59 protein-coding genes and 2 rRNA genes (1 of these 61 running past the window's edge) are annotated in these 56,673 nt (G+C 29.3%); 45 read left to right on the top strand and 16 right to left on the bottom strand.

The window, feature by feature from the left end; translation table 11 throughout:
- The first annotated feature begins 217 nt into the window (after window positions 1-217).
- Both ACH5BH_RS05900 and rrf read left to right on the top strand, forming a co-directional pair.
- Window positions 218-3,130 (top strand): 23S ribosomal RNA (locus tag ACH5BH_RS05900).
- Window positions 3,131-3,356: 226 nt separating this feature from the next.
- Window positions 3,357-3,472: ribosomal RNA gene (rrf, locus tag ACH5BH_RS05895) — 5S ribosomal RNA — on the top strand.
- 120 nt (window positions 3,473-3,592) lie between these two features.
- On the opposite strand, the gene ACH5BH_RS05890 is transcribed toward rrf, so the two are convergent.
- Window positions 3,593-4,306 (bottom strand): hypothetical protein, encoded by a 714-nt coding sequence (locus ACH5BH_RS05890; RefSeq protein WP_423297745.1) that lies wholly within the window; start codon window positions 4,304-4,306, stop codon window positions 3,593-3,595.
- A 66-nt stretch (window positions 4,307-4,372) separates the two neighbouring features.
- On the opposite strand from ACH5BH_RS05890, the gene ACH5BH_RS05885 reads away from it, so the two are divergent.
- Complete coding sequence (locus ACH5BH_RS05885) at window positions 4,373-7,147, top strand: DEAD/DEAH box helicase (protein WP_423297744.1); 2,775 nt, start codon at window positions 4,373-4,375, stop codon at window positions 7,145-7,147.
- On the opposite strand, the gene ACH5BH_RS05880 is transcribed toward ACH5BH_RS05885, so the two are convergent.
- Window positions 7,144-7,401, bottom strand: a complete 258-nt coding sequence (locus tag ACH5BH_RS05880) for a MazG-like family protein (RefSeq protein WP_423297743.1) — start codon at window positions 7,399-7,401, stop codon at window positions 7,144-7,146. The genes ACH5BH_RS05885 and ACH5BH_RS05880 overlap by 4 nt on opposite strands.
- Before the next feature lie 196 nt (window positions 7,402-7,597).
- Here ACH5BH_RS05880 and dksA point away from each other — a divergent pair, with 196 nt between their 5' ends.
- Entirely contained in the window at window positions 7,598-7,966 is a 369-nt protein-coding gene (dksA, locus tag ACH5BH_RS05875; RefSeq protein ID WP_404306238.1) for an RNA polymerase-binding protein DksA, read from the top strand.
- 1 nt (window position 7,967) lies between these two features.
- On the top strand, window positions 7,968-8,966 hold the full coding sequence (locus tag ACH5BH_RS05870; protein WP_423297742.1) for a tRNA pseudouridine(13) synthase TruD: 999 nt from the start codon (window positions 7,968-7,970) through the stop codon (window positions 8,964-8,966).
- Window positions 8,967-8,983: 17 nt separating this feature from the next.
- Here the strand turns inward: ACH5BH_RS05870 and ACH5BH_RS05865 are convergent, their stop codons facing one another.
- Window positions 8,984-9,967: a hypothetical protein gene (locus tag ACH5BH_RS05865; RefSeq protein WP_404306234.1), complete on the bottom strand. Its 984-nt coding sequence runs from the start codon at window positions 9,965-9,967 to the stop codon at window positions 8,984-8,986.
- An 8-nt stretch (window positions 9,968-9,975) separates the two neighbouring features.
- Window positions 9,976-10,545 (bottom strand): hypothetical protein, encoded by a 570-nt coding sequence (locus ACH5BH_RS05860; protein ID WP_404306232.1) that lies wholly within the window; start codon window positions 10,543-10,545, stop codon window positions 9,976-9,978.
- A 114-nt stretch (window positions 10,546-10,659) separates the two neighbouring features.
- Between ACH5BH_RS05860 and ACH5BH_RS05855 the strand changes: the two genes are divergently transcribed.
- The 9 genes from ACH5BH_RS05855 (at window position 10,660) to argS (ending at window position 17,982) form a co-directional block, all read left to right on the top strand.
- Window positions 10,660-11,958, top strand: coding sequence for a S41 family peptidase (locus tag ACH5BH_RS05855; RefSeq protein WP_404306230.1), 1,299 nt, complete (start codon window positions 10,660-10,662; stop codon window positions 11,956-11,958).
- Window positions 11,959-11,985: 27 nt separating this feature from the next.
- Complete coding sequence (locus ACH5BH_RS05850; protein ID WP_423297741.1) at window positions 11,986-12,939, top strand: phosphoribosylaminoimidazolesuccinocarboxamide synthase; 954 nt, start codon at window positions 11,986-11,988, stop codon at window positions 12,937-12,939.
- A 49-nt stretch (window positions 12,940-12,988) separates the two neighbouring features.
- Complete coding sequence (gene purS, locus ACH5BH_RS05845) at window positions 12,989-13,234, top strand: phosphoribosylformylglycinamidine synthase subunit PurS (RefSeq protein ID WP_404306226.1); 246 nt, start codon at window positions 12,989-12,991, stop codon at window positions 13,232-13,234.
- A gap of 1 nt (window position 13,235) precedes the next feature.
- Window positions 13,236-13,907: a phosphoribosylformylglycinamidine synthase I gene (gene purQ / locus ACH5BH_RS05840; protein WP_423297740.1), complete on the top strand. Its 672-nt coding sequence runs from the start codon at window positions 13,236-13,238 to the stop codon at window positions 13,905-13,907.
- A 38-nt stretch (window positions 13,908-13,945) separates the two neighbouring features.
- Window positions 13,946-15,013 (top strand): hypothetical protein, encoded by a 1,068-nt coding sequence (locus tag ACH5BH_RS05835; protein WP_423297739.1) that lies wholly within the window; start codon window positions 13,946-13,948, stop codon window positions 15,011-15,013.
- Window positions 15,000-15,686: a lysophospholipid acyltransferase family protein gene (locus ACH5BH_RS05830; RefSeq protein ID WP_423297738.1), complete on the top strand. Its 687-nt coding sequence runs from the start codon at window positions 15,000-15,002 to the stop codon at window positions 15,684-15,686. Before ACH5BH_RS05835 ends, ACH5BH_RS05830 begins: the two co-directional genes overlap by 14 nt.
- Window positions 15,676-16,062: a fluoride efflux transporter FluC gene (locus ACH5BH_RS05825; protein ID WP_423297737.1), complete on the top strand. Its 387-nt coding sequence runs from the start codon at window positions 15,676-15,678 to the stop codon at window positions 16,060-16,062. The genes ACH5BH_RS05830 and ACH5BH_RS05825 overlap by 11 nt, the downstream gene beginning before the upstream one ends.
- Window positions 16,063-16,152: 90 nt before the next feature.
- Window positions 16,153-16,383 carry a Sec-independent protein translocase subunit TatA/TatB gene (locus ACH5BH_RS05820; RefSeq protein ID WP_404306216.1) on the top strand — a complete coding sequence of 77 codons (231 nt, stop codon included), beginning with the start codon at window positions 16,153-16,155 and terminating at the stop codon, window positions 16,381-16,383.
- Between the two features lie 9 nt (window positions 16,384-16,392).
- On the top strand, window positions 16,393-17,982 hold the full coding sequence (gene argS / locus ACH5BH_RS05815) for an arginine--tRNA ligase (RefSeq protein ID WP_423297736.1): 1,590 nt from the start codon (window positions 16,393-16,395) through the stop codon (window positions 17,980-17,982).
- Between the two features lie 131 nt (window positions 17,983-18,113).
- On the opposite strand, the gene rsfS is transcribed toward argS, so the two are convergent.
- Together rsfS and nadD are read right to left on the bottom strand one after the other, a co-directional pair.
- A complete protein-coding gene (gene rsfS, locus ACH5BH_RS05810; protein WP_404306213.1) occupies window positions 18,114-18,434 on the bottom strand; it encodes a ribosome silencing factor in 321 nt (106 codons plus the stop codon).
- Complete coding sequence (nadD, locus tag ACH5BH_RS05805) at window positions 18,421-18,984, bottom strand: nicotinate (nicotinamide) nucleotide adenylyltransferase (protein ID WP_423297735.1); 564 nt, start codon at window positions 18,982-18,984, stop codon at window positions 18,421-18,423. Before nadD ends, rsfS begins: the two co-directional genes overlap by 14 nt.
- Before the next feature lie 89 nt (window positions 18,985-19,073).
- On the opposite strand from nadD, the gene gap reads away from it, so the two are divergent.
- The 9 genes from gap (at window position 19,074) to ACH5BH_RS05760 (ending at window position 28,794) form a co-directional block, all read left to right on the top strand.
- Window positions 19,074-20,066, top strand: coding sequence for a type I glyceraldehyde-3-phosphate dehydrogenase (gene gap / locus ACH5BH_RS05800; protein WP_404306209.1), 993 nt, complete (start codon window positions 19,074-19,076; stop codon window positions 20,064-20,066).
- Between the two features lie 14 nt (window positions 20,067-20,080).
- The gene (locus ACH5BH_RS05795) at window positions 20,081-21,277 is read left to right on the top strand and encodes a phosphoglycerate kinase (RefSeq protein ID WP_404306207.1); all 1,197 of its coding nucleotides are present in this window, start codon (window positions 20,081-20,083) and stop codon (window positions 21,275-21,277) included.
- 54 nt (window positions 21,278-21,331) lie between these two features.
- Window positions 21,332-22,042, top strand: a complete 711-nt coding sequence (locus tag ACH5BH_RS05790) for a triose-phosphate isomerase (protein ID WP_423297734.1) — start codon at window positions 21,332-21,334, stop codon at window positions 22,040-22,042.
- On the top strand, window positions 22,042-22,869 hold the full coding sequence (gene fabI / locus ACH5BH_RS05785) for an enoyl-ACP reductase FabI (RefSeq protein ID WP_404306203.1): 828 nt from the start codon (window positions 22,042-22,044) through the stop codon (window positions 22,867-22,869). Before ACH5BH_RS05790 ends, fabI begins: the two co-directional genes overlap by 1 nt.
- A 189-nt stretch (window positions 22,870-23,058) precedes the next feature.
- The gene (gene lysA, locus ACH5BH_RS05780) at window positions 23,059-24,297 is read left to right on the top strand and encodes a diaminopimelate decarboxylase (protein ID WP_423297749.1); all 1,239 of its coding nucleotides are present in this window, start codon (window positions 23,059-23,061) and stop codon (window positions 24,295-24,297) included.
- Between the two features lie 17 nt (window positions 24,298-24,314).
- The gene (gene pheA, locus ACH5BH_RS05775) at window positions 24,315-25,382 is read left to right on the top strand and encodes a chorismate mutase (protein WP_404306201.1); all 1,068 of its coding nucleotides are present in this window, start codon (window positions 24,315-24,317) and stop codon (window positions 25,380-25,382) included.
- A 20-nt stretch (window positions 25,383-25,402) separates the two neighbouring features.
- Complete coding sequence (gene hisC / locus ACH5BH_RS05770; RefSeq protein ID WP_423297733.1) at window positions 25,403-26,509, top strand: histidinol-phosphate transaminase; 1,107 nt, start codon at window positions 25,403-25,405, stop codon at window positions 26,507-26,509.
- A gap of 12 nt (window positions 26,510-26,521) precedes the next feature.
- A complete protein-coding gene (gene dxs / locus ACH5BH_RS05765; protein ID WP_423297732.1) occupies window positions 26,522-28,324 on the top strand; it encodes a 1-deoxy-D-xylulose-5-phosphate synthase in 1,803 nt (600 codons plus the stop codon).
- The gene (locus tag ACH5BH_RS05760; RefSeq protein ID WP_404306195.1) at window positions 28,324-28,794 is read left to right on the top strand and encodes a hypothetical protein; all 471 of its coding nucleotides are present in this window, start codon (window positions 28,324-28,326) and stop codon (window positions 28,792-28,794) included. The genes dxs and ACH5BH_RS05760 overlap by 1 nt, the downstream gene beginning before the upstream one ends.
- A gap of 31 nt (window positions 28,795-28,825) precedes the next feature.
- On the opposite strand, the gene ACH5BH_RS05755 is transcribed toward ACH5BH_RS05760, so the two are convergent.
- From ACH5BH_RS05755 to maf, 4 genes are all read right to left on the bottom strand, one after another.
- Window positions 28,826-30,166 carry a L,D-transpeptidase family protein gene (locus ACH5BH_RS05755; RefSeq protein WP_423297731.1) on the bottom strand — a complete coding sequence of 447 codons (1,341 nt, stop codon included), beginning with the start codon at window positions 30,164-30,166 and terminating at the stop codon, window positions 28,826-28,828.
- 102 nt (window positions 30,167-30,268) lie between these two features.
- Window positions 30,269-31,063 (bottom strand): hypothetical protein, encoded by a 795-nt coding sequence (locus ACH5BH_RS05750; RefSeq protein WP_423297730.1) that lies wholly within the window; start codon window positions 31,061-31,063, stop codon window positions 30,269-30,271.
- 12 nt (window positions 31,064-31,075) lie between these two features.
- Entirely contained in the window at window positions 31,076-31,420 is a 345-nt protein-coding gene (locus ACH5BH_RS05745) for a winged helix-turn-helix domain-containing protein (RefSeq protein ID WP_423297729.1), read from the bottom strand.
- 200 nt (window positions 31,421-31,620) lie between these two features.
- Window positions 31,621-32,166 carry a septum formation inhibitor Maf gene (gene maf, locus ACH5BH_RS05740; protein ID WP_423297728.1) on the bottom strand — a complete coding sequence of 182 codons (546 nt, stop codon included), beginning with the start codon at window positions 32,164-32,166 and terminating at the stop codon, window positions 31,621-31,623.
- 81 nt (window positions 32,167-32,247) lie between these two features.
- Here maf and ACH5BH_RS05735 point away from each other — a divergent pair, with 81 nt between their 5' ends.
- Entirely contained in the window at window positions 32,248-33,204 is a 957-nt protein-coding gene (locus ACH5BH_RS05735) for a ketopantoate reductase family protein (protein WP_404306186.1), read from the top strand.
- Window positions 33,197-34,063, top strand: coding sequence for a prephenate dehydratase (locus tag ACH5BH_RS05730; protein WP_423297727.1), 867 nt, complete (start codon window positions 33,197-33,199; stop codon window positions 34,061-34,063). Before ACH5BH_RS05735 ends, ACH5BH_RS05730 begins: the two co-directional genes overlap by 8 nt.
- 15 nt (window positions 34,064-34,078) lie before the next feature.
- Here the strand turns inward: ACH5BH_RS05730 and leuB are convergent, their stop codons facing one another.
- The 4 genes from leuB to ACH5BH_RS05710 form a co-directional block, all read right to left on the bottom strand.
- Entirely contained in the window at window positions 34,079-35,146 is a 1,068-nt protein-coding gene (gene leuB, locus ACH5BH_RS05725; protein WP_423297726.1) for a 3-isopropylmalate dehydrogenase, read from the bottom strand.
- Between the two features lie 11 nt (window positions 35,147-35,157).
- Window positions 35,158-35,952: an SDR family NAD(P)-dependent oxidoreductase gene (locus tag ACH5BH_RS05720; protein ID WP_423297725.1), complete on the bottom strand. Its 795-nt coding sequence runs from the start codon at window positions 35,950-35,952 to the stop codon at window positions 35,158-35,160.
- A 67-nt stretch (window positions 35,953-36,019) separates the two neighbouring features.
- The gene (locus ACH5BH_RS05715; protein ID WP_404306174.1) at window positions 36,020-36,778 is read right to left on the bottom strand and encodes a response regulator transcription factor; all 759 of its coding nucleotides are present in this window, start codon (window positions 36,776-36,778) and stop codon (window positions 36,020-36,022) included.
- A gap of 2 nt (window positions 36,779-36,780) precedes the next feature.
- Window positions 36,781-38,076, bottom strand: a complete 1,296-nt coding sequence (locus tag ACH5BH_RS05710; protein WP_404306172.1) for a sensor histidine kinase — start codon at window positions 38,074-38,076, stop codon at window positions 36,781-36,783.
- A gap of 136 nt (window positions 38,077-38,212) precedes the next feature.
- Between ACH5BH_RS05710 and ACH5BH_RS05705 the strand changes: the two genes are divergently transcribed.
- From ACH5BH_RS05705 to ACH5BH_RS05610, 20 genes are all read left to right on the top strand, one after another.
- The gene (locus ACH5BH_RS05705) at window positions 38,213-38,461 is read left to right on the top strand and encodes a phenol hydroxylase subunit (protein ID WP_423297724.1); all 249 of its coding nucleotides are present in this window, start codon (window positions 38,213-38,215) and stop codon (window positions 38,459-38,461) included.
- A 13-nt stretch (window positions 38,462-38,474) separates the two neighbouring features.
- Complete coding sequence (locus tag ACH5BH_RS05700; RefSeq protein ID WP_404306168.1) at window positions 38,475-39,470, top strand: aromatic/alkene monooxygenase hydroxylase subunit beta; 996 nt, start codon at window positions 38,475-38,477, stop codon at window positions 39,468-39,470.
- Window positions 39,471-39,478: 8 nt separating this feature from the next.
- Window positions 39,479-39,748 carry an MmoB/DmpM family protein gene (locus tag ACH5BH_RS05695; protein ID WP_404306166.1) on the top strand — a complete coding sequence of 90 codons (270 nt, stop codon included), beginning with the start codon at window positions 39,479-39,481 and terminating at the stop codon, window positions 39,746-39,748.
- A gap of 11 nt (window positions 39,749-39,759) precedes the next feature.
- Window positions 39,760-41,280: an aromatic/alkene/methane monooxygenase hydroxylase/oxygenase subunit alpha gene (locus ACH5BH_RS05690; RefSeq protein ID WP_423297723.1), complete on the top strand. Its 1,521-nt coding sequence runs from the start codon at window positions 39,760-39,762 to the stop codon at window positions 41,278-41,280.
- Window positions 41,280-41,642 carry a phenol hydroxylase subunit P4 gene (locus tag ACH5BH_RS05685; RefSeq protein WP_404306162.1) on the top strand — a complete coding sequence of 121 codons (363 nt, stop codon included), beginning with the start codon at window positions 41,280-41,282 and terminating at the stop codon, window positions 41,640-41,642. Before ACH5BH_RS05690 ends, ACH5BH_RS05685 begins: the two co-directional genes overlap by 1 nt.
- The gene (locus ACH5BH_RS05680) at window positions 41,639-42,697 is read left to right on the top strand and encodes an NADH:ubiquinone reductase (Na(+)-transporting) subunit F (protein WP_423297722.1); all 1,059 of its coding nucleotides are present in this window, start codon (window positions 41,639-41,641) and stop codon (window positions 42,695-42,697) included. The genes ACH5BH_RS05685 and ACH5BH_RS05680 overlap by 4 nt, the downstream gene beginning before the upstream one ends.
- Window positions 42,698-42,856: 159 nt before the next feature.
- On the top strand, window positions 42,857-43,189 hold the full coding sequence (locus ACH5BH_RS05675; RefSeq protein WP_404306158.1) for a 2Fe-2S iron-sulfur cluster-binding protein: 333 nt from the start codon (window positions 42,857-42,859) through the stop codon (window positions 43,187-43,189).
- An 18-nt stretch (window positions 43,190-43,207) separates the two neighbouring features.
- Window positions 43,208-44,158: a catechol 2,3-dioxygenase gene (locus ACH5BH_RS05670; RefSeq protein ID WP_404306156.1), complete on the top strand. Its 951-nt coding sequence runs from the start codon at window positions 43,208-43,210 to the stop codon at window positions 44,156-44,158.
- Between the two features lie 15 nt (window positions 44,159-44,173).
- The gene (locus ACH5BH_RS05665) at window positions 44,174-44,602 is read left to right on the top strand and encodes a GlcG/HbpS family heme-binding protein (RefSeq protein WP_423297721.1); all 429 of its coding nucleotides are present in this window, start codon (window positions 44,174-44,176) and stop codon (window positions 44,600-44,602) included.
- Window positions 44,595-46,052 (top strand): 2-hydroxymuconic semialdehyde dehydrogenase, encoded by a 1,458-nt coding sequence (locus ACH5BH_RS05660; protein ID WP_423297720.1) that lies wholly within the window; start codon window positions 44,595-44,597, stop codon window positions 46,050-46,052. Before ACH5BH_RS05665 ends, ACH5BH_RS05660 begins: the two co-directional genes overlap by 8 nt.
- A 9-nt stretch (window positions 46,053-46,061) precedes the next feature.
- Window positions 46,062-46,856 (top strand): fumarylacetoacetate hydrolase family protein, encoded by a 795-nt coding sequence (locus tag ACH5BH_RS05655; RefSeq protein WP_404306150.1) that lies wholly within the window; start codon window positions 46,062-46,064, stop codon window positions 46,854-46,856.
- A 20-nt stretch (window positions 46,857-46,876) separates the two neighbouring features.
- Window positions 46,877-47,761: an acetaldehyde dehydrogenase (acetylating) gene (locus ACH5BH_RS05650; protein WP_490372058.1), complete on the top strand. Its 885-nt coding sequence runs from the start codon at window positions 46,877-46,879 to the stop codon at window positions 47,759-47,761.
- Window position 47,762: 1 nt separating this feature from the next.
- Window positions 47,763-48,791: a 4-hydroxy-2-oxovalerate aldolase gene (gene dmpG, locus ACH5BH_RS05645; RefSeq protein WP_423297719.1), complete on the top strand. Its 1,029-nt coding sequence runs from the start codon at window positions 47,763-47,765 to the stop codon at window positions 48,789-48,791.
- Window positions 48,791-49,579 (top strand): 2-oxo-3-hexenedioate decarboxylase, encoded by a 789-nt coding sequence (gene dmpH / locus ACH5BH_RS05640; protein WP_404306146.1) that lies wholly within the window; start codon window positions 48,791-48,793, stop codon window positions 49,577-49,579. The genes dmpG and dmpH overlap by 1 nt, the downstream gene beginning before the upstream one ends.
- A gap of 107 nt (window positions 49,580-49,686) precedes the next feature.
- The gene (gene thmT, locus ACH5BH_RS05635; protein WP_404306250.1) at window positions 49,687-49,896 is read left to right on the top strand and encodes a 2-hydroxymuconate tautomerase; all 210 of its coding nucleotides are present in this window, start codon (window positions 49,687-49,689) and stop codon (window positions 49,894-49,896) included.
- A 1-nt stretch (window position 49,897) separates the two neighbouring features.
- On the top strand, window positions 49,898-50,905 hold the full coding sequence (locus ACH5BH_RS05630; RefSeq protein ID WP_423297718.1) for an MsnO8 family LLM class oxidoreductase: 1,008 nt from the start codon (window positions 49,898-49,900) through the stop codon (window positions 50,903-50,905).
- A gap of 2 nt (window positions 50,906-50,907) precedes the next feature.
- On the top strand, window positions 50,908-51,726 hold the full coding sequence (locus tag ACH5BH_RS05625) for an alpha/beta fold hydrolase (protein WP_423297717.1): 819 nt from the start codon (window positions 50,908-50,910) through the stop codon (window positions 51,724-51,726).
- 327 nt (window positions 51,727-52,053) lie between these two features.
- Entirely contained in the window at window positions 52,054-53,211 is a 1,158-nt protein-coding gene (locus ACH5BH_RS05620) for an OprD family outer membrane porin (RefSeq protein ID WP_423297716.1), read from the top strand.
- A 92-nt stretch (window positions 53,212-53,303) separates the two neighbouring features.
- On the top strand, window positions 53,304-54,200 hold the full coding sequence (locus ACH5BH_RS05615) for a DMT family transporter (protein ID WP_404306138.1): 897 nt from the start codon (window positions 53,304-53,306) through the stop codon (window positions 54,198-54,200).
- The gene (locus ACH5BH_RS05610) at window positions 54,193-55,482 is read left to right on the top strand and encodes a tellurium resistance protein TerC (protein ID WP_423297715.1); all 1,290 of its coding nucleotides are present in this window, start codon (window positions 54,193-54,195) and stop codon (window positions 55,480-55,482) included. The genes ACH5BH_RS05615 and ACH5BH_RS05610 overlap by 8 nt, the downstream gene beginning before the upstream one ends.
- 248 nt (window positions 55,483-55,730) lie before the next feature.
- Here the strand turns inward: ACH5BH_RS05610 and ACH5BH_RS05605 are convergent, their stop codons facing one another.
- The gene (locus tag ACH5BH_RS05605; protein WP_423297714.1) at window positions 55,731-56,336 is read right to left on the bottom strand and encodes an NlpC/P60 family protein; all 606 of its coding nucleotides are present in this window, start codon (window positions 56,334-56,336) and stop codon (window positions 55,731-55,733) included.
- 57 nt (window positions 56,337-56,393) lie between these two features.
- Window positions 56,394-56,673: the 3' portion of an NlpC/P60 family protein gene (locus tag ACH5BH_RS05600; RefSeq protein WP_404306132.1), read on the bottom strand. The gene runs 236 nt beyond the window's last position; 280 of the gene's 516 nt are visible here — the last part of the coding sequence; its start codon lies off the right edge, out of view — the gene reads right to left on this strand; the stop codon is at window positions 56,394-56,396.

Here is a 56,673-nt window from a genome sequence, read left to right as displayed (position 1 = left end):
TTCTTTAGAAATAAAGGATATGATATTTAAAAACATAATGTTAAAGTCTTAAAATTTTTCTAGCGAATATTTAAATGAGAGTTTAAATATAAACTAAAAAACGAAACAATTTTAAAAACACAACTTTTTTATTAGATGTAGCAATATATTTAATAAGATAGTAGCCAAGGAATAATTATTCAAAACGGTGAAGTAATGTAAATTACTTTATCAACAAAAATAAGCTATTAAGGGCTAATGGTGGATGCCTAGACTGTAAGAGGCGAAGAAGGACGTACTAGACTGCGATAAGCTACGGGGAACTGTCAAGAAGTTTTGATCCGTAGATTTCCGAATGGGACAACCCAGCATATAGAGATATATGTTACCTTTCGAGGGGCGAACGTGGCGAAGTGAAACATCTCAGTAACCACAGGAAGAGAAATCAAATGAGATTCCGTTAGTAGCGGCGAGCGAACGCGGATTAGGACAAACCCAATGCTTGCATTGGGGGTTGTAGGACCATAACATGAGACTAAAGAAGATAGAAGAAATAGTTGGAAAGCTATAGCATAGAAGGTGATACTCCTGTAATCGAAATTTTCAATAGCTCTAATGGTATCCTGAGTAGGTCGGAACACGTGATATTTTGACTGAATCTAGGGGGACCACCCTCTAATCCTAAATACTACTTACAGATCGATAGTGAACAAGTACCGTGAGGGAAAGGTGAAAAGTACTCCAGTGAGGAGAGTGAAATAGAACCTGAAACCATTAGCTTACAATCATTCGGAGCCCTATGATTTATCAGGGTGACGGACTGCCTTTTGCATAATGAGCCTGCGAGTTGTGGTGTCTGGCAAGGTTAAGTCAAGTACGAAGCCGTAGCGAAAGCGAGTCTTAATAGGGCGAATTAGTCAGATGCTGCAGACCCGAAACGAAGTGATCTATCCATGAGCAGGTTGAAGCTGGTGTAAGAGCCAGTGGAGGACCGAACCGGTGGGCGTTGAAAAGTCCTCGGATGACTTGTGGATAGGGGTGAAAGGCCAATCAAACTTCGTGATAGCTGGTTCTCTCCGAAATATATTTAGGTATAGCCTTGTGTAGTAGCATATAGGGGTAGAGCACTGAATGGGCTAGGGCTGCTTACCGCGGTACCAAACCCTATCAAACTATGAATACTATATGTGTAATCACAGGAGTCAGGCGTAGGGTGATAAAATCCTATGTCGAGAGGGGAACAACCCAGACTAACAGCTAAGGTCCCAAAGTCATATCTAAGTGGAAAACGATGTGGAGTTACTGTGACAACCAGGAGGTTGGCTTAGAAGCAGCCATCCTTTAAAGAAAGCGTAACAGCTCACTGGTCTAGTGATTCTGCGCGGAAAATATAACGGGGCTAAGATATGCACCGAAGCTTTAGACTCAAGTTTACTTGAGTGGTAGGAGAGCGTTCTATTCAGCGTTGAAGGTGTACCGGCAAGGAGCGCTGGAGCGGATAGAAGTGAGCATGCAGGCATGAGTAGCGATAAAAGAGGTGAGAATCCTCTTCGCCGAAAACCCAAGGTTTCCTACGCGATGCTCGTCATCGTAGGGTTAGTCGGGACCTAAGTCGAGTCCGAGAGGGGTAGACGATGGCAAATTGATTAATATTTCAATACCAACAAATAAGCGCGATGTGGGGACGCATAGAGTTAATCGAGCACACTGATGGAATAGTGGGTCGAAGGACGTAGGCTGTAACTTAGGCAAATCCGGGTTACATGAAGCCGAGATCTTACAGGCTCTTGACACTCTTCGGAGGAGATAGAGAATCGATGATACTGTCGTGCCAAGAAAAGCCACTAAGTATATTATTTGTTGCCCGTACCGTAAACCGACACAGGTGGGTGGGATGAGTATTCTAAGGCGCGTGGAAGAACCCTGGTTAAGGAACTCTGCAAACTAGCACCGTATCTTCGGTATAAGGTGTGCCTACTTTGGTATAGAGATTTACTCTCAAAAGCTAAAGAGGTTGCAACAAAGAGTCCCTCCCGACTGTTTACCAAAAACACAGCACTTTGCTAACACGTAAGTGGATGTATAAGGTGTGACGCCTGCCCGGTGCTCGAAGGTTAATTGATGATGTTAGCATTAGCGAAGCATTTGATCGAAGCCCGAGTAAACGGCGGCCGTAACTATAACGGTCCTAAGGTAGCGAAATTCCTTGTCGGTTAAATACCGACCTGCATGAATGGCGTAACGAGATGGGAGCTGTCTCAACCAGGGATCCAGTGAAATTGTAGTGGAGGTGAAAATTCCTCCTACCCGCGGAAAGACGGAAAGACCCCGTGCACCTTTACTACAGCTTGACACTGTAGCTTGGATATTCTTGTGCAGGATAGGTGGGAGGCTTTGATTCATAGACGCCAGTATATGATGAGCCATCCTTGAGATACCACCCTTGAATATTTGAGTTACTAACTGTGTATAATTATCTTATACCAGGACAATGTCTGGTGGGTAGTTTGACTGGGGCGGTCGCCTCCTAAAAAGTAACGGAGGCTTACAAAGGTTAGTTCATGGCGGATGGAAATCGCCAGTTGAGTATAATGGCATAAACTAGCTTGACTGTGAGACATACAAGTCGAACAGAGACGAAAGTCGGTCATAGTGATCCGGTGGTTCTGTGTGGAAGGGCCATCGCTCAAAGGATAAAAGGTACGCCGGGGATAACAGGCTGATCTCCCCCAAGAGCTCACATCGACGGGGAGGTTTGGCACCTCGATGTCGGCTCATCGCATCCTGGGGCTGGAGCAGGTCCCAAGGGTATGGCTGTTCGCCATTTAAAGCGGTACGCGAGCTGGGTTCAGAACGTCGTGAGACAGTTCGGTCCCTATCTTCCGTGGGCGTAGGAAAGTTGAGGAGATTTGTCCCTAGTACGAGAGGACCGGGATGAACGTACCACTAGTGTACCAATTGTTCTGCCAAGGGCATCGTTGGGTAGCTATGTACGGATGTGATAAGAGCTGAAAGCATCTAAGCTCGAAGCCAACTTCAAGATGAACTTTCCCTGAAGATCCCAGCAAGACTAGCTGGTTGATAGGCTAGGTGTGTAAGCGTTGTAAGACGTTTAGCTGACTAGTACTAATAGATCGTTTGGCTTTTTTTAATAAATTTCTTGGTTTACTATCTTATTAAGTATATATCTGTTGCTTTAAAAAACTTGTTTTTTAAAGGGAACACTACTTAATAAATGTGTGAATTGTTTCACAAAGCGTTTCCTTGAAAAGATGAACATCTTTTTAAGAAGCTCATTTAAGACTTTAACATTATCTTTACACTCATTACCCTAATGTGAGTATAAAGAGTTTATTTGAACTTTTTATACTCATATTGCTGGTGGTTATAGAGAAGTGGAAATACCCAGCCCCATTCCGAACCTGGAAGTCAAGCACTTCATCGCTGATAATACTGCAGGTTTCACTTGTGGAAACGTAGGCCGCTGCCAGCTCTTGAGTTTTATCTAAAAGCTTTTATCTATTTGAACTTCTTTACAGTTCCTTTAGGTAGAAGCTTTTTTTTTAGCCCACTTTCTTTACCTTTACCTATTATTCTCTTTTTTTATTATTTTTTATAGTTTTATTGCCTCTATCCATCTTTTTATAAATTGCTCTCTTGTGTATATTTTAGCTCCTAGCTTTATTTTATATTCCATATATGGATGACCTAAATTCCATATTTTGTATCTTTCTTTTTTTAAATACTCTCCTGTTACTACTAGTTGTAATTTTCCATAATTGTTGTATTTTTTCTCTTTTGAACTAAATCCTGTTAATGATGTATAGGTTTTCCCTATTTTATATCCTATTTCACCTGCTATAATTTCTTTTGTATTTTTATCTTTTATGCAAAATGTTTTAATTTCAAAGTTATTATGATTTTTTCTTTTATTTAATTTTATAATTAATTCTTTATATTCTTTTATAAGCCAGTTTGGTTTATGATATTTATTTAATTTATCAAGAACTTTTTCTAGATTTTTATCTACTTCAAATATATAGTCTTCTTTTTTTAAAAGTTTTTTAACTTTCTTACTTATATGTAAATCTTTAAAATCTAAGATTGCATATTCAAATTGTATTTCTGGTAATAAAAATAATTCATTATTATTTATTATAGAAGTACTGATAAATCCTAATGAACATAAATCAATATAAAATTCTTCAGAGAAATCATCACTATAATAATAATTCGTGGTTTTATTTGCATAGATTTCATTTATTAATATATCTTTATTTAATATATCTTTGTGTTGTAAATAGTAAATTGTATTATTTTGCTTCATAATTTTCTTTATTAAAAGTGGGTTTAGTTAAACTAACGTATAATCAAAATTAAAAAAGACTATATTTTGAATAAACTACTTGTAAATAACGCTAGCTCAAATTTTTATAATTATATAACAAAACTTTTAAAAGAATGTGATTTTTTTGTTTTTAATGTTGCTTTTGTAAATTTTTCTGGGATTCAACTTTTATTAGATACTTTTGATGAACTCAATAAAAAAAATATAAAAGGAAAAATATTAACATCTACATATTTGAATTTTACTGAACCTTATGCTCTTGAAAAGATAAATGAGTTTAATAATATAGAATTAAAAGTATATGATAGTTTAATTACTCAAGTTGGTTTTCATAGTAAATCATATATTTTTGAGTTTGAAGATAAATATGAAGTTATAATTGGTTCTTCTAATATAACTGCAAGTGCTTTTAAATCTAATATTGAATGGAATTGTAAAACAATAAATAAAAAAGATGATTTATTTATAAAAGATATTTTTATCCAATTTGAGAACCTTTGGAATGATTCATATTTAGTTGATGAAAATTTTTTATTAAAATATAAAGAGTTTTATTTTAAAGATAAAAAGCATAAAAATTTTAAATTTATTGAAGAGATAATTCCTAATAAAATGCAAATTGAGGCATTAGAAAAGATTGAATATTTAAGATTAAAAAAACAAAAAAGAGTTTTAGCTATTGCTGCAACTGGTACGGGAAAAACATACTTGAGTATTTTTGATGTTAAGAAATTCAATCCTAAAAAAATGTTATTTATAGTTCATAGAGAAAACATATTAATAAAAGCTATGAACTCGTTTTATGCTTCTATTAAAAATAAATCTATGGGTTTATATACAGGTAATAAAAAAGAGTTAGAAAAAGATTATGTTTTTGCTACTATCCAAAGTTTACACAATAGAGTTAATGATTTTAAACAAAATACTTTTGATTATATTATAGTTGATGAAGCTCATCATATCTGTAGTCCTAGTTATAAAAAAGTTATTGAATATTTTAATCCAAATTTTCTATTGGGTCTTACAGCAACTCCAAATAGAATGGATAATGAAAATATTTATGAGTACTTTGATGATAATATTGCTTGTGATATTAGATTGAATGAAGCTTTAGAACAAAAACTTATCACTCCTTTTCATTATTATGGTGTTAGTGATGTTTCTATTGATTATTCTTCATGTAATATAGATAAAATTTATGAGTTAACTAAACTTTTAATGGTAAATAAAAGAGTAGATTTTATAATTGAAAAAATGAATTTTTATTCTTTTAGTGGAGTAAAAAGAAAAGCATTAGCTTTTTGTGCTTCAAAGGAACATTGTTTTTTCATGGAAAAAAACTTTAATAAAAAAGGAATAAAGAGTATAAGTTTAACTAGTGATAATACAATTTCAAGTCGTGAAAAAGCTATTAAAAGTTTAGAAGATGATATGGATGATCTTGAAGTAATATTTTGTGTTGATATTTTTAATGAAGGGATAGATATTCCTTGTATAAATACTATTCTTATGTTAAGACCTACAAACTCTTCAATTGTTTTTGCGCAACAACTAGGACGTGGTCTTAGAAAGCATAAAGATAAAGAGTTTTTAACATTAATTGATTTTATAGGTAATCATGACAAAGCTTTTTTAATTGCTTTAGCAATGTTAGGAAACAAAAAAATAGATAAAGAGAGTGTAAAAATATCAATTTTAAATAACTTTGCTATTTTTCAAAATGCATTTATTAGTATTGATAAAATTTCTAAAAAAAGAATTTTAGATCAAATTAACAAAGAAAATTTTAATAGTATTAAATATTTAAAAGATGAGTATTTTAAATTTAAAGATTATCTACAAAATAAAATACCAATGTTATGTGATTATATAAATTATAATGATTTTATTGATCCATTAAAATTTATTAGTGAAAGCAAATCCTATATTGAATTTCTGTTAAAGGTTGAAAAAGATACTAAATATGAAGATTTATGTAATGATATTGAATTTATAAAAACTTGTAGATTTATTGAGTATTTGTTACCTATTAAGAGAGTTTACGAATTTGTGATATTACGAATTTTATCAAAGAACAAAAAGATAAGTTTTATATTTTTAGAAAAAGAATTAGAAAAATATCAAGAAAGAGTTGATAAAAATACTTTACTTCATGCAATAAATTTTCTGAAGCAAGATTATTTTGATAAAGCGCAGATTTTAAGGTATCCAAAACTACTTGAATTTAAAGATGGTTATATTTATAAATCAGAAATATTTGATAGGTTATTAAAAGATGAAAATAAAAAAATATTTATAGAGGAAAGTATTAATTATGGAATCATAAATTATGAGAAAAATTTTGGTTTAAGTTATCTTGGAGTGCCTGCGTTAAAACTTTATGAAAAATATAATATGCTAAATATTGCACAACTGTGTAATTTTAATAAAATTCATTCATCTTTCAGAGGTAGTGGATTTTTAAAATTTAATAATGATTTCTTTTTATTTATTACTATAGATAAGCATAAATATTTAAAAGCACAAAAGTATGTAAATGATTTTGTTTCAAAAGAAGTTTTTACTTATTCAAGTAAGCCTAGCCATAGTAGTGATAAAGGAGATGGCTTAAGACTTGTCAAAAACAAAGAATATCAAGTCAATTTACATATATTTGTAAGAAAATATGCAAGTGTTGATAAAAAGACACAAAGTTTTATTTATCTTGGTTTAGCAGATTGTATTTCTTATAAAAATAATAAACCTATAGATTTAAAATTAAAGCTTCGAACTCCTCTTAATTCTAAGTTATATGAGGAGTTTACTAGGCTTGTAGATTAGGTTTTATTATAAGTTATTGGCTTATTATTTTTGTCAAATAATGGATATTTCTTTTCATTTAGTATTATTTTTTCTAAGATGGCTTTTTCTAAATCTATATCTAGCTTTATGCATAATCTAATAAGATAAATTGCTATATCAGCTATTTCTTGCTTAGCATGTTCTTTTTTAGCAATTGTTAGATTTTCAGATTCTTGTAAATTTAACCATTGAAAAATTTCTAATAGTTCTGCTGCTTCAACATTTAATGCCATAGCTAAATTTTTGGGATTATGATGTTTATCCCAATTTCTATCATTTGAAAACTTTAAGATTATTTTTTTATATTTTCTATGTTCATGCTATTCCTTTGCTGTTAAATTACTTTATAATGGAAGCTATTATAGATACTCTTATATATAATATATATTAAAAAGTATATAATTACTTCAAAATAAGGAGACTAAGCCTATGCCAAATACAAAGCAAATAGAAGAGTTAAGAATTGCTTTAGAAAATAGAAAAGAAAAAATTCTTGAAAATATTGATGGTAGTAAAGAAAATATTCAAAGCTTAAAAAGTCAAGAAGTAAATGATGACTTAGATTATGCAGAATTAGCAAGTGATTCTTTTACAGAAGGGGCAATTGCTAATCATCAAATAGATGAATTAAAGCAAATTGAAGATGCTCTTAAAAGAATTAAAACGGGTGAATATGGTAAATGTGATATGTGTTCAGTTGTGATTCCCATAGGAAGACTAAAAGCAAAGCCTTTTGCTAGGTATTGTACTGAATGTAGAGAAGTTTATGAAAATGAACAATTAAGGAAGAGTTCTTAAGGTGATAAAAAGAGTATATAACCATAGTGCAAAAGTTTTGAATTTTGAGTTCATACAAAATGAAAATGATTTTATTGTTGATGAAATTCCTTTGAGGTTTTCTAATAGTGGAAATTTTATTATTTTAAAAGTAAAAAAAGTAAATCTTGATACTTGGGACTTAATAGAAACTTTTGCAAAATATCTTAATATTTATACCAATGAAATTGGATATGCTGGATTAAAAGATAAAAAAGCTACAACCACTCAATATATTTCTATTCCTAAAAAGTATTCAAAAAAAATTCAAACTTTTAGAAGTAATAAAATACAGATTTTAGAAACTATATTACATAATAAAAAATTGAATATAGGTGATTTAAAAGGAAATAGATTTAGAATTAATCTACATAACACTTCTCTTGAAGATTTAAATCATATACAAAGAAGATTAAAAAAAATTTCTAAAGAAGGTTTACTTAATTATTTTGGTTATCAAAGATTTGGAAGAGATGTTGAAGAGAATCTTAGAAAAGCGAAAGAATTAATTGAAGGTGAAAAGATTATAAAAGATAGAAAATTATCAAAAATGTTGATAATGGCATATCAAAGTAATTTTTTTAATTCTTGGTTAGTAAACAGAACAAAAACTTCTAAAACAAATTTTGATTTAATTAATGGAGATGTTTTTTTAGATATCAAAAAACAAAAATATATAACACCTAAAATAATTACAAAAACAATTGAAGATAGTTTTTCAATAAAAAATATAGTTCCTACAGGTCTACTACCTGGTAGAAAAGTATTTCGTGCAATTGGTGAAGCAAGAGCTATTGAAGAAAAGTTTGATGATACATATATCCAAGATAAAGGCTATAGAAGAGAAGCTATAATTTTCCCTAAAGATGTTATTTGTAAATTTAGTAATGACAAAAATATTTGTACTTTAGAATTTAGTTTGCCTAAGGGATCTTACGCAACAGTTTTAGTAGAGTATTTAGCAAATAAGAACTTCTCATAAATAGTGTTTAACACTATTTATGGAAGAGTTATATACTTATTGTCAAAATATATTTTGTTACCTAATACAATCATTCTTTCTTCATTATCAAAGTCAAATTCTAATACTTTACTCTTTGTAAAATCTTTATCAATTTTAATAACATAACCTTGAGATTCAATAGCATACAAAGCATCTGCAAATGCTAAAGCATGGATTTTTGAATATTTAAATTTCATTTTTGAAATTTCTTCAAGATTTAAAGATAGTTTGATTATTTGTCCATCAATTGTTGCTATATAAATATATTCATCTTTTAAAATAATATCTCTTATTTCGTACTCTTTTGATAAAATTTCTTTTGTAGATATTGAAACTACTTTATTTGCTGTAGCAGTAATTAAAGTTTGAGTTGGCTTATCAACATCTAAGAAAATAATATTATTGAATTGACCTTTTGGATCTACTGAAATATTTTTTACAGAGTCATTACTTAATGTTGAAACGATAATTACTTTTCCATTTAATGTTGGAAATAAAATCAAGTTGCCCATAAAATAAGGATTTACAACTCTTGTATCATTTGCTAAGGAATCAGACAAATAGTCTTTGTATAAAGTTTTTTTAGTATCTAATTGTATTAACTCAATTGAATTATCAGAATAGATTAATGCTAGTTTATTATTTTTAAGTGATGCAGCAATAACTACATTATTTAAAATTAATTCTTCACTTCCAATCATAATTCTATCTTTTTTATTTGATGCGATTACTTTTCCATCAATTGATAAATTTAAAAACTCAAAATTTTCAGGTAATTTAAAATCTGATAGTCCATATTTTGTAATTACTTCATTTGATTGTAATGTAGCACCTACTCTATTCATAGCCTTTATTGATGATGGTAATGATGAAGTTTGAACTTTTAAATCATCTTCAACATCTTTTGGTTCAAAATATTTTTTTGAAGAACAAGCTGTAAATAATAAAACAGCTAAAAGTGAAGTTAATAAATATTTCATAATTATCCTTATTTTGTTGCTAAATAATGCTTAAGTAAGTTAGCAAGTTCAAAAGCTTTTGAGTCATTTGGAATTAATTTTAAAGCTGTTTTTGCTTCTTCATATTTTCCATTATTTGCTAATAGTAAAGCTTTATTAAAAATAGCAAATTCTTTTAATAAAAAGTCATTTTGCATTGATAATGTATTTAACTTTTCAATACTGTTTTCTTCTAATGCTTTGTTGTAAGCAACTAATTCTTTTAAGTATTTTACTTCTATATTTTCTTTTTCACCATTTATATATGATGCAACTTGATAAAGCTTGTTATTTGTTTCTTTTAAAGTTGATAATGCTTTTTCATCTTTTGGATTTTGAAGAAGTGTTTCAAAGGCTTTATTCGCTTTTATTAAATTTTGCTCATCCATGTAGCTTTTTACACTTAATCCTACTGTTAGTGCAATTAATAATACAACTACAGCTATAATTGGGAATTTATATTTTTTAAAAACTCTCTCAACTTTTACAAAGCTTTCAAGAAACTTTTCTTCACTATTTAATTCACCTTTTACAAAATCGACATTTTCTTTCATACTCATAATAATTAACCTCTTTATAATGTAAATGTATATTACAAAATTTTTGATAAAATCTTACTTTTATAAACTTTTTTGTATAATATATCTTTATTAATTTAATAAGGTTATATTCAAATGAAAAAACTAATATTGGCTTCAACTATACTATTTACACTAACTCAAACACTTTTTGCAAAAACTACAGAACCTCAAGAAGATGAACCTACAAGGTTTGAATCTTTATCAAAAATGACAAAAGTTATAGGTACTGTTGAAAAGTATTATGTTGATGATATAAAACTACAAGAAATAGTAAATAAATCTTTAAAAGGTTTAATGCAAGAACTAGATGCTCACTCAAGTTTTCTTGATAAAAAGTCTTCAAAAGAAATGAGTATTCAAACTAAGGGTGAATTTGGTGGTTTAGGAATTACTGTTGGTATGAGAGATGGTGCTTTAACTGTAATTTCCCCAATTGACAATACTCCTGCTTATAAAGCTGGAATAAAAGCTTCAGATATTATATTAAAAATAGATAATAAAGCTACTTTAAATATGACTTTAGATGAAGCTGTTTCTTTAATGAGAGGGAAACCAAAAACAGATATTTTTTTAACAATTGTTAGAGAAGGTGAAAATAAACCACTAAAAATTAAAATTACTAGAGATATTATTAAAGTAGAATCTGTTTTTGCTAAAAAAATAGAGGATGAAAAGTTACTTTATTTAAGAATTAGTAGTTTTGATTCAAAAGTTGTTAGTGCTTTAGAAAAAGCTATAAAAGAAAACAAAAAAAATGTTGATGGAATAATTTTAGACTTAAGAAATAATCCTGGAGGATTATTATCACAAGCTATTGGTACTGTTGATTTATTTGTAGATAAAGGTGTGATTGTTTCTCAAAAAGGTAGAGATGAAAGTACAGAAGAAAAATTTTTAGCTACTACTTCAAGTACAATTACTAAAAAACCATTAGTTGTTTTAGTAAACGCAGGTTCTGCATCTGCTTCTGAAATTGTAAGTGGTGCTTTACAAGATCATAAAAGAGCTATCGTAATTGGTGAAAAAACTTTTGGAAAAGGTTCTGTTCAAGCAGTACTTCCAATAAATAATGATAGAACAGAAAATATTAAACTTACAATTGCAAAATACTATTTACCAAGTGGAAGAACTATACAAGCTACAGGTGTAACACCTGATGTAATTGCATATTCAGGTGAAGTTCCACAAGATGCAAATTCAGAATTTAAAATAAAAGAAGCAGATTTAAAAAAGCATTTAGAAGGTGAGCTTGAAAAAGTAGAGACTAAAAAACAGAAAAAAGAGATTAAAAAATCTGATAAAAAGATAATTTCAAAAGAAGATCTTGCGAAAGATAATCAATTGAATACATCAATTGGTATTTTAAAAAGTTTAATTATTATGAGTAAATAAACATTAATTTATTAATAGGGGGAATTAATGAAAATTAGTGATATCATATCACTTGGTCTATGGCCAGAATCAAAAAAAACTACAACAAAAAAAGGTATTGCTGAGTTAGAAAACTTAGGATATAACCTTTTCTACATAGGTAAAAATGCTGATCTTTATACTTGTCCTGGAGATGAACCTAAAGTTCTCCTAGTTAGAAGTGATAGATGTTCTGTTTTTGATATTCCACTAAACTTAGAAATTGAAGGTAAGGGAGTTTCTCAAACTACTATTTCTAATAGTGGAGCATTGTTCGCTAATAAAGCAGGAATTAAGACAGCTATTTTAGATGAAAAAGTTGATCAATCTTTAAAAATAGCTCCAAGATGTCAAATTATGGAATTATGTAAACCTTTAGAAGCAAATATTGATGGAGAAACTGTTCAATTTGAATTTATTTTTAGAAATTATTTAACAGGTTCTTTATTTGAAGCTTGTCAAAATGGAAAAGATCCTTATGGTTTAGATTTGTCTTCTGATTTACCTCAATGGCATAAATTTGAAAATCCAATTTTTACTCCTACAACAAAAGGTGTTAAAGATGTACCTTTAAATTCAAAAACTGTAAGAGAATATTTCCCAGAAATCATCTCAAGTTTAGAAAACTTATTTACAAAATTTACACAGTTTGCTTTTGAAAATAATATTATAGTTGTTGATACTAAATTTGAAATATTTGTAAATTCAAAAGGTGAGTGGTTATTAGGAGATGAAGTTTTAACTCCTGAAAGTTCAAGATTTATTTCTAAAACTGATTTTGACTCAAAAAATTATATTTCAATGGATAAACAAATATTAAGAGATTTTGGTAAAGCACAAAATTGGAAAGAACAAGCTAAAGATTTAAAAGCTGGTGAAAAACTGGATGTTAATGTTCCTCAAGAGATTAAAGATAAAATCTTAAGTGGATATACAACGATAGAAAATAGTTTAACTATATAAGAGATAAAATTAGATATAATCGCAAAATATTAAAAGAAGAAGGGTATATATGAAAGCAATTGTAAATGTAGCATTAAAACAAGGTGTATTAGACGATCAAGGTAAAGCAACTCATCATGCATTAGATACTTTAGGATTTAAAGAAGTAGTTAAAGACGTAAGAATTGGTAAACAAATTATTATGGAATTAAACTCTACAAATGAAGATGAAGCAAAAGAAGAAGTTGCAAAAATGTGTGAAAAGCTTCTTGCTAACACTGTTATTGAAGATTACGAAATAGAAATAGTAGGTTAATATGAAAATATCAGTATTACAATTTCCAGGAACTAACTGTGAATATGATACTCAATATGCTTTTGAGAAATTGGGTGCAGAAGTTGAAATAATTTGGCATAAAGATAAAAATATCCCAGAAGATACTGACCTTTTAGTTATTCCTGGAGGATTTTCTTATGGTGATTATCTAAGATCAGGTGCAATTGCTAGATTCGCTAATATTATGGACTCAGTTCAAGAATATGCTGCAAAAGGTGGAAAAGTTTTAGGAATTTGTAATGGTTTTCAAATTCTATTAGAAGCGGGATTACTTCCAGGTGCAATGAAAAGAAATGATTCACTTCACTTTATTTCTAAATATAATCATTTAAGAGTTATTAATAATGATAATAGCTTTTTATCACTAATGAAAAAAGATGAAATAGTTAATATCCCAGTTGCCCATCATGATGGTAATTACTTTATTGACCAAAAAAGTCTAAGTAAATTAGAAGAAAATGGACAAATACTTCTTAAATATTGTGATGAAAATGGAAAAGATACAAATATTAATGGTTCAGTAGCAAATATTGCAGGTGTTTGTAATGAGTCAAAAAATGTATTTGGATTGATGCCACATCCAGAAAGAGCAATCGAAGAATTATTAGGTTGTGATGATGGAGTAAAAATGCTAAAAGGATTTTTACAATAAGAAGATAGAGAAATCTATCTTCTTAAATAAAAGTAATTATGAAAAAAATAATATCTATACTCATTTTTATTAATTTATTATTCTGTGTAAATTTATTTGCTGCAAAAAACCTGTATTTATCTTATAAAAGTGTCCCTAAAAATGTATATAAAAATCAAAGATTTGAAATTGTTGTAAAAGCTTTAGTTACTACAAAATATTTTGATCAAATAAAAACTTCATTTAGTGGGGGAAATATTCAACCATTAAATAAACAAAGTAGCTGGAAAAAAATTAGTGATAATGTTTATGAAAACTCTTTTTATTATAAGGCTTCTAGTCCAAAGTTTCAAATCCCAAATTTAAATGTTAGTTTAGAAAAAAATGCTCAAGTGATTGATAAAAGTATTTTAAATGCAATTAATATTAACTATTCAGATATTGCTAAGGGTGATATTAGATTTAGTGGAGTTATAGCAAAAGATTTAAAATTAAAAGCATATAAAACTAAACAGTATAATAATAAAGAATCTTTAACAATAATTGATATAGATGCAATAGGCTCAAACCTTGAAAATTTTAAGTTAAATGGTATTTCAGAACAAGGTGTTACTAAACTTAATGATAATTATTCAACGCAAAATATCATTTACTATTTTGTTATGCCTGTTCATAAAAAGAAAGTGGTTTTTAATTATTATAATACTTCTACAAAAAGTTTACAAAGTGTTACAATACCATTAATATTACAAAATGAATTAGTAAGTACACAAACAGATTTAAATCCAAATGATTCAAGTTTTGAAAAATATAAAAAAATTGCTGTAGCAATTTTATTTATTATTTTTTTAATAATTTATATATTAAAAAGAAATAAAATATATCTTGTAATAACAATTATTTTATTCATAATTACTTCAATTTATTTAATGCCAAATCAAAAAGGTATAGTAAAAAAAGACTCTTTTATTTATATCTTACCTACAAAGAACTCTACAATATTTTTTAAATTAGATGAAAAACAAAAGGTTGAAGTATTAAGTAAAAAAAGAGATTTCATAAAAATTATGGGAATTGATAATAAATTTATTGGATGGATTAAGGAAGAAAACTTTGAAGAAGATTAGAGGAATTATAATATTTATTCAATTTTCTATTACTGTTGCTATTACTGTGGTAGCAATGTATACATTTAGAAATCATACTCATAAAGTAATTAAAATATGGATGAAATTACAAATGTTCTTTTTAGGCATAAAACTAGAAGAACATGGAAAACTAGATGAGTCATGTGATATGGTTATGCTTAATCATCAATCCCTACTTGACATTATAGTAATGGAGTATATTCACTCAAGGGATTTAGCTTGGGTAGCTAAAAAAGAAATTTCAGATCTTTTCTTTTTTGGACATATAATAAAAGCCCCAAGAATGATTAGTATTGATAGAGAGAATAAAGCGGGAATTATCCACCTTTTAAAAGAAACAAGAGATAGACTTGATAAAGGAAGACCAATTGCCATGTTTCCTGAGGGAACTAGATCAAATGGTAAAGAACTACTATCATTTAAACCAGGTGCAAAAATGGTTGCTAATAAACATGGCTTAAGGGTTCAGCCTGTACTTTTATTTAATACAAGAGATATCTTAGATTCAAAAAAACTTGAAGCTAAACCTGGTATTGTTAAAGTAATATATTTAGAACCTGTACAAGCAGATAAAAAAACTGATTGGTTTGAACAAACAGAAACTAAAATGAATAAAGTTTTCCAAGAAGAGTTATCTAAAAATGTCTCTTAGTTGGCAAACTATTTTAGCTATTGGAATAGGAGGATTCCTTGGTGCAATAGCTAGAGCTTATAGTGTACATTTAAGTAATAAATATATACCTTTAGAGTTTCCAATTGGAATTTTATTGGTAAATGTGATAGGCTCTTTTTTAATAGGATTGCTTTTTGCTTATTTCAATCACTTTGATACTTCACCTACTCTAAAAGCTTTTTTAACTACAGGTTTTTTAGGAGCTTTAACTACATATTCTACCTTTGCTATAGAATCATATTTACTTTTCAATACTTCAATATTTTTAGCTATTACAAATATGATTTTAAATCTTTTAGGAACTGTATTGGCTGCTGGGAGTGCATATAAGTTATTAAATTTCTTTCTAAAATAAAATCTATGAAATTTGATTTAAATCATTTTTTTTAAGCATTAAGAAGATATAATATTTAATAAGAATAAAAATTAATTATAAGGATTTCTCATGGGTATGCCAGGTGGTATGGAATGGATTTTAATAGCTTTAGTAGTATTACTACTGTTTGGTGGTAAAAAAATACCAGAACTTGCTAAAGGTTTAGGATCAGGAATCAAAAACTTTAAAAATGCAGTAAAAGAAGATGACGAAAAAGTTGCAGACACTAAAAAAGCTGATGAGTTAGAAGAAAAATCAGAAACTAAATCAGAAACAAAAAACGAATCTAAAACAGTATAAGAGAATAAATTGCAGAGTTTAGTAAAAGAGTTTATTGAAAAAACACTAGAAAAAGATGTAGTTTTAGAAAAACCTAAAGATAGCAGTTTGGGTCATTTTGCGACACCAATTGCTTTTTCTTTAGCAAAAGAATTTAGAAAATCTCCTATGCTTATAGCAGAAGAGTTAGCTGCAAAATTTGATAATACTTCAATGTTTGAAAAAGTTGAAGCGGTAAAAGGTTTTATTAATTTTAAACTTTCAACTTCTTTTTTAGAATCATTAGTAGATGATGCACTTAATTCAAAAATGAATTTTGCAAAATCAGAGCCTAAACATGAAAAAATTTTATTAGAGTATGTTTCAGCTAATCCAACTGGACCTTTACATATTGGACATGCAAGGGGAGCAGTTTTTGGAGATACTTTATTTAGAGTAGGTGATTATTTAGGTTATGATATAACTACTGAGTATTATATAAATGATGCTGGTGCACAAATGGATTTATTAGGTTTATCTGTTTCATTAGCTGCAAGAGATTTTATATTTGAAGAAGATGTAGATTATCCAGAGACTTACTATAGAGGGGATTATCTAATTGATATTGCTAAAGTAGTAATTGAAAAATTTGGAAAAGAAGTTATTTATGATAAATCAAAATATAAAGAAATAGCTTTTTTCTCAAAAGATTTAGTTATGGATATTATTGTAAAAGATTTAAAAGATTTAGGTGTAGAATTCAATAATTTTGTATCTGAAAAATCTTTATATTCATCTTGGGATAAAACTAAAGAAGTTTTAGAAAAAAATGGATCTTTATATGAAAAAGATGAAAAGGTTTATCTTAAATCAACTGATCATGGTGATGATAGTGATAGAGTTGTAGTAAGAGATAATGGTATCCCAACATATTTAGCAGGCGATATTATTTATCATAAAGATAAATATGATAGAGCTTACGATCGATATATTAATATTTGGGGTGCAGATCATCATGGATATATTAAAAGAGTAAAAGCTGCAATTGAGTTTTTAGGAAATGATTCTTCAAAATTAGAAATATTACTTTCTCAAATGGTGCAATTATTAAAAGGTGGAGAACCTTATAAAATGTCTAAAAGAGCAGGTAATGTAATTTTAATGTCAGATATCACAAAAGAAATTGGTTCTGATGCTTTAAGATTTATTTTCTTAACTAAAAAAAGTGATACTCATTTAGATTTTGACATTGATATGTTAAAAAATCAAGATTCATCAAATCCTATATTTTATATTAATTATGCACATGCTAGAATAAACCAAGTTTTTAAAAAAGCTGAACTTAGTATAGATGATGTAAAAAATGAAAATTTTAATAGTTTAAATCAAGATGGTTTAAATTTAGTATATGAGTCATTATTATTAGGTTCTGTGCTTGAAGAAGCATTCATAAAAAGAGATATGCAAAAAGTAACTGATTACTTATACTCTTTAGCTTCATCTGTGCATAGATTTTATAATGATAATAAGGTTGTAGGTGTCCAACATCAAAATACTTATTTAAAAGTATTATCAATGGCTGCATTAAGCATAAAAGTTGGATTGTCTTTATTAGGAATTAAAGCTCGGGAGATTATGTAATGAAATGGTTTTTAGTAATTTTTGCTTTGGTTATTGGTATTGCAATTTATACAGGTAATATGGGTGGAGCAAAAGATGCTACATCTAATTATGGAAAAGTTATGAGAGGAGGAGAGTAAAACTCTCCTCTTTTATTTTCTTTCTTCTAGTTGATTTAAAAAGTCTTCTAGTGAATACTTTTCTCTTGCTTCTTCATTCATTAGGTTTATAAACATATCACCTAAATCACAAATAGTCCAATCATCATTTTCATCCACTCTTAAAAACTCTTCACCTAATGGCTTAAGTTCAGTTTTTAAGTAGTTTAATAATGCAAAACCATGTTTAGGATTTAAAGTAGTTGCAATAACTACATAATCAACTATATAGTCTTTTTTTGTTAAGTCAATAACTTCTATACTTTCAGCTTTCTTTTCATCAAGTATTTGTTTTATCTTTTCAATTCTGTTCAAAGTTTACCTTTTCATGTTTTATATGATGTATAATATCATCTTTTATCTGATATGGAATAAAATTTAAGTCGATTTCATCCCTAAGTTTTGAAGAACTAATATTAATATTAACATTCAAAACTTTATAACTATCTAGTTTATTGCCTTCATATCCTTCTCTTGTTGCTATAACAAATTCAACTAAAGAATTTAATTCTTCATATTTATACCATTTTTCTAAACTTTTTAGATTATCAGCACCAATTATGAGATAAATTTTAGAAGGTTTATATAAGTCTTTTAAATAATTGACAGTTTCAATAGAAGGAACTGCTTTATTTTGTTTTATTTCAAAATCACAAACTTCAACTTTTTTGTTTTTTTGAAATACTTTTTTTAACAACTCATATCTTAATTTAGGTTCTAAATGATAGTTTGTTTTAAAAGGATTTAAATATGTTGGTACAACAATAATTTTGTTAATATTTAGTTCTTCTAATGCTTGTTCAACAATAGTAATATGAGCTATATGAACAGGGTCAAAACTCCCACCAAATATCGCTAGTTGCACCTATTTAAAACCTTTGAATTTTGCTTAAATAATATTATAGCAATTTTTGGATAAAATATCTACCATTAAGATTTAAATAAAGGGAAAATATGGCTGTTAAAGTTGCAATTAACGGATTAGGTAGAATTGGAAGATGTGTTGCTAAAATTGTAGCAAGTAGAGATGATGTTGAATTAGTAGCTGTTAATGCAAGTGGTAGTGAAGAAATGATTCAATACAACCTAAAATATGACACTGTACATGGGAATGCAGATGTTGTAGTTAAAGATGGGTATGTTTGTATTGGAAATGACAAAGCTAAATTACTAGCAGAAAGAGATCCAGCAAAATTAAACTTTGCCCAATATGGTGCTGATGTTGTTTTAGAGTGTACGGGAGCATTCTTAACACAAGAGAAGTGTCAAGCTTATATTGATGGTGGAGTTAAAAAAGTTGTAATGTCTGCACCAGCAAAAGATGATACACCAACATTTGTTATGGGAGCAAATGAAAAAACTTATGCTGGAGAAGCAATCGTTTCAAATGCTTCTTGTACTACAAATGGATTAGCTCCAGTTGCTAAAGTTTTAGATGATGTTTATGGAATTGAAAAAGGTTTAATGACTACAATTCACTCTTATACTTCATCTCAACCAATTTTAGATGCAAAAGATAAAAAAGATCCAAGAAAAGGAAGAGCAGGAGCAACTAACTTAACTCCAGCTAGTACTGGTGCTGCAAAAGCTATTGGAAAAGTAATGCCTCATTTAAATGGAAAATTAAATGGTCAAGCAATTAGAGTGCCAACACCAAATGTTTCATTAGTTGATTTAACAGTAACTCTTAAAAAAGATGTAACTTTAGAAGAAATTCAAGCTGCATTTAAAGAAGCTTCAACTGGTTCTTTAAAAGGAATTTTAGGAGTAGATGAAGAATATAGAGTAAGTTCTGACTTTAATGGTGAGACATTATCAACAGTTGTTCCTTTAGATACTATCCAAGTTATTGAAGGAAATATGGTAAAAGTATTATCTTGGTATGACAATGAATGGGGATACTCTACTAGACTTGTAGATATGGGTGTTCACGTAGCAACTAACTAGTAGTAAGGGAAAAGATGAAATTACAAGAAATCAAAAGTATTGATATAGCAAATAAAAGAGTATTTATTAGATGTGACTTTAACGTACCAATGGATGAATACAATAATATTACTGATGATAGAAGAATTAGAAGTGCTTTAAATACAATCAGATATTGTATTGATAATGATTGTTCTATTATTTTAGCTTCACACTTTGGTAGACCAAAAAATGGTTTTGAAGAGAAATTTTCTTTAAAACCAATTGCTAAGAGATTACATACTTTACTTAAGCAAGAAATTAAAATGGCTCCTGGAATAGTTTGTGATGATACTATTTCAATGGCAAAATCATTAGAAGCTGGTGAAATTCTATTATTAGAAAATATGAGATTTGAAGCAGGTGAAACTAAAAATGATGAAGCTTTAAGTAGTAAACTTGCTTCTATGGCTGATGTTTATGTAAATGATGCATTTGGTGTATCTCATAGAGCACATGCTTCTGTTGAAGGAATTGCTCAACATTTTGATATTAATTCAAAAGCAGCTGGTTTCTTACTTGCTAAAGAGATTAAATTTTTCCATCATATTGTAAATGAGCCAAAAAGACCATTTGTTTCAATTGTAGGTGGTTCAAAAGTATCTGGAAAATTAGAAGCTTTATATAACCTTGTACCAAAAGTAGATAAGATTCTTATTGGTGGAGGAATGGCATTTACTTTTCTGAAAGCACAAGGTTATGAAGTTGGAAACTCATTAGTAGAAGAAGATTTAATTCCTGAAGCAATTAAGATTATGGAAGAAGCAAAACAATTAGGTGTAAAATTATATTTACCAGTAGATGTTGTAGCAGCAGAAGCATTTGATGCAGAAGCATTTGCTAAACCAACTACTACACAAGAAATTCCAAAAGGTTGGATGGGATTAGATATTGGACCTGCAACAGCACTTTTATTCTCACAAGCCCTAGAAGACGCGCATACTATTTTGTGGAATGGACCAATGGGAGTTTATGAGATGGATAAATTCGCAAAAGGTAGTACAAAAATTTCACACGCAGTAGCTTCATCTTATGCAACAACTGTAGTTGGTGGTGGTGATACTGCTGATTTAGTAAGAGTAACTGGTGATGAAGATGAAATGACATTTATCTCAACTGGTGGTGGAGCATCGCTAGAATTAATTGAAGGAAAAGTTCTTCCAGGTGTAAAAGCATTAGTTATTGAAGACTAAATATTAATAGAAATAAAGTTTTCTTTTTAAAGAGAACTATTAAAAAGGAATGTTATGGCAATAATTGCTAGTAATTTTAAAACAAACCATACAAGAAAAACAACATCTTATTTTGTAGAAGAAGTAAATAAATATTTAGTATCAAATAATGTGTCAAATGATGTATATATTTTCCCAACATCAACTTCACTTGATAAGTTTGAAACAATACCAACACTAAATATTGGAGTACAAAATGCTTATGCAACGCAGAAAGGCTCTTTTACAGGAGAGATTGGTACAGAACAATTAGATGAATTTGATGTAAATACAATTCTAATAGGTCATAGTGAAAGAAGACATATTTTAGGAGAATCTCAAGAAGAAATAGCAAAAAAATTTGCTTTTTATAGTGAACTTGGATATAAAATAATTTATTGTGTAGGAGAGCCTTTAGAAGTTAAAGAAGAAGGTTTAGAAAAAACATTAGAATATATTTATTCTCAATTTGAAGGAATTGATATAAATTATGAAAATCTAATTTTAGCTTATGAACCTATTTGGGCTATTGGAACAGGTGTTACAGCTACACTTGAAGATATTACAGATGTTCATTCTGCACTAAAATCAAAAATTGAAAAACCACTTTTATATGGTGGTTCTGTAAAAGTTGATAATGTTAGAGATATTTGTTCATTACATGGTGTTGATGGGGCATTAATAGGTACTGCTTCATGGATTATTGAAGACTTTATTCAAATTTTAGAAAATACAAAGGATTTATAATGTTTATGAAGGGTAAAAAAGGTGTAATTTTAGGTGTTGCAAACAATAAGTCTATTGCTTATGGTATTGCTAAAGCTTGTGCGGCACAAGGGGCGCAAATTGCATTTACTTATTTAAATGATTCTTTAAAGAAAAGAGTTGAACCAATTGCACAAGAGTTTGGAAGTGCTGATTATGTATATCCTTGTGATGTATCTAAACCAGAAGAGATTAAAGCATTAAAAGAATCAATTGAAAAAGATATGGGTCAAATTGACTTTATTGTTCACTCAATTGCATTTGCTCCAAAAGAAGGCTTATCTGGAAGATTTTATGATATTTCTAAAGAAGCATTTGATGTGGCAATGGATATCTCTGTTTATTCATTAATTGAAGTAGTAAGAGAATTAAAACCTTTATTAAGTGATAATTCATCTGTATTAACATTAACTTATTATGGTGGAGCTAAATATATTCCTAATTATAACTTAATGGGTGTAGCAAAAGCTGCGTTAGAAATGACTACAAAATATTTAGCAGAAGATTTAGGAAAAGATGGAATTAGAGTAAATGCTATTAGTGCTGGACCTATTAAAACTTTAGCAGCAGCTGGTATTGGTGATTTTAGATTTATGCTTAAGTGGAATGAAGCACATTCTCCTTTAAAGAAAAATGTATCAATTGATGAGGTTGGAAACTCAGGTATGTATTTATTATCTGATTTAAGTTCAGCAGTAACAGGTGAAATTCATTATGTTGATTCAGGATTTAATGTAATGGGTATGCCTGCGGTTAATTTTGATGAGAATGGAAGACCTACTATTGCATGGAATGGCACAGATAAATAGTCATTAAGCATAAGCTTTTGGCGAACTTCTACGTTGTCAGAAAAGTTTTAGACACTCACTTACTACAGTAAGCTCCTGCCTAAAACTTTTCTTCCGCCTTGAACTTCACTCAAAATCTCATACTTACTAATTATTTATATATAAAACAAAAAAGTTTTAATTTTTAATTTATTGAAATTTTAAATTAAGATTTTAAAGAGGAATAGGGAATTAAAGAGTATGAATATAAATTTTAAAGAATTAGCAAACAAGTATCAAACGCCATATTATGTATATGATTTTGATCATATTAAGGCACAATATGAAGAATTAAAAGGGGCTTTTAAAGCTAGAAAATCTCTTTTAGCTTATGCGGTTAAGGCAAATTCGAATTTATCTGTTATTAAGCACTTAGCAAATTTAGGAGCGGGGGCTGATTGTGTTTCAATTGGTGAGGTTAAAAGAGCATTAAAAGTAGGAGTTCAACCTTATAAGATTATTTTTTCAGGTGTTGGGAAAATTGATAGTGAAATAAAAGAAGCTTTAGAACTTGGTATCTTAATGATAAATGTTGAAAGTGCTGCAGAGCTTGATAGGGTTGAAGTAATTGCAAAAGAGTTAGGAAAGGTAGCTAGAATATCAATTAGAGTTAATCCAAATATTGATCCTCAAACTCATCCATATATTTCAACTGGTTTACATGAAAATAAGTTTGGTGTTGATATTGATACAGCAAAAAGAATGTATATCCAGTGTAAAAATAGTGAAGCTTTAGAGCCAAGTGGTATTCACTGTCATATTGGTTCTCAATTAACAGAGTTAGAACCAATAAAAGAATCAGTTAAATTAGTTGCTGATTTAGTAAGAAACCTTGCAGCAATTAAGATTGATTTATCTTTCTTTGATGTTGGTGGTGGATTAGGTATTGTATATGATGATGAAAAACTTATTGATACAAATGAATATGCTCAATCAATTTTAGAAGCTTTATTTGGTTTAGATATTACAATTGTATGTGAGCCAGGAAGATTCTTAGTTGGAAACTCTGGGGTATTTGTATCAAAAGTACTTTATGAAAAAGTAAATGGTGATAAAAGATTTGTTATTGTTGATGGGGCTATGAATGATTTAATTAGACCATCTTTATATAATGCCTACCATAAAATTGAGGTATTAAATGACAATGAAGAGTTAAGTGATTGTAATTTAGTTGGTCCTGTTTGTGAAAGTGGTGACTTCTTTGCTAAAAATATTAACTTACCAAAAACACAACATAATGACTTGGTTGCTATTTATAGTGCAGGAGCTTACTGTTTTACTATGGCTTCAAACTATAATACAAGAGGAAAAGTTGCAGAAATTGCAGTTGAAAATGGGGAAGATAGACTAATTAGAAAGAGAGAAACTTTTGAAGATATAATTGCTTTAGAAGAAGAGTACATTAAATAGCACAAAAAAGGGTACAAATGAATGAGCATGGATTATTAGACTTAAGAAATAAACTTGACACTATTGATGAGGAACTTTTAAAACTTATAAATGAAAGAATGGAAGTTGTACATCAAGTAGGACTTTTAAAAGCTAAAAGTGGTGGAGCAATTTATAGACCTGAGAGAGAAAAAGAGATTATTGACAGATTGGAAGCTGTTAATAATGGAAAATTAAATAGAGCTGCTATTGAAGCTTTATTTTTAGAGATATTTGCTATTTCAAGAAATTTAGAATTACCTGAAAATGTAGCTTACTTAGGTCCTGAGGGAAGTTTTACTCATCAAGCTGCTGAAGGAAGATTTGGAGCTATGAGTTCTTATGTATCGATTTCTTCAATAAATGGGATATTTAGGGAAGTAGATACTAAAAAAGCGAAATTTGGGGTTGTTCCTATTGAAAATTCATCAAATGGAATAGTTACTGATACTATCAATTGTTTAAGTAAATATAATCTTAAAATTATTGCTGAGGTTGTTCTTGATATTCATCATACTTTAGCAAGTACTTGTGATAAGGTAAAAGATATAAAAAGAATTTATTCTAAAGATATAGCTTTTGAACAATGTAGAAAATTTTTAGCTAATTTTGGTTTAGATGAAGTTGAACAAATTCCAATTGAATCAACAACAAAAGCTGCAAAACTTGCAGCAAAAGAACCATTTAGTGCAGCAATTTGTCCTCATGTAGGTGCAAAACTTAATAATCTTCCTATATTATTTGAAAATATTGAAGATAAAGATAATAATAAAACGAGATTTTTTATAATAAGTGATTTTGAAAATGCTCAGTCAGGAAATGATAAAACTTCTATTTTAGTAGAATTACCTGATAGACAAGGTGCTTTAGTTGAGTTTTTAAATGATTTTAACAATGCCCAAATAAATTTAACAAAAATTAAATCACATATTGTTCAAGGAAATTCTATTTTCTTTATAGATTTTGATGGACATAAAGATGATGAACATGTTAAAGAATTGTTAGCAAAACATAAAGACACTGTAAAAGTATTAGGATCTTATGTAAAAGAGATAAACGATATATAAATATTAAATAGGAAATATAAATGGAATTTAATAAAGTTTTAGAAAATGTTACAACTTATGAAGCAGGAAAACCAATCGAACTAGTTGTAAGAGAATATGGAATTGATCCAAAAGATATAATAAAATTAGCATCTAATGAAAATCCTTATGGAACATCGCCAAGGGTGCAAGAAAAAATTCAAGAGTTATCAAAAAATATGTTTATATATCCAGATGATTCTATGTTTGAATTAAAAGAAGCCTTAGCTACTAAATTTGATGTAAATGAATCAAATATTATTATAGGTTCAGGAAGTGACCAAATTTTAGAATTTTGTGTTCATGCTAAGTGTAATGAAAACTCAAAAATGTTAATGTCTAAAACAACATTTGCTATGTATGAAATATATGGTAAACAAACAGGATGTCAAATTTTAAAAACAAAAGATGATGAACATAATTTAGAACAATTTAGTGCTATGTATCAAGAACATGGTGCTGATATAATATTTTTATGTTTACCAAACAATCCTTTAGGAGAGTGTTTAGATAAAGAAGATGTTTATAAATTTTTAGAGACAATTAGCAAAGATACTTTAGTTGTAATAGATGGAGCTTATCAAGAGTATGCTTCATTTAAAGATGAAAAGAAAAAGATTGATGCAAAAGATTTAATAAACAAATTTCCTAATTGTATATATTTAGGAACATTTTCAAAGGCTTATGCTTTAGGTGGTATGAGAGTTGGATATGGTGTGGCAAATGAAGAAATTATCAAGACTTTATATAAATTAAGAGCACCATTTAATATAACAACTTTATCATTAGCAGCAGCAATAGAAGCTTTAAGGGATGAAGAGTTTGTTCAAAGTTGTATAGCTTTAAATTTTGAAGAAATGAAAAGATATGAAGAGTATGCAAAACAAAAAGGTTTTAATTATATTGATTCATATACGAACTTTATTACATTAAAATTTGGTGATAAATATAGTTCAAAGCTAATAGCAACACAACTTTTAAAAAGAGGTGTTATTGTTAGAGATTTAACTGGCTATGGTGTAAATGCAATTAGAATTACTATTGGTTCACAAAGTCAAAATACAAAAGTCTTTAGTATCTTAGATGAGGTATTAGAAGAAAATAAATAAATAAGAATTATTATGGAAGTAAAAAACAAATCATTAGAAGAGTTAGAAGATATTTCTCAAAAAATCAGAGATAGAATTATTGATGTTGTATCGAGAAAAGGTGGACACTTCTCTTCAACTTTAGGTGCAGTTGAATTAACAATTGGAATGCATTATATATTTGATGCTTATAAAGATCCTTTTATATTTGATGTATCTCACCAGTGTTATCCTCATAAACTCTTGACAGGAAGATGGGAAGAGTTTGAAACTATTCGGCAGTTCGAAGGATTAAGTGGTTTTACAAAACCCAATGAAAGTGTTGCTGATTATTTTGTAGCTGGACATAGTTCAACATCTATATCATTGGCAGTGGGTGCTGCTAAATCAATACAGCTTAAAAAAGAAGATAGAACACCTGTTGTTATGATAGGTGATGGTTCAATGACTGCTGGTATGGTATATGAAGCTTTAAATGAATTAGGTGATTTAAAACTTCCTGTGGTGATTATTTTAAATGATAATGAAATGTCAATAGCAAAACCAATAGGGGCTATTTCAAAATATCTTTCTAAGCTTTTAGCAGGGAAGTATTATCAAGGATTTAAAGGTAAAGTTGATAGCTTTATTAAGAAAAATATGCCTGAGGGTACTACTTATATAGCAAAAAGAATGGAAGAAGCTATGAAGCTTATAACTCCAGGAATTTTATTTGAAGAAATGGGGATTGATTATATTGGACCTATTGATGGGCATAATTTAGAAGAAGTTATTGATACTTTAGAAATCGCAAAGGCAATGAAAAAACCTGTAATAGTTCATGCAAGAACAGTAAAAGGTAAAGGATATAAAGTAGCTGAGGGACAACATGAACATTGGCATGGAGTAGGGCCTTTTAATGTTGAAGATGGAGCTTTTGTAAAAAAAGAAGCTCCAAAAGCTGCAACAGCAGTATTTGCAGAAGCACTTAGTAATTTAGCCTGTAAACATGAAAATGTAGTTGGTGTTACAGCTGCCATGCCAAGTGGTACAGGAATAAATAAACTTATGGACGCCTTCCCTGATAGATTTTGGGATGTAGCAATTGCTGAACAACATGCCGTAACTTCAATGGCAGCTATGGCAAAAGAGGGTTTTAAACCATTTATTACTATTTATTCAACATTTTTACAAAGAGGTTTTGATCAGATAATTCATGATGTATGTCTTATGGATTTACCTGTAGTTTTCGCAATAGATAGAGCTGGAATTGTAGGAAATGATGGAGAGACTCATCAAGGAGCATTTGATATTTCATATTTACGATTTATTCCAAATATGGTTTTATTTGCTCCAAGAGATAATGAAACTCTTCATCAAGCAATTGATTTTGCTTATACTTTAGATAAGCCTTGTGCTATTAGATATCCAAGAGGTGCATTTATAGAAACTAATTATAAAAGTGAAGGTTTTAAATTAGGAAAAGCTGAACTTTTAAAAGATGGTAGTTCAAAAAAACTTTTTATTGGATATGGTGCAGCTGTTGGAAGAGCCTGTAAAACTGAAGCTTTACATGAAGAAGATATAGCAGTTTTAGATTTAAGATTTGTAAAACCTCTTGATAAAGAGACTTTAAAAGATTTAGCCTGTAAATATGATGATTGGTATGTATTTAGTGACTCTCAAAAACAAGGTGGAGTAGGAAGCGCTATTTTAGAGTTTTTAAATGAAGAAAAAATATGTGTTAAGCTAACTTCTTTTGAATATGAAGATGATTTTATAGAACATGGTGATACAAAAAAAATAGAAGAGTCAATAGGTTTACTTCCTGAGCAATTAGTACAAAAGGTAATATGATGAATGAATCATTAGATGAATTATTAAAAAAAGCTTCAAAAGAAGAAATTTTAGAAGCATATTCTCTTGCATTAGATAAAAGTGAAGAAGAAGATTTTTGGAAAGAAAAAATTTTACCTTATGTGGAAGCAACACTATCAGTTCTTTTACCACTTAGAGATCAAAATCTACTTTTTACTCCTGAGGGAAAAAAAGTAGAGGAAATTAATAAAGATTTTTTTTATAGATGGGCTGACTTAGTTTGTTTAAGAACAATGGCTTTTATAATAGAGCAATCAAATGAAAGAAATGAACTTGTAAGAACACAATATAAAGATGTCGATTATAAAGCAATTGATTTAAAAATTTTAGGAGAGTATTTAAACTCTTATAGAGTAAATCTTACAGATGAAGATAATCTTGATTTTCCTGTAGCAAATTACAATCTTCATACAGGAATGTTAACTACTATAAAAACACTTATAAAATAGGTATTTCTACCTATTTAAAGTTTTAGATATATTAAAAACTATGATTTAACTTTTGGATTTTGTCATATCCATAAATATCATCAGTAAATTTTAACTTACCATTTTTTTCATAAGCTGTGATATAAGTTATATGTAAAGGAAGTTTTTTACTTAGTCTAATAGAGTCAGTTTGTTCTTTATTATATATATTTCTTACACTTTTATATGACTTTGTCGTGTAATAAGTACTTATATGTTTCATTAAAGCTAATGGATGCTCCAATCTAATACAACCATGACTTACAGCTCTAATCTTTGATTTATTTATTTTGAAACGCCATGAACCAATAGTATCGTGCATATAAACAGCATGGTCATTTTTGAACATATATTTTACTCTACCCATTCCATTTGTTTTAGAAGGTAATTGAATAAATCTATAAGGTATATATTTTACATCATCTTTTAGATATTTATCCCATTTTACATCTTTAAATTTTATAGGTTCTAAGTCTAAGTCATATTTTTTGTATCTAATTACAATATTTTTCTTTTTCAAAAAGTTTTTATCTTTTAAAGCCTTAGGAATAATACTTTTTTTAGCAATTGAAGTAGGGATATTCCAAGTAGGATTTATAATAAAATAAGATAACTTACTAGATAAAATAGGTGTTTGATCTTTTTTTGAACCCACAACAGTACCGAAGCTTTTTACTTTTTTGCCTTTTTCATATAAACTGAAATTATAAGAAGGAATATTTAACTGAATAAAGTTTTTATTATCAAAACTTTTTAATAGTTTCAATCTTTCGATATTTAGTTTTAATCTATATTTTTTCTTTTTGTTTAAATTTTTTTTATTTAAAAGCGTAATAAATTTAAAAAAATCAGGATGTTTGGGAGTATATTGCTTTAGTATTTCATTTATTGAGATATTAGGATTTTCATAGTTTTTTAGAAGAGCTTTTGTATTTATTTCTTTTAAATACATTTCGTATGAATACTTAAAGTCTTTGTACTTTTCTTTTTTCAGTTCTTTAAAAAAAGCATCTTTATTGATACATGAGTTTTCTAAGTTATTTACATATATAGGAAAAAAATCTTTTAAATTTTGTGAGATTTCTTCTTTAGTATCTAGTTTTTTAATTTCTTCATAAAAATCATTGTTTTTACATAAAGAAGAGTATTTATCAATTTTTATAATCTCAAGAAATTCTTTTTCTTTCTTATTTAATAATGCCAAAGGATTTACTTTTTGTTTTTCCTTTTTTTCTAAAATATTTGCTTCTTTATATTTCGTATTTATAACATATTGTTCAGGTATTTCTTTTTTACTACAGGCTGTTAAAATAAAAATAGTTATACTTAATAGAAAATAATTTGATAGTTTCATGGTATCCTTTCTTTTGGCTATTTTACAATAAGTTTATAAAATAGTTATTAAATTTTTAGTTCTCAATATAGTTATTGTGAGATTTAAAATTAATGGTTTTCTTTATACTTTTAACAATTCAAAATATAATTTACTCATTTTTTCATAGTATGAGGTATTATCACCTAATTCAATATTTAGTAGTTCATATATTACATAATCATTAAGTAAATCATCTGTTAGTTCAATAAATTCGGTCTCTATATCTATATTTACATAATTAGATTCTTCTTTAGATTTTAAATACTCTTTTATAGATTTAAGTGTTTTTGGTTTTTTTAATGTTTCTAAATCTTTTAATAGTTGAGTTAAATCATTTTTGATATCTGATTTTTCTTTTTTTACCCAAGCTTTTAAATTTTCAAAATCTATTTTATCTATGTTTGAGTGTGCTACAGCTACTGCTTGAGGATAACATTCTTTTCCATTGTGATAGTAATATGCACATAATCTATCTTTAACACAATCTGTTGGAGATAAAAGTTTTAATGTTCCAACATGAGATTTTAACTCAATTGTTTTATGTACTCGTTCGTCACCTACAGAAATAGGACCTGTTGGAAATTCTATAAAGTATGGATTATCTTTATATTTAAAATAACCATCTTTTGTCTTGTGAAAACCTAAATCTAACATAGTGGAAATTACTTGTTTTGTTTTTACATTAGGATTTGCAATAAAATCTAAATCAAGTGATGAGTAATTGGAATTAGTATATATTTCCATACAACTTCCCCCAGTTAATACAACATCAATATTTCTATTTTTTAATACTTGACAGACTAATGTGGCACAATCTTGGACATCAATCAGATTATTAAGCAACTCAATATTACTATGGTCATTTTTTTCTTCCATATTTAATTTTACCTATCTTCTTAAATTTAATGGTTTATTTTTACTTCTAACTCTTGTTCTATCTTTTTTTACTAGTCTTGCTCTTTCTTCTGGCTCGTATGTTGATCTTACTTTTAGTAATAAAGCAATAAGTTCTTTCATATATATATTTCTTTGATTGAGTTTGTATATTCTCATATTACCATAGTCTTGGCCAACAATAATAGAGCCTTTTTCTAATTTATCTAGTTGTTTTTTAATTGTAGCTTGAGTTACATCATAGAATAATGCAATTTCTCTTGCATAAGCAGAGTCTCTTGCTAATAAGTATTGTAGGATTCTTTCTACATTTTGACCACCAAATAGTACTTCTAACATTTTTTGTTCCTTTTTATTTGCTATGAGTAAATATATATATGCTTATGGCATATTTATATATTATAATAGTAAATATTAAAAAAAAATTAATTTAACTATAGTTTCCATAAAATAAGGGTTGTGTGAATATTATCTTGTTTCCATATATATTTTTTAAGTTAAATTTTATAAATAAATATGATAGAAATTTAATAAATTTCTTAAAGATATGTTAAAAGTTTTTCAACACAAAGTCCCATTGCACAACTTTCATATCCCTTTACTTTTTTTATATAAGGCTTACAAAATCCTTCTACCATGATAGCACCTGCTTTTCCAAAACATTCACCAGAATTTATATATTCATTTATATGTTTTTCATCAAATTTATTAAATTTATATGTTGTAACACTTATATCTATAAGCTCTTTTTCCTTTGATTTATAAATCATACAAGTTATTACAGAAGTTTCATTTCCACTTTGAAGTTCTAACATTTCTCTTGCATCATCTTCATCTTTTGCTTTTCTAAGTAGCCTTCCATTTGCAGTAACTACAGAATCAGCAACAAGTAAAGGCATATCCTCAACCCCATACTTTTTATATAGTTCTTCAAATTTTCCTTTTGTTGCCTCATAGCAAAAAGATTTTGGATTTTGTGTAGTTATACTATCTTCATCAAAATCTCCACCATTTTGAATAAAATCAATCCCAAAATTCTTAAGTATTAGTGCTCTTGTGGGTGAATTTGAACCAAGTCTTATCAAGTTAAACCTTTTTTATTAGAATTATACTGTATTAGTATATAATATGACTTTTAAAAAATGAATAATTTATAGGAATAAATAATGAATATAGTTGTAATAGGTGCAGGTGGTATAGGTGCTTTTTATGGAATGATATTACATGAAGTAGGATGTAATATTAAGTTTATTGCTAGAGGTGAGAATTTAGAATATTTAAAAAATAATAACATGAAAGTAACTCACCCTGATTATACTATTGAAGATAAAATAGACACATATAGTATTGAAGAATTTACTAAAAGTTTTAAAGCAGAAGAAATTGATGCAATTTTTATAGCAACAAAAGCAATGAGTACAGAGAGTATTTCTAAATCATTAGCTTCTTGGGCCAAAAACTCTTCTAAAATACCATATTTTATTTCTCTTCAAAATGGAGTAGAAAATGAAGATATCATGGCAAAGTATTACAATAATGATTATGTAATAGGTGGATTAACAAGGCTTATTGTTTCTCATACTATCTCTTTAGGTCATGTTCATTGTTCTGGAAATGTTGAGACTTTAATAGGTGCTATAAAAGCAAATGAGAAAAATCAAGCTTTTTTGAAAGAACTAAAAAATATTTTGGATAAAACACAAACATCAACGATACTTTGTGATGATATAAAACTTGAATTATGGAATAAATTGATTATTAATAATGGTGTGAATGCAATTTGTGCTTTATTAGAAGAGAAAACAAGACCTTTACTTACAGATAAGAAAACTTCTAAAATTATCTATGGGCTTATGAGTGAAACAGCCGTAGCTGCAAAAGCTGCAGGTGTAAATATATCACAAGAAGGCGTTGATAAAATGTTTGAATTGATAAAAGGTTTTGTAAACTTAAAACCTTCAATGTATGTGGATAGAGAAAACAATAGACCCCTAGAACTTGAAGAAATTTGTGGGGTAGTTGTACGAAATTGTGAAAAACAAGGACTTGATGCCCCTTATACAAGAACTATTTCAACAATTTTAGAGTTTCAATACGAAAGAAAAAGAGTATTAAATGGATAAAACAGTTGTATATCAAGGGGTTGAAGGTGCATATTCACATTTAGCATCTTCTCAATTATTTCCAAACTCAAACTTAGTAGCTTCTGATTCTTTTTTAGAATCAATGCAATTAGTTGAGCAAGGAAGAGCAGATATTGGGGTAATTCCTATTGAAAATTCATCAGCTGGTAGAGTTGAAGAAATATATAGGCTTATTCCTAAAATGCAGTTAAATATTATAGATGAATACTTTCATCCAATAGAACATGCCTTAATAGCTGTAAAAGGGTATAAGCTAGAAGAGTTAAAAACAGTATCTTCTCATCCACAAGCCCTAGCTCAATGTATGAATAATATAAAAGAGTTAAATCTAAAAGCTATTTCAGAGTTTGACACAGCAGGTTCAGCAATGAAACTAGAAAAATCAAAAGATAAAACTCATGCTGTAATTGCTTCAACATTAGCTGCAAAGATTTATAATTTAGAAATTGTAAAAGAAAAATTTTCAGATTATGTAGGAAATGTTACTAGATTTATTGTTTTAAGTAAAGAGAAAAGAACACCAAAATTTGAGGAAAACAAATCTTACATAACCTCTCTTATTTTTAGTGTTAGAAACATACCAGCAGCACTTTATAAAGCTCTTGGTGGTTTTGCTACAAATGGAATAGATCTAATAAAAATTGAGAGTTATTCAGGGATTGGAAGTATGTATTCAACTCAATTTCATGCAGATTTATACGGACATACAGATGAAAAAAGACTACAACTAGCCCTTGATGAGCTGAGGTTTTTTGTAGAAGAGTTAAAAATAATTGGTGTTTATGAAAGACATGAATACAGAGATAAAATGTGTGAATTAAACCAAATAATAAAATGAAGCTTTGGCTTCATTTTATTTGTTGATATACTCAACTATAATATCCCCCATTTGAGAAGTACTTAAAACCTCTTTGGCATCAAAAGATGCTAAATCTTTTGTTCTATAGCCATCTTTTAATACATTTTTTATAGCTTTTTGAATTATATTTGAAGCTTCTTCTTCATTTAGTGAATACTTAAGCATCATACTAGCACTCTCAATAGTAGCTATTGGATTTGCTATTCCTAGACCTGCAATATCAGGAGCTGAACCATGAATAGGCTCATAAACTGCTGTTTTATTTCCAGTTGAAGCACTAGGAAGAAGACCGATTGAACCTACTACCATTGAAGCTGTATCACTTAAAATATCTCCAAAAATATTTCCAGTAACTATTACATCAAACTGTTTAGGATCTCGCACTAATTGCATAGCTGCATTATCTATATATATATGAGTTAATTCCACTTCTGGATACTCTTTTGATAACTCAATCATAGTAGCTCTCCAAAGTTGAGATACTTCAAGAACATTTGATTTATCAACTGAACATAATCTTTTATCTCTTTTCATAGCAAGTTCAAAAGCTGTTTTTCCGATTTTTTGGATTTCCTCTTTTGTATAAACCATGGTATTAAAAGCTTTTTGTCCATTATTTTGCCTTGGCTTTCCAAAATATATACCACCAATTAATTCTCTTACAACCATAATATCACAGCCTTTAATAATTTCAGGCTTTAGGGTTGAAGCATTTGTAAGTTCATCATAAACAATCGCAGGTCGTAAGTTTGCATATACTCCTAATTCTTCTCTAAATTTTAAAAGTCCAGATTCAGGTCTTAGATGTCTAGGTAAGTTATCCCATTTTTCACCACCGATTGCTCCAAATAAACAAGCATCTGATTTTATAACTCCTTCAAGAGTTTCAATAGGTAAAGGATGTCCTACTTTATCAATAGCAGCACCACCCATTAAATATTCTTTATATTCTAAACTAAAGCCACACTTTTTACTAACTGCATCTAATACTTTCACAGCTTCGTTTATAATCTCAACACCAATTCCATCACCTTTGATTAAAGATATATTATAGTTTTTCATCTGTTTCCTTTTTATATTGCACTTTGAACTACACCAGCATCAGCTCTTAAAACTGCACCATTTGTGGCACTTGATAATGGGCTTGATGTGTAAACAATCATATTTGATACTTCTTCAACTTCTGTGAATCTTTTAAGTAGCGATGTAGGTCTTATATTTTTAAAAAAGTCATCTTGCATTTGTTCAAAAGTAAAGTTCATTTGTTTTGCATAGTCATTTAAAAAAGTAGTAACACCTTCTGATTTAGTAGGCCCTATTATAATGGAGTTTGAAGTTACATTTGTACCAGCTGTAAGTTCTGCTATTCCTCTAGTAACTGATAATTGTGCGGTTTTAGTCATACCATAGTGAATCATCTCTTTTGGTATTTGATAAGCGGATTCACTAGAAATAAAGATGATTCTTCCCCAGTTTTGCTCCAACATAAAAGGAAGATAATATTGCGATAGTCTTACTCCACTCATTATATTGGTATTAAACATTTTAAGCCAGTCATCTTCCTCTAAACTTGTAAACTCTTTTGGCTCAAATATTCCTAGATTATTTATCAAAATATCTACTTTTGGAAGTTGTTTTATTAGTTTGTCACAGCCTTCTTTACTTGATAAATCAGCAACAATTCCTTCAACTTTTGCATTTTGATTATGTGAATTTATTTTTTTGATAGCTTCTTGAACATTTTGTTTATTTCTTCCATTTATATAGACATAAACACCCTCATCACATAGTTTTTTAGCTGTTGCAAAACCAACACCTAAGGTTGAACCTGTAACAAGAGCAGTTTTATTTTCAAGTTTTAAATCCATACTAATACTCCTTTATAAAAATAAAGGCATTTTAGTAGAATTTAATCGTATTCTTATCGCACTTTTTTTAGAACAACTCTATTTTATAACCTGAATTATTCTGATTTACTATTAAATCTTTATGTATTTTACTTCTAAGTCTAAATAACACAGATCTAAAAGCTGCATATCCTGCTGGTTCATCTTGCCAAATAGCATATTCCATTTGTTCTTGTGATACAAACTGCCCAGCACTTCTACAAAGTAAATCAATAATTTTTTTTTCTTTAGCAGTAAGTTTTATAGGTTCATCTCCATAGTATAAAACTTCTACTTCTTTGTCATAAAGATATCCATATTTTAACTGTATTGTTCTATGATTTTGTTCCTTATTTAAAGATAATTGATGTTCTAAAGTTTTGTTTATATTCTCAACTGCATCAAGCTTTTTAATTTTTTCATTATCTTCTTTTGCTTTGCTAAGGGCTACTTCAATTGCTGCGTGTAAACTTTGCTTTTTGTATGGTTTTATTATATATCCATAAGCGAAAGTTTCAGAAGCTTCTTTTATTGTTTTTATCTCTGAATTAGCTGTTAGAAAAACTACAGGTACTTCAGGAATTGAATTTTTTAACTCTTTAGCAAGTTCTATTCCTGTAGTTGGACCTTTTAGATAAATATCCATTAAAATTAAATCAGGTTTAGCACCTTTTTCTAGCAAAGCTAAAGTTTTACATCTATTAGGTGCAACTCCACAAACCTTATACCCTAATTCAATTAGTGTTTCTTTTAGGTTTAGTGCAATTATTGATTCATCTTCTACAATTAAAATTTCAATTTTGCTCATTATTATTCTCCCTCATCCTTAGAAAAAATTATATTACACTCTAAGCCATTATTATTCTTAAACTCTATAGTCCCATCTAGTTGATCTTCTATAATTGAGTGAATAAGTTGCATTCCAATTGAGTCACCTTTATATAAAGAACTAATATCTTCTAAGCCTTCTCCATTATCGCGTATTTTTACATGAATTTTATCTTGAATTTTTTTCATGTGAATACATAGTAAATTATCTCTATCTTCTTTAAATGCGTATTTTAAAGCATTTACACATAATTCATGTAAAACCATACCTATTTGAATACATCTGTTTGTAGAAAAACTTAAATTATCAATATGAACATCTACATTTAAAGTTGTATTTTGAGAAATATATAACTCTTTTATGTCATCCACAAGTCTTTTTATATAATTTTTTAGATTTATATATGCAAGGTTTTCACCTAAATACAAAAACTCATGAACTAAGGCCATAGTATGAATTCTACTTCTACTTTGTTGCAAGATATAAATCATATCTCTATCTTTTGTTCGTCGCTCTTGCATATTTAATAAAGAAGAGATTATTTCCATATTATTTTTTACTCTATGATGTATCTCTTTTAGTAATATATCTTTTTCTTCAACTGATTTTTGAAGTTCTTGATTCATCTTTGTAATTTTTGTTCTATATTCTTGTCTTTGTGTCATATCTCTTGCAAAAGCACAGATGTATTCATGGCCATTGTGAGTAAACCCATGTCCTGAAACCTCCACAGGAAAAATAGTTCCATCTTTTCTTATTTGTGTTGTTTCTAGTCTCCAGTCTTTATGATTATAAATATTATGCATACACTCTTTTGCTGTTTGTCTATCAAAGTTTGGATCCATATCTTCTAAATACATCTGGTTTAAAAACTCTTCTTTACTTCTACCTATCATTTTACAAGCAGCTTCATTTACATAAATAAATTTTGCATCTAATGTAAACCAATAAATTGCATCAATTGAGTTATTTAATGCAAATTCATAAGGTACAAGTCTTTCTTTATCTTTATCTTTTAATTCTTTATATGACTGCTCAATCCTAGATACTACTTTTTGCATGTGATTTAACATGATAAATAGAATTATTCCAGTTGTTATTAAAAATAAAATCCCAAAAGTTAAAGGTCCTTCTTTACTTAGTGAATGATACTTTGAAAACTCACTTATAAGTCTATCAATAAACAAAATACCAATAGCACCTATTAATATATAAGTTAGTGAAAACTTAGTAGGTATAGATTTATTATTTAAAATATAGTTCTTAACTTTTCCCATTTTACTGCTCTTATTGTAGATTTGAAAAATTATAACATAAATAAAAATATTCACTAATAACTGCGATAATTTTGCGATTTTTTTCCATTAAGATTCAAATTGAATTAAAAATTCATAATTGAAAAAGGTAGGTGTTATGGCTAATGAATCACCATTTGAAAGAAAATATGTACATATTACTGATGTTAAACCAAATGATTTAGTAGAGTTTGATTTTTCTATTGGTGATCCATGTATGTATGTTGAACTTGCATTGCCGAAAAAGCAATTTGATGAGTTTTGTAAAAGAAATGCAGTTAAGCATTTAACAAGAGAACAAGAGATTGATGTGGAAAACGACAAACATAAATGGCAGTATGGTGTTGTTGGAACACTAAGTAAATAAAGGAGTTAAGAATATGTCTTTAGATATTAAAAGTATAGATATTAAACCAAAGAGAGAAACTTTTGGTCATGTAGAAAGAAGAATTGGTGAAGGCAAGATGGCTTCAAGATATGAAGAGGCTACTTATGATATTCAACCAATTGCTAATTTTCACTACAGACCGTATGCAAACCCAAATTTTGAGTTATATGATAAAAACAAAACTAGCATTAAAATGGAAGATTGGTATAAATTTTTAGATCCAAGACAATATCACTATGCTTCGTATGTTACAGCAAGAGCAAAACAACAAGAAGTTGCTGAACAAAATTTTGTATTTGTAGAAAAAAGAAATATGTTAGATGTAATGCCAGAAGATATAAAACAAGAAATCTTGAATTATGTTTTACCTCTTAGACATTATGAGTGGGGAGCAAATATGAATAATCTTCAATTATGTTCAGAAGGTTATGGGGCAGCTATTACAAATGCCTATATGTTTCATGCAGAAGATAGACTGGGAAATGCTCAGTATCTTACAAGAATTGGATTATTACTTAGTGAAAATGAACCTGCTGTTTTAGATACTGCAAAAGATAAATGGTTAAATGATGAATCATGGCAGCCACTTAGAAAAGCAATGGAAGATAGCTTTGTTTTACAAGATTGGTTTGAATTACATATTGCACAAAATGTAATTTTAGATGGTTTTATTCATCCTTTAGTATTTGACAAATATGAACAAGAGTTAAATCAAAGAGGTGGAACAGCTCAAACAATGATGACAGAATTTATCACATCATGGAATGATGAATCTGCAAAATGGATTGATATGACAATTAAAGTTGCAGCTTTAGAATCTGATGAAAATAAAGAGTTATTAAATCAATGGTGTAAAAAATATATTGATATTGCTAAAAATGCAGCACTAGCAATTGCTAAAAATATAGTTAATAATCCAGAAGAAACAATTAGTAGTATAGAAGAACAATTAGTGGCAAGATTAAATAAAAATGGTTTAAACCTATAGGAGAAAGAATGTCAAAAGTATTTTTAGCACTTCAAGCAGTAGATGAAACAAGAGCTATTATTGAAGCAATTCAAGAAGATAACGAAAATGTTGAGGTTGATCCACAACCTGCAATGGTAAAAATTTCAGCAGAGAAAAAGATGGTAATAAATGCCCAAACAGTATCTGAAAAACTAGGTAGAGAATGGGATCCACAAGAGTTACAGTTAGTTTTAATTTCATTAGCCGGAAATGTTGATGAAGATTATGATCACTTTACAATTTATTGGGAAAACTAGGAGAAAATATTATGACTATGAGTACACAAAAAAGAAAAAAACGTCTAAATATGAAGGACAAATATAAGTATATGACAAGACTTGGTTGGGAAACTACATATCAAGATATGGATGACGTTTTCCCTGAAGATAAATTTGAGGGAATAAAAATCCATGATTGGGAAGCTTGGGAAGATCCATTTAGAATGACAATGGATGCTTATTGGAAATACCAAGGTGAAAAAGACAAAAAGTTATATGCAATTATTGATGCATTTGCTCAAAATAATGGACAAAAAAATATTACAGATGCAAGATATGTATCAGCTTTAAAACTGTTTTTAACAGGTGTTTCACCATTAGAATATCAAGCACATAGAGGGTTTGCTAATATTGCTAGAGCTTTTAGAGGTGATGGTCCAAGAGTTGCTTGTCAAATGCAAGCTATTGATGAGTTAAGACATGTACAAACTCAAGTTCATACTTTAAGTCATTATAATAAATATTTTAATGGTTTTTCAGAATGGACACATTGGCATGATAATGTTTGGTATTTATCTGTTCCTAAATCTTTTTTTGATGATGCAAGAGCAGCAGGACCATTTGAGTTTATTATTGCTATTGGATTCTCATTTGAGTATGTATTAACAAATCTTTTATTTGTACCATTTATGAGTGGTGCTGCTTATAATGGAGATATGGCGACAGTAACATTTGGATTCTCTGCACAAAGTGATGAGGCAAGACACATGACTTTAGGTTTACAAGCAATTAAGTTCTTATTAGAGCAAGACCCTGATAATGTTCCTATTGTTCAAAAGTGGATTGATAAATGGACATGGAGAGGATATAAAGTTTTAGGTTTAGTATCTGCAATGATGGATTATATGTTACCTGAATCACCACAATCTTGGAAAGAAGCTTGGGAATTATATTTTGAGCAAAACACAGTTGCATTATTTAAAGATTTAGAAAGATATGGAATTACAGTTCCAGATTGTGCAGCAACAATAAAAGCTGAAAAAGAGCATATTTCTCATCAAGTTTGGATGACTTTATATACTCATAATGCAGCAGCACCTTTCCATACTTGGATTCCAGATGAGAAAAAAATGGATTGGTTAAGCGAAAAGTATCCAGATACTTTTGATAAGTACTACAGACCTGTTTATGAACATTGGAATAAGTTAGAAAAAGAGGGTAAAAGATATTATTCTGAAATGCTTCCTCAATTATGCCAAACTTGTCAATTACCAATGTTAGCAACAGAAGTTGAAAAAGGTGAGCCAACACAAATTGCTCATAGACATACTATGTATAATGGTGAGAGATTCCATTTCTGTTCGGATCATTGTAAAGATATTTTTGAAGATGAACCTGAAAAGTTTATCCAATCGTGGTTACCAGTTCATCAAATTTTCCAAGGAAATTGTGGTGGAGCAACACTTCCAGAAGTACTTAAGTGGTATAAAGTTGAGTTTGGACAAGACAATCTTGATTATGTAGGTTCTCAAGATGAAAAAATGTGGAAAGAATGGAAAGGAGAAGCATAATGGCAATTCAAGCAAAAGGTGAATATCCAGTAATTATGATGGATAGTGTAGATAAGTTTCATGGTAATCAACTTGTATATGTAGGTTGGGATAAACATAAGTTGATAAATTCAGCAATGGCTTTTCCTTTGCCACCTGCTATGCCTTTTAAAGCATTAGTTCATGAAGTAATGCCTAGTTGTTATAAAGATCATCCAGATTTTGAAAAAGTTGTATGGGATGATTCTGTTATTTGGAGATTAAACGGTGAAGAGTTTACTCCTGATTTTGAGAAGTCACTTGAAGATAATGGAATTGACCATAAATCATTAGTTAGATTTGAAACACCAAATTTAACAGGAATTAACGGAGTAGGAATGTGAGTTATCAAGTAGAAATAGAACCAACAGGAGATATAGTAGAAGTAGGGGATGGTCAAACTATCCTTGATGCTGCTTTAAGACAAGGGGTATATATTCCCCATGCGTGTTCTCATGGTTTATGTGGTACTTGTAAAGTCGAGATATTAGAAGGTGAGGTTGACTATGGTGCAGCCTCTCCTTTTGCCCTTATGGATATGGAAAAAGATGAGGGGAAATGTCTTGCTTGTACTGCTACACCTATGGAAGATTGTGCTATAGAAGCTGATGTTGATGAAGATCCAGATGCAAAATCAATACCTGTAAAAGACTTTATGGGAACAGTTGTTGAGGTAAAGGATTTAACACCAAGAATCAAAGGTATTTTTATAGAATTAGATGAAGAGATTGAGTTTCAAGCAGGTCAATATGTACAATATCATGTACCAGGCTTTGATGAACCAAGAGCATTTTCTTTATGTAACTCTTCAAATGATAAAAAAATTGTAGAGTTAAATATCTCTTTAGTTCCAGATGGAGAAGCAACTCCTTGGATTCATAAAAATGTAAAAGTAGGTGCTAGAAGGAAAATATCAGGACCTTATGGAAGATTTTTTGTAAGAGAATCTGCTAATAAACCTATGATTTTCTTTGCAGGAGGTTCAGGTCTTTCAAGTCCAAAATCTATGATTTTAGAACAACTTGAAAATGGAAGTAAACAAGAAATAACACTTTTCCATGGTGCTAGAAATGAAGAAGAGTTATATTATGCTGATTTATTTAGAGACTTAGAACAAAAGTATGAAAACTTTACTTATGTACCCGTTTTATCCGATGAAGATACACCTTCTTGGGAAGGAAGAAAAGGCTTTGTAAATGATGCAGCAAAAGAGCTTTTTGAAAATGACTTCTCAGGGAAAAAAGCATATCTTTGTGGTCCTCCACCAATGATAGATGCTTGTATTACAACACTTATGAGAGGAAGACTTTATGAAAAAGATATTTATACTGAAAAGTTCTTCTCAAAAGCTGATTTAAATGCTGAAAATCAGCGTTCACCTCTATTTAAATCTATTTAATTTTATTTAAAAAAAGGCCTGTGTATGCAGGCCTTTTTTTGTTTCTGAAAATTTTTTAAAAATTTATTTTCTGCGATTTTTCTGCGAATCTTTTCAAGTATAGTTCAAATAGTAAAAATATAGATAGTTTTTTTATCTATATATTTTAAAGGATTGAAAATGAATAGTTCAATATTTCAACTTAAAATGCTTGGACTAGATAATAGTGTAAATGCAAATATAAATGAGCACATTTTAAACTCTATGGCAAAAGGTGGAATTGAAATTGCACCAAACGGTTGTCATGGAGGAGGATGTGGTGTTTGTAAAATAAAAATTTTAAAAGGTGATGTTGAAACTTCATGTATGAGTGAAAAACATATATCCCCTGTTGAGAGAGAACAAGGTTTTGTTTTAGCATGTAGAGCTTATCCTAAAACTGATATTGAGTTTGAGTTTATTGGAAAAGTAAAATGTAAAAAAACAAAAGATAAAAAATTTGGACTAGTTTAATTTAAAAAAGGAGCAAAAATGGATCAAGGAATTATGAGAATTGGACATATAAATATCAAAGTAATTGATATGGATGAGGCTATTAGACATTATACAAAAGTTATGGATCTAAGAATAACTCATACTGATGAAAATGGAAATGTTTATCTTAAGTGTTGGGATGAGTGGGATAAATACTCATTAGTATTAACACCATCAAATGAAGCTGGATTTATTAATATTGCTTATAAAGTTGTAAATGATTCAGATTTAGATGTTATTAAACAAAAAATTCTTGATTATGGAATTGATGTACAAGATGTTCAAGAAGGAGAAGTTCTTTTCTGTGGAAGAGGTATTAAGTTTAATCTTCCATCTGGACATGAGATGATTCTTTTTGCTAAAAAAGATTTTGTTGGAAAAGATGTTGGGACAAAAAATCCTGATCCATGGCCAGATGGTCTTACAGGAGTTGGAGCTCATTGGTTAGATCATGCTTTATTAATGTGTGAATTAAATCCTGAAAAAGGAATTAATAAAGTTGCTGAAAATACAAAATTTTGTATTGAAGTTTTAAACTTTAAATTAACAGAACAAGTAGTTGTAGGGCCAAATAGTGATGTCCAAGCAGCAACATGGTTAGCTAGAAGTACAACACCACATGATTTAGCTTTTGTGGGTGGTCCTGAAATGGGATTACATCACTTTGCATTTTTCTTAGATGATTGGGCAGATATATTAAGAGCTGCTGATGTTATGTCAAAAAATGATGTAAAAGTAGATGTTACACCTCAAAGACATGGTATTACAAGAGGAAATACTATTTATTTCTTTGACCCATCTGGAAACAGAAATGAAACATTTGCAGGGCTTGGGTATTTAGTACAACCTGATATGCCTACTATTACTTGGTATGAAGAGAGTCTTTGGAAAGGAATCTTCTATCATACAAAACAGCCTGTTGAATCATTTACAAATGTTTATACATAGAATTTAGGAAATAAAATGTTAACAAAAACATCAAAAGATTTAAGAAGCCAAACAGCTTTAAAACTTTGTGAGTATTCAGTACAAAAAGCAGAAGAATTAAATATAAAAATAAATGTAAGTGTAACTGATTCAAAAGGAATTGAACTTGCATTTATAAGAATGGATGATTCTTTTATCCATTCAATTCAAATAGCAAAAGATAAGGCTTATACAAGTGCAAGCTTTGGTTTTGATACAGATACTTGGACACAGATTTTCAAAAATGAATCTCATTTAGAACAGGGTTTTTCAAATCGAGATAGATTAATTCCTTTTGGTGGAGGAATTACTATCTTTGAAAATAAAGAAAAAGTTGGAGCTATTGGAGTTTCAGGTGGAACTGAACAAGAAGATATTATTTGTGCAAAATATGCAATAAAAAGGTTAGGATTAAATAATGAATAAAGTACAACACTATATTAACGGACAATTTTTAGACTCATCTTGTGGAGAGTTTTTTGACAATATTAACCCAATGAATGGACAACTTTTAAATAAAGTTGCCCTAGGACGTGAAGATGAAGTAAATGCAGCAGTTGCAGCAGCAAAAGCAGCACTTATAGGGGAATGGGGGCAAATGAAGTTAAATGATAGAATTGCCATGATGTATGAAATTGCAGAAGAAATTGATAGAAGATTTGATGATTTTTTAGAAGCTGAGTGTTTAGATACAGGTAAACCTTACTCAATTGCTAGACATATTGATATTCCAAGAGGTGCTGCAAACTTCAAAGTATTTGCTGATACTATGAAAGCTGTTGCAGATGAAGCTTATAGAATGGATACTCCTGATGGTAAGATAGCAATGAATTATTCAATGAGAAAACCAAAAGGTGTTATTGCTGTAATTTCTCCTTGGAATTTACCTCTTTTACTTATGACTTGGAAGGTTGGTCCTGCTATGGCTTGTGGAAATACAGTTGTTGTAAAACCATCACAAGTAACTCCAACAACTACATCTTTGCTTGGTGAAGTAATGTCAAAAGTAGGAGTTCCTGCTGGTGCATACAATGTAGTTCAAGGAAAAGGTTCAATCACTGGTAATTTACTTACTGCTCACAAAGATGTTGATGCTATTACTTTTACAGGTGAAACAAAAACTGGTGAGATGATTATGAATGCTTGCTCAAAAGGTGTTAGGGATGTATCTCTAGAGCTTGGTGGGAAAAATCCTGCAATTGTTTTTGCTGATTGTGATATGGATAAAGCAGTTCATGAAACAACTAGATCTTGTTTTGCTAACTCTGGTCAGGTTTGTTTAGGAACAGAGAGAGTTTATGTGCAAAGACCAATATTTGATGAGTTTGTATCAAGATTAAAAGAATCAGCACTTAAGTTAAAGCTTGGTATTCACAATGATGATTCAGTTGATATGGGGCCTGTTGTAAGTAAAACTCATCAAGACACAGTTCTTAAATATTATGATATTGCTAAAAAAGAAGGAGCAAATATTGTTCTTGGTGGTGGAGTTCCAAAAATGGAAGGTGAATTAGCAAATGGATTCTTTGTTGAACCTACTATTTGGACAGGACTTCCAGAAGATGCAACTGTAGTAAAAGAAGAGGTATTTGGACCTTGTTGTCATATTGCACCTTTTGATAGTGAAGAAGAGGTAATTAAAATGGCAAATGATACAGACTATGGACTTGCTTCTACAATTTTTACAGAGAATTTAGATAAAGCTCATAGAGTAGCTTCTCAAATTGATTCAGGAATTGTATGGATTAACTCTTGGTTCTTAAGGGATTTAAGAACACCATTTGGTGGTATGAAAGGTTCAGGTATTGGTAGAGAGGGTGGTCATCACTCTTTAGAGTTCTATACTGAACTTAAAAATGTATGTATAAAAATGTAAGGGTGTAAAATGGCAATGACACAAGAAAAAATAGAAAAATATGGAAATGAATTATATGAAGCTTTAAAGGGAAATCATACTATTGAGCCAATTTCAAATAGAGAGCCTGATTCTACAATTGAAGATGCTTATGCTATTCAACATCATTTTTTAAAGTTAAGAATGCAAAATGATGGATCTAAAATCATTGGTAAAAAAATTGGAGTTACTTCAAAAGTTGTAATGGATATGTTAGGTGTTCATCAACCTGATTTTGGTTACCTTTTATCAGATATGATTTATTCAGATGGTGATGTAATTGATGTGTCAGCTGGAATGATTCAACCAAAAGCAGAGGGAGAAATAGCCTTTGTTTTAAAAGAGGATTTACAAGGTCCTGGTGTTACAGTTGCTGATGTTATAAAAGCTACTAAGTTTGTAATGCCTTGTTTTGAAATCGTTGATTCAAGGATTAAAGATTGGAAAATTAAAATTCAAGATACAGTAGCTGATAATGCCTCTTGTGGATATATGGTATTTGGAGGTCAAAGTGTAAGTCCTTTAGATGTAGATTTAACAACTTGTGGTATCACTTTAGAGAGAAATGGCGAGCTATTACACACAGGAGCAGGTGCAGCAGCACTTGGAAGTCCTGTAAATGCAGTAGTTTGGCTTGCTAATAAACTTGGAGAGTTTGGAGTATCACTTAAAGCAGGTGAGGTTATCTTATCAGGTGCTCTATGTGCGATGGTTGATATTAAACCAGGTGATAATATGACTGCAAGTATTGGTGGAGTTGGTTCTGCCTCAATTAGATTTGAATAGACAATTTTTAAGGAAATATCATGTCAAAAATAAATTGTGCATTAATTGGGTCTGGAAATATTGGAACAGACCTAATGTATAAACTAAAAAGAAGTGAAATATTAAATCCTTTATGGATGGTTGGTATTGATCCAGAGTCTGATGGTTTATTAAGAGCTAAAGAAGATGGAATGAAAACAACAGCTCAAGGTGTTGATGGATTATTACCTTTTATAAAAGAAGATGGGGTAAAAATTGCATTTGATGCAACATCAGCTTATGTTCATGGTGAAAACAATAGAAAATTAGCTGAACTTGGAGTTCAAGTTATTGATTTAACTCCTGCTGCTATTGGTCCTTTTTGTGTACCATCTGTTAATATGGAAGAGCTTTTATCTCAAGATACTCAAAATGTAAATATGGTTACTTGTGGTGGACAAGCTACTATTCCTATGATAGCAGCTGTATCAAAAGTTCAAGAAGTTGAATATGCAGAAATTGTAGCAACAGCAGCATCTAAATCAGCAGGGCCTGGAACTCGTGCAAATATTGATGAGTTTACAGAAACTACAAAACTTGGTATTGAGCAAGTTGGTAAAGCTAGAAAAGGTAAAGCTATTATTATTTTAAATCCAGCAGAACCACCACTTATGATGAGAGATACAATTCATTGTTTAACAGCTGAAAAACCTGATGAAGAAGCTATTACAAAATCAATCCATGAAATGGTTGAAAAAATGCAAGAGTTTATTCCTGGATATGTATTAAAAAATGGACCAGTTTTTGATGGTAATAAAATTTCTATTTGGTTAGAGATTGAGGGATTAGGGGATTATCTTCCTAAGTATGCAGGTAATTTAGACATTATTACAGCAGCTGCAACTAATATAGCTGAACAAATGGCTAAAAAAATTAAAGGAGCATAAGATGGATTTACAAGGTAAAAAAATAAAAATTCATGATATGTCTTTAAGAGATGGAATGCACTCAATTAGACATCAATTTTCACTTGAAGAGATGACAAATATGTCAACAGCAATGGATAAAGCAGGTGTTCCTTTTATTGAAGTTACACATGGAGATGGTCTTGGTGGTTCATCACTTAACTATGGATGGGGAAGACACTCAGATGAAGAGTGGTTAGATGCAGTAGTACCAAATATGACACAAGCTAAAATATCAGCTCTTTTACTTCCTGGTATTGGAATTGTAAAAGACCTTGAGAGAGCTGTTGAACATGGAATTTCTATGGTTAGAGTAGCTACTCACTGTACGGAAGCTGATTGTTCTGCTCAACATATAAAAGCTGCTAAATCTATGGGAATTGATACAGTTGGTTTCTTAATGATGGCACACATGGTAGATGAAAAAAGATTAGTTGAAGAGGCTAGAAAAATGGTTTCTTATGGTGCTACTACTATTTATGCAACTGATTCAGCTGGATATTTATTACCTGATATGGTAAGTGCTAGAATATCTGCACTTAAAGCTGAGTTTGGAGATGAAATTGAACTTGGTTTCCATGGTCATAATAACTTATCAATGGGTGTGGCTAATTCTTTAGCAGCTATTGAAGCAGGAGCAACTAGAATTGATGCATCACTTGCAGGTTTTGGTGCTGGTTCTGGTAATACTGCAACAGAAGTATTAGTTGCTGTTTGTAATAGAATGGGTGTTGAAACTGGTGTTAACCTTGAAGCTATTGAAGATGCTGCTGAGGATATTGCACTTCCTATTATGGGTAAACCTACAAGAATTTCAAGAGATTCTATTACTTTAGGATATGCAGGGGTTTATTCATCATTTTTACTATTTGCTAGACGTGCAGAAGAAAAATATGGAATAGATGCTAGAACTTTACTAGTTGAATTAGGTAGAAGAGGAATGATTGGTGGTCAAGAAGATATGATTGATGATTGTGCTATGGAATTAGCTAAACAAAAAGGATTACTATAATGGCATTAGATAAAGCTACAATAGAAAAATTAGCAAAGCATTGTGAAGATGCTGAATTACAAGCTTATGAGATTACTAAAATTACAGATGATTATCCAGATATGACTTATGAAGATGCTTATGATATTCAATGGACTGCAAGAGCTGCAAAAGAGAAAAGAGGTCATAAAATTGTAGGTATGAAAATGGGATTAACATCTCAAGCTAAAATGAAACAAATGGGTGTTCCTAATCCTTGTTATGGATACTTATGCGATTACTTTGCTTATGGTGATGGGGCACAAATTCCTTTTGATGAATTAATTCATCCAAAAGTAGAAGCTGAGATTGCTTTTGTATTAAAAGATGATTTAAGTGGACCTGGATGTCATATAGGTGATGTTTTAGCTGCTACTGATTTTGTAATGCCAGCTGTTGAGATTATTGATTCAAGATATAAGGATTTTAAATTTGATTTAAAATCTGTAATTGCCGATAACTCTTCATCTTCAAGATATGTAAGTGGTGGTATGGCTAAAAAAGTTGATGAAATTGACCTAAAAACACTTGGTGTAGTTATGGAAATAAATGGTGAAGTTGTTCAACTAGGAGCTGGTGCTGCTGTTCTTGGACACCCTGCTACTGCTATTGCTATGCTTGCTAATATGATGAGTGAAAGAGGTGAGGTTTTAAAGGCTGGTTCTTATATTTTAAGTGGAGCAATTACGGCTGCGACTACTGTTAATAAAGGTGATAATGTAACTGTTAAATTCCAAGACTTAGGAACTTTAACTATGAAATTCATATAGAAAACAAGAGCAACTCGTTGCTCTCTTTAGGGTTTGTTTCTTTAGGTAAAATTTACTTTTACCGATGAAAGAAATTAAAAATGAAATGGTCCCTTTTTTGATGGGACATTAAAAAAGGAGCTTTTATGCCTATTGCACAAATTAATATTATTGAAGGTAGAAGTGATGAGCAAAAAGAGAAACTTATAGAAAAAGTAACTCAAGCAATTCATGAAGCTATAGATGCACCAAAACAAAATGTTAGGGTAATTTTAAATGAAATGCCAAAACAACACTTTGGAATAGGTGGAGAGAGTGTAAAAAAGATGGGGCGATAAAGTGTTAAAATTAAGTGTATTAGACCAATCACCTATTCATGATGGAAAAGAAGCAAAAGAAGGTTTATTTGATACTATAGAATTAGCTAAGTTTTGTGAAAGCTTAGGTTATCATAGATATTTATTAGCAGAACATCATGATACTCCTGGGTATGCTTCTTGTGCTCCTGAAATTATGATTGGAGCAGTTTCTTCTAATACTTCAAAGATTAGAGTTGGTAGTGGTGGAGTTATGCTAAATCATTATAGTTCTTTTAAGGTAGCTGAAACATTTAATACACTTAGTGCTTTATATAATAATAGAATTGACTTAGGAATAGGACGAGCTAGTGGAGGAAGTTTCTTAGCTACACGAGCTTTGCATACTTCAAAAAGTGATTATTCTCAAAAAGCTTATGAACTTATAAACTATTTAGATAATACTACTTCAAAACAATCAGCATTTTATGATTTAAAACTTTCACCCCAAGGAGTACACAGTACACCTGTTTATTTACTTGGTTCTAGTAATTCTAGTTCCTCTTTAGCAGGGGTTTTAGGTGCTGGTTTTATTCTTGCTTTATTTATAGGTACCCATGATAGAAACCCTTCTATTTTAGAAGAGTATAAAAATAGCTTTAATAAAAGTCAAAATTTTAAGGAACCAAAAGCAAGTATTGCTGTTGCTTGTATAGTAGCAGATAATAAAGAAGAAGCAGAATATATAGCAAGTACTCATACTTACTGGAAATTACAAGCTTTTAGACATCCATCAAGGGATGAACTTCAAAATCCACAAATAGTTCAAGAACTAATAAAAAGTTTAAGCTTTGAGGATAGAAAATATTATGAAGAAACAATGAATACTATGATACTTGGAAATGCAAAAGAGTGTAAACAACAAATAGAACAGTTAGCTTTAGAGTATGAAGTTGATGAGGTAATTATTGTGAATGTGACTTATTCTTTTGAACATAGAAAAAGATCTTATGAACTTTTAGCAAGAGAATTTAATTTAAATAAGGAGTAAAAATGTCAAACCCAGAAATAGCAAATAGTATAAAAACAGGTGAATTTGATACAAATTATCATGATTTAGGAGAGGGTGAACCTATAATATTTATTCATGGTTCAGGCCCAGGGGTTTCAGCTTATGCAAATTGGCGATTAGCAATGCCTGAACTTGCACATAATTTTAGAGTGATAGCTCCTGATATGGCAGGTTTTGGATATACGCAAAGAGTTAATGGCATGGTTTATAATATGGATGTGTGGGTAAAGCAAATTATTGATTTAATGGATGCTTTAAATATTGAAAAAACAAATTTAGTTGGTAACTCTTTTGGTGGAGCTTTAGCTTTAGCTTTAAGTATAAAGTATCCTCAAAGATTTGATAAAATAGTTTTAATGGGAGCTATGGGTGTTGAGTTTGAATTAACAGCAGGACTTGACCAAGCATGGGGGTATACACCAAGTATAGAAAATATGAAAGCTTTACTTGATACTTTTGCTTATAGTAGAGAATTAGTAACTGATGATTTAGCAAAGATGAGATATGAAGCTAGTATTAGACCTGGTTTTCAAGAGTCTTTTGGTTCAATGTTCCCATATCCAAGACAAAGTAGTGTAAGTGCTATGGCAAGTGATGAAAAAGATATTGAAGCTATTGAAAATGAAGTTTTAATAATTCATGGAAGAGATGATAAGGTTATACCTTTTGAAAATTCTATAAGACTTCATAAGTTAATTGATAATTCTCAACTTCATAGTTTTGCTAAGTGTGGACATTGGAGTCAAATAGAACATAAAGATAGATTTAATAAACTGTTATTAGATTTTTTTACTGAGTAGTATTTTGCGATTAAATTGCGAAATTTTTTTGTTATTATTTTAACTGAAGGTACAAGTGATACATTTAAAATTTGAAGTTGTGGTACCTGTGTTTTTTGCTTTTAAACTTATTATGCTTTCTTTTTATCACTAGCAACTTCAATACTCAACATTCTTTTCTTAAAATGATTTAGACATAAAATACGGCATTTCTATGCCGTATGTCCCTATATTTTATTAGTGCGATAGTTTTGCGATTTTATTTAATTAAAATATTTTTTGTAGAGTACCAACTATTATTGCGCGTGTATGGTAGTCTAGAAAATTTCGAAATCTTGGGGAGATAAAATGAAAAAAATTACAAAATTAAGTATGGCTGCATGTTTACTATTTTCAGGTACGACATTTGCTGAAACTTTAGAAGAGGCTTTTTCTAATTCAAAAATGAAAGGTGAAATAAAAGCTCAATATTTTAGTGTAGAGCCTGTATCAGATGGGAAAAGTGATGATATCTCAGTTATTGGTGGTAATATAAATGTTATTACAGGTTCTTTTTATGGATTTAATGCAGGAGTTACTTTTCAAACTTCTCATGTTTTAGATATATCTACAGAGGGTACTAATGATTTTAATAAGACTATGGATGCATCAGGTTCTGTTATGTCTGAGGCTTATTTACAATATACAATTAGTAATACATCTTTAAAAGTTGGTAGACAGTATATTAAAACTCCATTAGTTGCTGGTTCTGGTACTAGAATGATTAAACAATCATTTGAAGGAATTACTGTAGTTAATAAAGATTTACCAAATACTATTGTAAGTGCTGCTTATGTTGATAAATATCAAGATAGAACAAATCAAGCTGGAGATCCAGGTGAATTTGATCAGTTTGAAGATGGTGCTATGACTTTATATATAAAGAATAATTCTATAGAAAATTTAACTTTACAAGCACAATATTTAGATGTAAAAGGTAAAGTTTCTGCAAATGATAAGGATGCTACATATTTAGAAGCAGGTTATGATTTTGGTGTAGCAAATATTCATGCACAGTATTTTGATACAACAAATGGTTCAGAAGATGGAACAATGTTTGGTTTAAAAGCTAGTGGAAATGTTGGGATGTTTAATTTAACAGCATTATATACAACAACAGGAAGTGATGGTACAGTTTATCCTGGTGTTGGTTCAGGTGCTGATAATGCCTTTACTGCTTTACCTTTACATGGTGGAAGTGTAACTTATACTAAAAATACTGATACTTTAGTTGGTGTTATTGCTACAAATATTGCAGGTGTAACGGCTGTTGCTTATTATGGTCAAGTAAATACAGATGAACCTACTTCTCCTTTAAACTATGAAAAAATTGATGCAGTTGGTGGATTCTTACAATATGCATTTAATAAAAATCTTTCTGCAAAAGTTATGTATGAAAGTGCTGATTTTGACACAGCTTCAAATGATGATAATATCTTTAGAGTTTACACTTCATATAAATTCTAGTAAAATATTTTTTTATAAAAGCTTTTTTTAAGGGTTCAAGTATATACTTGAACCCTTTTTTAATTTAAAAATTTTTTCAAAAGAAGTGGAAGATGCAATATTATATATTATTAGTTTTAGCAGTACTTTTTTGGTCTGGTAATTTTGTTTTTGGGAGATTGGTATCAACAAGTATTGAACCAACAGAGTTATCTTTTTATAGATGGTTTTTTGTTTTAGTTTTATTTTTACCATATATTTTAATAAATATTAAAAGATTAACAAAGGCATTAAAAAAAGATTTTTTACTTTTATTTTTATTGGGTGGTTTTGGTGTTGCTGGGTTTAATACCTTTTTATACTATGGTTTACAAACAACAACAGCTATAAATGCCTTATTAATTAATTCAGCTATTCCTATAATGATAGTTGTTTTATCAACTATTATATTAAAAGTAAAAATTAAAGCTATTCAGGTTTTTGGTATTTTTTTATCAACTTTAGGGGTTATATATCTTATCTTAAAAGGTGAGTTTGAATCTTTAAATACTTTAGAGTTTTCAAAGGGTGATTTATGGATATTATTAGCTGGATTAGTTTGGTCTTTATATTCGATACTTTTAAAGTTTAAACCTAAAGATTTAAAAGCTTTTGATTTTTTAACAATTACTTCTTTTATAGGTGTAGTAATGTTAAGTGTTGCTTTTTACTATCAAGGATATAGTTTTAGTGTAAGTTTTATAGAGAATAAACAGCTTTTTTACTCTTTGATGTATATGATAATATTTCCTTCAATTTTATCTTTTTACTTTTGGAATATAGCTACAGTTGAAGTGGGTGCAAATAAAGCAGGGCAATTTACTCATTTAATGCCAATTTTTGGAGCAGTTTTAGCTTATTTCTTTTTAGGTGAGAAGTTAGAACTATATCATTTAGTTGGAGTTGTATTTATAGCTTTAGGAATTTATTTATCTATATTTTATTTAAAAAAGGACAAAAAAAGTGAATAAAATAATTCCTTTTTCAGGGGTATTAATATTTTTATCTTTTATAAGTACTTTTATTGCTTATTTTTTTAATAATAAAGTATTGATAATTTCAGGCTTATTAGCTTGGTTTGCACTTATTCTTTTGTATATAAGTTTAAATAGTAAAAAGATTTTAAATATACTTATTGTTTTAAGTTTATTTGCTTTTAGTCTCTCTTTTTATATGAATTTTAAAATAGATTTTGTAAAAGTCTTTACAGTAAATCAATATCTATTAACTCTTCTAATAGGAGTAGGTTTTTTAAGATTAATAGCAACTCCTAAAAAAGATAAAAGTTCAAATCTTCCTAAAGGGAAAAAATCTTTTTTAAAAACTTATTTAGGAGTACATCTTTTTGGTTCAGTAATAAATCTTTCATCATTAATTTTAGTAGCAGATAAAATGTATAAAAAAGCTAAGCTTACAAATACTCAAGTGATAGTTCTAACAAGAGCATTTGCTAGTGATGCTTACTGGTCTCCTTTTTTTGTAGCCTTTGCTGCTGCTGTGACTTATGCACCTAATTTAAATACGGTTATTATTCTTTCAAATGGTCTTGTTTTAGCCTTTATCGCTTTTTTATTTACTTATTATGAAGTTTTAAAAAATAAAAGTTTTAATATAGATGAGTTTAGAGGGTATCCTGTAGCTTTTGATACTTTGATACTTCCTTTTGTTTTAGCTGTTTTAGTTTTAATTACTAATCATTTTTTTCCAACAATTAAAGTAATTGTTCTTATCTCTGTTTTTTCTTTTTTATTATCTTTATTTGTTTTACCAATAAAAAAAGGTTTTATTAAAGCTATAAATAAATTAAAAGAGCATATTTTTCATGAACTTCCAAAAATGAAAGTTGAAATGTCTCTTTTTTTAATTGCTGGTATGTTTGGTATTTCAATTAGTTCTATTTTAATAGGCTTAGATTTATCCTTACCTTTTGAAAAATTTGATTGGTTTATAGCCTCTATTCTTTTAGCTATTTTTATTATATTAGCATTTGTAGGAATACATCCCATAATTACTATAGCGATAATTGGGGATTTTTTAAGTTCAGTAAATCATACTTTATTAGCAGTAACATTTTTAATGGCTTGGTCAACTACAGTTTCAACTTCACCTTTTAGTGGTTTAAATCTAACTATTGTCGCAAGATATGGTTTTGAAGGCAAACAAATATTTAAGTTAAATATCTTATATGCGCTAAAAATGTACATAGTATGTGTTATTTGTCTGTATTTTTTATCAAATTACTTAAAATTGTAATAAAATCATACAATTATCATATACTCTTATTATAATTACAGTATTAAAGAGGTAGATGCATTCTCATTTGTATCCTTTCTGCTTCCTAAATTATAAATTTAAGTGCATTTACCTCATTAACCTATACTAATTACTAAAAGCCCTATTTATATTACTCTTTTAATCATATTTCAAATTTTATAGCAAGAGTAGTAAGTAAAAATAAACTCATTTCTCCTAAATACAATTAAAACTTTAGGGCTTTTGTATTATAAATCTTTGATTATTCTTCTTGATGTCCAATATGCTTTTTTGTAGAAATTCTTATTTAGTTTTGTAAATTTAACGCCTTTTATTGAAGCGTGCATAAATTTTCCATTACCCATATAAACCCCAACGTGTCTATCAATTCTACCTGTTTTAAAAAATACTAAATCTCCTAGTTTTAATTGAGACTTTTTGATTTTTTCTCCTACTTTAACTTGTGTTCTAGTACTTCTTGGAATTTTAATATTAAATTTCTCTTTAAATATTCTTTGAGTGAAAGCAGAGCAGTCAATTCCTTTTTTTGAATTACCACCAAATTTATATCTTACACCTTTCCATTCATTATAAAATTGCATAAGTGCTTTTTTTATGATCTCATCATTTGATAAAACTTTTTTTTCTATTTCAGTTTTTTTATTCGGTATTTGGTTTTTTACAATATTTTTAGATAATTCAATATTTTTACTTATTGTATTTGGCTTTACTGGAACCTCAATTTGGGATGTTATATTTTTGTTGGATGTTTCTTTATATGTTAGTGTTTTTGTGCTATTACAGGCATTTAAAAAGAGTATAATAAAAGTAAAAAATATTATTTTTTTGATCACGAATTATTCCTAAAATATGATTTTTAAGTGAATATTATACCCTTTTTTTTCTTAGTGTTAAAAGAGAATTCTTTTTGCTTTCCAATAGTGTTTTTTATAATATGGATTGTTTAAAGAAGAGATAATTACACCTTTTTTAGTAGAAGCGTGCATAAATCTAGCATTATCTAAATATATTCCTACGTGCCTTGTATTCCAACCTGTTTTAAAGAAGACTAAGTCTCCTAATCTTAAAGCATCTTTTTTAATATACTTTCCTATGTTATGTTGTTTTTTTGTTGTTCTAGGAAGTTTTAAATTAAAACTTTTTTTATATGCTTTTTGAACGAATGCAGAA

The sequence above is a fragment of the Arcobacter rhizosphaerae genome (assembly GCF_049472155.1).
In the GTDB taxonomy this organism is placed as follows: Bacteria; Campylobacterota; Campylobacteria; order Campylobacterales; family Arcobacteraceae; genus Arcobacter_B.
Note: the sequence above shows the minus strand (reverse complement) of the source record. Positions and strands in the feature narration are given on the sequence as shown.

What these genes read in the sequence shown, in the direction of transcription:
- ACH5BH_RS05710 (WP_404306172.1), bottom strand. Translation starts at nt 38,076, where the DNA reads ATGGGAAAAGTTAAGAACTATATTTTAAATAATAAATCTATACCTACT.
- dksA (WP_404306238.1), top strand. Translation starts at nt 7,598, where the DNA reads ATGCCAAATACAAAGCAAATAGAAGAGTTAAGAATTGCTTTAGAAAAT.
- ACH5BH_RS05705 (WP_423297724.1), top strand. Translation starts at nt 38,213, where the DNA reads ATGGCTAATGAATCACCATTTGAAAGAAAATATGTACATATTACTGAT.
- dmpG (WP_423297719.1), top strand. Translation starts at nt 47,763, where the DNA reads ATGGATTTACAAGGTAAAAAAATAAAAATTCATGATATGTCTTTAAGA.
- ACH5BH_RS05745 (WP_423297729.1), bottom strand. Translation starts at nt 31,420, where the DNA reads ATGTTAGAAGTACTATTTGGTGGTCAAAATGTAGAAAGAATCCTACAA.
- ACH5BH_RS05675 (WP_404306158.1), top strand. Translation starts at nt 42,857, where the DNA reads ATGAATAGTTCAATATTTCAACTTAAAATGCTTGGACTAGATAATAGT.
- ACH5BH_RS05760 (WP_404306195.1), top strand. Translation starts at nt 28,324, where the DNA reads ATGAATGAATCATTAGATGAATTATTAAAAAAAGCTTCAAAAGAAGAA.
- ACH5BH_RS05880 (WP_423297743.1), bottom strand. Translation starts at nt 7,401, where the DNA reads ATGGCATTAAATGTTGAAGCAGCAGAACTATTAGAAATTTTTCAATGG.
- ACH5BH_RS05690 (WP_423297723.1), top strand. Translation starts at nt 39,760, where the DNA reads ATGACTATGAGTACACAAAAAAGAAAAAAACGTCTAAATATGAAGGAC.
- ACH5BH_RS05850 (WP_423297741.1), top strand. Translation starts at nt 11,986, where the DNA reads ATGAAAATTAGTGATATCATATCACTTGGTCTATGGCCAGAATCAAAA.
- ACH5BH_RS05700 (WP_404306168.1), top strand. Translation starts at nt 38,475, where the DNA reads ATGTCTTTAGATATTAAAAGTATAGATATTAAACCAAAGAGAGAAACT.
- ACH5BH_RS05665 (WP_423297721.1), top strand. Translation starts at nt 44,174, where the DNA reads ATGTTAACAAAAACATCAAAAGATTTAAGAAGCCAAACAGCTTTAAAA.
- dxs (WP_423297732.1), top strand. Translation starts at nt 26,522, where the DNA reads ATGGAAGTAAAAAACAAATCATTAGAAGAGTTAGAAGATATTTCTCAA.
- ACH5BH_RS05735 (WP_404306186.1), top strand. Translation starts at nt 32,248, where the DNA reads ATGAATATAGTTGTAATAGGTGCAGGTGGTATAGGTGCTTTTTATGGA.
- ACH5BH_RS05865 (WP_404306234.1), bottom strand. Translation starts at nt 9,967, where the DNA reads ATGAAATATTTATTAACTTCACTTTTAGCTGTTTTATTATTTACAGCT.
- ACH5BH_RS05825 (WP_423297737.1), top strand. Translation starts at nt 15,676, where the DNA reads ATGTCTCTTAGTTGGCAAACTATTTTAGCTATTGGAATAGGAGGATTC.
- ACH5BH_RS05620 (WP_423297716.1), top strand. Translation starts at nt 52,054, where the DNA reads ATGAAAAAAATTACAAAATTAAGTATGGCTGCATGTTTACTATTTTCA.
- ACH5BH_RS05660 (WP_423297720.1), top strand. Translation starts at nt 44,595, where the DNA reads ATGAATAAAGTACAACACTATATTAACGGACAATTTTTAGACTCATCT.
- ACH5BH_RS05835 (WP_423297739.1), top strand. Translation starts at nt 13,946, where the DNA reads ATGAAAAAAATAATATCTATACTCATTTTTATTAATTTATTATTCTGT.
- ACH5BH_RS05820 (WP_404306216.1), top strand. Translation starts at nt 16,153, where the DNA reads ATGGGTATGCCAGGTGGTATGGAATGGATTTTAATAGCTTTAGTAGTA.
- ACH5BH_RS05755 (WP_423297731.1), bottom strand. Translation starts at nt 30,166, where the DNA reads ATGAAACTATCAAATTATTTTCTATTAAGTATAACTATTTTTATTTTA.
- ACH5BH_RS05750 (WP_423297730.1), bottom strand. Translation starts at nt 31,063, where the DNA reads ATGGAAGAAAAAAATGACCATAGTAATATTGAGTTGCTTAATAATCTG.
- ACH5BH_RS05670 (WP_404306156.1), top strand. Translation starts at nt 43,208, where the DNA reads ATGGATCAAGGAATTATGAGAATTGGACATATAAATATCAAAGTAATT.
- hisC (WP_423297733.1), top strand. Translation starts at nt 25,403, where the DNA reads ATGGAATTTAATAAAGTTTTAGAAAATGTTACAACTTATGAAGCAGGA.
- ACH5BH_RS05615 (WP_404306138.1), top strand. Translation starts at nt 53,304, where the DNA reads ATGCAATATTATATATTATTAGTTTTAGCAGTACTTTTTTGGTCTGGT.
- ACH5BH_RS05860 (WP_404306232.1), bottom strand. Translation starts at nt 10,545, where the DNA reads ATGAGTATGAAAGAAAATGTCGATTTTGTAAAAGGTGAATTAAATAGT.
- ACH5BH_RS05715 (WP_404306174.1), bottom strand. Translation starts at nt 36,778, where the DNA reads ATGAGCAAAATTGAAATTTTAATTGTAGAAGATGAATCAATAATTGCA.
- ACH5BH_RS05795 (WP_404306207.1), top strand. Translation starts at nt 20,081, where the DNA reads ATGAAATTACAAGAAATCAAAAGTATTGATATAGCAAATAAAAGAGTA.
- pheA (WP_404306201.1), top strand. Translation starts at nt 24,315, where the DNA reads ATGAATGAGCATGGATTATTAGACTTAAGAAATAAACTTGACACTATT.
- ACH5BH_RS05695 (WP_404306166.1), top strand. Translation starts at nt 39,479, where the DNA reads ATGTCAAAAGTATTTTTAGCACTTCAAGCAGTAGATGAAACAAGAGCT.
- ACH5BH_RS05685 (WP_404306162.1), top strand. Translation starts at nt 41,280, where the DNA reads ATGGCAATTCAAGCAAAAGGTGAATATCCAGTAATTATGATGGATAGT.
- ACH5BH_RS05720 (WP_423297725.1), bottom strand. Translation starts at nt 35,952, where the DNA reads ATGGATTTAAAACTTGAAAATAAAACTGCTCTTGTTACAGGTTCAACC.
- gap (WP_404306209.1), top strand. Translation starts at nt 19,074, where the DNA reads ATGGCTGTTAAAGTTGCAATTAACGGATTAGGTAGAATTGGAAGATGT.
- fabI (WP_404306203.1), top strand. Translation starts at nt 22,042, where the DNA reads ATGTTTATGAAGGGTAAAAAAGGTGTAATTTTAGGTGTTGCAAACAAT.
- dmpH (WP_404306146.1), top strand. Translation starts at nt 48,791, where the DNA reads ATGGCATTAGATAAAGCTACAATAGAAAAATTAGCAAAGCATTGTGAA.
- ACH5BH_RS05655 (WP_404306150.1), top strand. Translation starts at nt 46,062, where the DNA reads ATGGCAATGACACAAGAAAAAATAGAAAAATATGGAAATGAATTATAT.
- ACH5BH_RS05730 (WP_423297727.1), top strand. Translation starts at nt 33,197, where the DNA reads ATGGATAAAACAGTTGTATATCAAGGGGTTGAAGGTGCATATTCACAT.
- ACH5BH_RS05625 (WP_423297717.1), top strand. Translation starts at nt 50,908, where the DNA reads ATGTCAAACCCAGAAATAGCAAATAGTATAAAAACAGGTGAATTTGAT.
- ACH5BH_RS05650 (WP_490372058.1), top strand. Translation starts at nt 46,877, where the DNA reads ATGTCAAAAATAAATTGTGCATTAATTGGGTCTGGAAATATTGGAACA.
- leuB (WP_423297726.1), bottom strand. Translation starts at nt 35,146, where the DNA reads ATGAAAAACTATAATATATCTTTAATCAAAGGTGATGGAATTGGTGTT.
- ACH5BH_RS05790 (WP_423297734.1), top strand. Translation starts at nt 21,332, where the DNA reads ATGGCAATAATTGCTAGTAATTTTAAAACAAACCATACAAGAAAAACA.
- ACH5BH_RS05855 (WP_404306230.1), top strand. Translation starts at nt 10,660, where the DNA reads ATGAAAAAACTAATATTGGCTTCAACTATACTATTTACACTAACTCAA.
- ACH5BH_RS05890 (WP_423297745.1), bottom strand. Translation starts at nt 4,306, where the DNA reads ATGAAGCAAAATAATACAATTTACTATTTACAACACAAAGATATATTA.
- purS (WP_404306226.1), top strand. Translation starts at nt 12,989, where the DNA reads ATGAAAGCAATTGTAAATGTAGCATTAAAACAAGGTGTATTAGACGAT.
- purQ (WP_423297740.1), top strand. Translation starts at nt 13,236, where the DNA reads ATGAAAATATCAGTATTACAATTTCCAGGAACTAACTGTGAATATGAT.